Annotated in this window: 54 protein-coding genes, 1 tRNA gene and 1 pseudogene (2 of these 56 only partly in view); 25 read left to right on the forward strand and 31 right to left on the reverse strand. The window is 66.5% G+C overall.

The genetic code is table 11. From position 1 onward, the window contains the following. The 4 genes in view from ACP7AI_RS14495 to ACP7AI_RS14510 are tightly spaced (each overlapping or abutting the next) and all read right to left on the reverse strand, a layout consistent with a single transcriptional unit that may run on beyond the window. Positions 1-1,035 carry the 5' portion of a hypothetical protein gene (locus ACP7AI_RS14495; RefSeq protein WP_426168772.1) on the reverse strand. It extends 216 nt beyond the left edge of the window, so 1,035 of the gene's 1,251 nt are visible here — the first part of the coding sequence; the start codon lies at positions 1,033-1,035; the stop codon falls past the left edge of the window. Continuing rightward, the gene (locus ACP7AI_RS14500) at positions 1,032-1,949 is read right to left on the reverse strand and encodes a sterol desaturase family protein (RefSeq protein WP_426168775.1); all 918 of its coding nucleotides are present in this window, start codon (positions 1,947-1,949) and stop codon (positions 1,032-1,034) included. The genes ACP7AI_RS14495 and ACP7AI_RS14500 overlap by 4 nt, the downstream gene beginning before the upstream one ends. Beyond that, on the reverse strand, positions 1,946-2,311 hold the full coding sequence (locus tag ACP7AI_RS14505) for a hypothetical protein (RefSeq protein WP_426168777.1): 366 nt from the start codon (positions 2,309-2,311) through the stop codon (positions 1,946-1,948). Before ACP7AI_RS14505 ends, ACP7AI_RS14500 begins: the two co-directional genes overlap by 4 nt. After that, on the reverse strand, positions 2,311-2,799 hold the full coding sequence (locus ACP7AI_RS14510; RefSeq protein ID WP_426168779.1) for a TIGR01244 family sulfur transferase: 489 nt from the start codon (positions 2,797-2,799) through the stop codon (positions 2,311-2,313). Before ACP7AI_RS14510 ends, ACP7AI_RS14505 begins: the two co-directional genes overlap by 1 nt. A gap of 175 nt (positions 2,800-2,974) precedes the next feature. Here ACP7AI_RS14510 and ACP7AI_RS14515 point away from each other — a divergent pair, with 175 nt between their 5' ends. Further along, positions 2,975-4,357, forward strand: a complete 1,383-nt coding sequence (locus ACP7AI_RS14515) for a peptide MFS transporter (protein WP_426168781.1) — start codon at positions 2,975-2,977, stop codon at positions 4,355-4,357. Here the strand turns inward: ACP7AI_RS14515 and ACP7AI_RS14520 are convergent. Beyond that, entirely contained in the window at positions 4,344-5,237 is an 894-nt protein-coding gene (locus tag ACP7AI_RS14520) for a pirin family protein (protein ID WP_426168784.1), read from the reverse strand. The two genes, ACP7AI_RS14515 and ACP7AI_RS14520, sit on opposite strands and share 14 nt — an antisense overlap. A gap of 137 nt (positions 5,238-5,374) precedes the next feature. Here ACP7AI_RS14520 and ACP7AI_RS14525 point away from each other — a divergent pair, with 137 nt between their 5' ends. Next, the gene (locus ACP7AI_RS14525; RefSeq protein WP_426168787.1) at positions 5,375-6,223 is read left to right on the forward strand and encodes an SDR family NAD(P)-dependent oxidoreductase; all 849 of its coding nucleotides are present in this window, start codon (positions 5,375-5,377) and stop codon (positions 6,221-6,223) included. 5 nt (positions 6,224-6,228) lie between these two features. Here the strand turns inward: ACP7AI_RS14525 and ACP7AI_RS14530 are convergent, their stop codons facing one another. After that, entirely contained in the window at positions 6,229-6,636 is a 408-nt protein-coding gene (locus ACP7AI_RS14530) for a type II toxin-antitoxin system death-on-curing family toxin (protein ID WP_426168790.1), read from the reverse strand. 179 nt (positions 6,637-6,815) lie between these two features. Between ACP7AI_RS14530 and ACP7AI_RS14535 the strand changes: the two genes are divergently transcribed. From ACP7AI_RS14535 to ACP7AI_RS14550, 4 genes are all read left to right on the forward strand, one after another. Further along, on the forward strand, positions 6,816-7,217 hold the full coding sequence (locus tag ACP7AI_RS14535; protein WP_426168793.1) for a thiol-disulfide oxidoreductase DCC family protein: 402 nt from the start codon (positions 6,816-6,818) through the stop codon (positions 7,215-7,217). Positions 7,218-7,276: 59 nt separating this feature from the next. Then, on the forward strand, positions 7,277-7,768 hold the full coding sequence (locus ACP7AI_RS14540; protein ID WP_426168795.1) for a DUF4166 domain-containing protein: 492 nt from the start codon (positions 7,277-7,279) through the stop codon (positions 7,766-7,768). A 119-nt stretch (positions 7,769-7,887) separates the two neighbouring features. After that, positions 7,888-8,832 (forward strand): rhodanese-related sulfurtransferase, encoded by a 945-nt coding sequence (locus ACP7AI_RS14545; protein WP_426168798.1) that lies wholly within the window; start codon positions 7,888-7,890, stop codon positions 8,830-8,832. Further along, on the forward strand, positions 8,822-9,448 hold the full coding sequence (locus ACP7AI_RS14550; RefSeq protein WP_426168801.1) for a glutathione S-transferase: 627 nt from the start codon (positions 8,822-8,824) through the stop codon (positions 9,446-9,448). Before ACP7AI_RS14545 ends, ACP7AI_RS14550 begins: the two co-directional genes overlap by 11 nt. On the opposite strand, the gene scpA is transcribed toward ACP7AI_RS14550, so the two are convergent. Then, positions 9,449-11,599, reverse strand: coding sequence for a methylmalonyl-CoA mutase (gene scpA, locus ACP7AI_RS14555; RefSeq protein WP_426168803.1), 2,151 nt, complete (start codon positions 11,597-11,599; stop codon positions 9,449-9,451). Between the two features lie 111 nt (positions 11,600-11,710). On the opposite strand from scpA, the gene ACP7AI_RS14560 reads away from it, so the two are divergent. Then, entirely contained in the window at positions 11,711-11,905 is a 195-nt protein-coding gene (locus tag ACP7AI_RS14560; protein ID WP_426168806.1) for a hypothetical protein, read from the forward strand. Between the two features lies 1 nt (position 11,906). Here the strand turns inward: ACP7AI_RS14560 and ACP7AI_RS14565 are convergent, their stop codons facing one another. Then, entirely contained in the window at positions 11,907-14,681 is a 2,775-nt protein-coding gene (locus tag ACP7AI_RS14565) for a [protein-PII] uridylyltransferase (protein ID WP_426168809.1), read from the reverse strand. A 72-nt stretch (positions 14,682-14,753) separates the two neighbouring features. Here ACP7AI_RS14565 and ACP7AI_RS14570 point away from each other — a divergent pair, with 72 nt between their 5' ends. After that, positions 14,754-15,914 carry an aspartyl/asparaginyl beta-hydroxylase domain-containing protein gene (locus ACP7AI_RS14570; protein WP_426168811.1) on the forward strand — a complete coding sequence of 387 codons (1,161 nt, stop codon included), beginning with the start codon at positions 14,754-14,756 and terminating at the stop codon, positions 15,912-15,914. Here the strand turns inward: ACP7AI_RS14570 and dgcA are convergent. Continuing rightward, positions 15,911-16,903, reverse strand: a complete 993-nt coding sequence (gene dgcA / locus ACP7AI_RS14575; RefSeq protein ID WP_426168814.1) for an N-acetyl-D-Glu racemase DgcA — start codon at positions 16,901-16,903, stop codon at positions 15,911-15,913. The genes ACP7AI_RS14570 and dgcA overlap by 4 nt on opposite strands. A 94-nt stretch (positions 16,904-16,997) precedes the next feature. Between dgcA and ACP7AI_RS14580 the strand changes: the two genes are divergently transcribed. Next, positions 16,998-17,303 (forward strand): hypothetical protein, encoded by a 306-nt coding sequence (locus ACP7AI_RS14580; RefSeq protein ID WP_426168817.1) that lies wholly within the window; start codon positions 16,998-17,000, stop codon positions 17,301-17,303. A gap of 137 nt (positions 17,304-17,440) precedes the next feature. On the opposite strand, the gene ACP7AI_RS14585 is transcribed toward ACP7AI_RS14580, so the two are convergent. Then, positions 17,441-17,514, reverse strand: a tRNA-Cys gene (locus ACP7AI_RS14585). 177 nt (positions 17,515-17,691) lie between these two features. Between ACP7AI_RS14585 and ACP7AI_RS14590 the strand changes: the two genes are divergently transcribed. Next, complete coding sequence (locus ACP7AI_RS14590; RefSeq protein ID WP_426168820.1) at positions 17,692-18,336, forward strand: protein-L-isoaspartate O-methyltransferase family protein; 645 nt, start codon at positions 17,692-17,694, stop codon at positions 18,334-18,336. Between the two features lie 6 nt (positions 18,337-18,342). Here the strand turns inward: ACP7AI_RS14590 and ACP7AI_RS14595 are convergent, their stop codons facing one another. Further along, the gene (locus tag ACP7AI_RS14595) at positions 18,343-19,809 is read right to left on the reverse strand and encodes a TolC family outer membrane protein (protein WP_426168823.1); all 1,467 of its coding nucleotides are present in this window, start codon (positions 19,807-19,809) and stop codon (positions 18,343-18,345) included. A 302-nt stretch (positions 19,810-20,111) separates the two neighbouring features. Between ACP7AI_RS14595 and ACP7AI_RS14600 the strand changes: the two genes are divergently transcribed. Further along, the gene (locus ACP7AI_RS14600) at positions 20,112-20,399 is read left to right on the forward strand and encodes a DUF2497 domain-containing protein (protein WP_426168824.1); all 288 of its coding nucleotides are present in this window, start codon (positions 20,112-20,114) and stop codon (positions 20,397-20,399) included. Positions 20,400-20,409: 10 nt separating this feature from the next. Next, positions 20,410-20,757, forward strand: a complete 348-nt coding sequence (locus ACP7AI_RS14605; RefSeq protein ID WP_426168827.1) for a DMT family protein — start codon at positions 20,410-20,412, stop codon at positions 20,755-20,757. A 20-nt stretch (positions 20,758-20,777) separates the two neighbouring features. Here ACP7AI_RS14605 and ACP7AI_RS14610 read toward each other — a convergent pair whose 3' ends face one another. Beyond that, entirely contained in the window at positions 20,778-21,212 is a 435-nt protein-coding gene (locus ACP7AI_RS14610) for a hypothetical protein (RefSeq protein ID WP_426168829.1), read from the reverse strand. Positions 21,213-21,303: 91 nt separating this feature from the next. On the opposite strand from ACP7AI_RS14610, the gene ACP7AI_RS14615 reads away from it, so the two are divergent. After that, entirely contained in the window at positions 21,304-23,940 is a 2,637-nt protein-coding gene (locus tag ACP7AI_RS14615; protein ID WP_426168832.1) for a valine--tRNA ligase, read from the forward strand. Beyond that, entirely contained in the window at positions 23,940-24,431 is a 492-nt protein-coding gene (locus ACP7AI_RS14620; RefSeq protein ID WP_426168834.1) for a GAF domain-containing protein, read from the forward strand. Before ACP7AI_RS14615 ends, ACP7AI_RS14620 begins: the two co-directional genes overlap by 1 nt. Before the next feature lie 9 nt (positions 24,432-24,440). Here ACP7AI_RS14620 and ACP7AI_RS14625 read toward each other — a convergent pair whose 3' ends face one another. From ACP7AI_RS14625 to phhA, 5 genes are all read right to left on the reverse strand, one after another. Beyond that, the gene (locus tag ACP7AI_RS14625) at positions 24,441-24,710 is read right to left on the reverse strand and encodes a hypothetical protein (protein ID WP_426168837.1); all 270 of its coding nucleotides are present in this window, start codon (positions 24,708-24,710) and stop codon (positions 24,441-24,443) included. A gap of 126 nt (positions 24,711-24,836) precedes the next feature. After that, positions 24,837-25,838 (reverse strand): biotin-dependent carboxyltransferase family protein, encoded by a 1,002-nt coding sequence (locus ACP7AI_RS14630; RefSeq protein ID WP_426168840.1) that lies wholly within the window; start codon positions 25,836-25,838, stop codon positions 24,837-24,839. After that, the gene (locus tag ACP7AI_RS14635) at positions 25,835-26,506 is read right to left on the reverse strand and encodes a 5-oxoprolinase subunit B family protein (RefSeq protein ID WP_426168842.1); all 672 of its coding nucleotides are present in this window, start codon (positions 26,504-26,506) and stop codon (positions 25,835-25,837) included. The genes ACP7AI_RS14630 and ACP7AI_RS14635 overlap by 4 nt, the downstream gene beginning before the upstream one ends. Next, entirely contained in the window at positions 26,503-27,267 is a 765-nt protein-coding gene (locus ACP7AI_RS14640) for a LamB/YcsF family protein (RefSeq protein ID WP_426168845.1), read from the reverse strand. The genes ACP7AI_RS14635 and ACP7AI_RS14640 overlap by 4 nt, the downstream gene beginning before the upstream one ends. A gap of 52 nt (positions 27,268-27,319) precedes the next feature. Further along, positions 27,320-28,186: a phenylalanine 4-monooxygenase gene (phhA, locus tag ACP7AI_RS14645; protein WP_426168847.1), complete on the reverse strand. Its 867-nt coding sequence runs from the start codon at positions 28,184-28,186 to the stop codon at positions 27,320-27,322. Positions 28,187-28,279: 93 nt separating this feature from the next. Here phhA and ACP7AI_RS14650 point away from each other — a divergent pair, with 93 nt between their 5' ends. Next, entirely contained in the window at positions 28,280-28,750 is a 471-nt protein-coding gene (locus ACP7AI_RS14650; protein WP_426168850.1) for an Lrp/AsnC family transcriptional regulator, read from the forward strand. Here ACP7AI_RS14650 and ACP7AI_RS14655 read toward each other — a convergent pair. Then, positions 28,747-29,862, reverse strand: a complete 1,116-nt coding sequence (locus ACP7AI_RS14655; protein ID WP_426168852.1) for an aminotransferase class V-fold PLP-dependent enzyme — start codon at positions 29,860-29,862, stop codon at positions 28,747-28,749. The genes ACP7AI_RS14650 and ACP7AI_RS14655 overlap by 4 nt on opposite strands. Before the next feature lie 81 nt (positions 29,863-29,943). Here ACP7AI_RS14655 and ACP7AI_RS14660 point away from each other — a divergent pair, with 81 nt between their 5' ends. Both ACP7AI_RS14660 and ACP7AI_RS14665 read left to right on the forward strand, forming a co-directional pair. Further along, positions 29,944-31,119 (forward strand): PrnB family protein, encoded by a 1,176-nt coding sequence (locus ACP7AI_RS14660; RefSeq protein ID WP_426168855.1) that lies wholly within the window; start codon positions 29,944-29,946, stop codon positions 31,117-31,119. A gap of 74 nt (positions 31,120-31,193) precedes the next feature. After that, complete coding sequence (locus ACP7AI_RS14665) at positions 31,194-32,081, forward strand: DUF1838 family protein (RefSeq protein ID WP_426168857.1); 888 nt, start codon at positions 31,194-31,196, stop codon at positions 32,079-32,081. A 5-nt stretch (positions 32,082-32,086) separates the two neighbouring features. On the opposite strand, the gene ACP7AI_RS14670 is transcribed toward ACP7AI_RS14665, so the two are convergent. After that, entirely contained in the window at positions 32,087-32,644 is a 558-nt protein-coding gene (locus ACP7AI_RS14670) for a VOC family protein (protein WP_426168859.1), read from the reverse strand. 171 nt (positions 32,645-32,815) lie between these two features. Here ACP7AI_RS14670 and ACP7AI_RS14675 point away from each other — a divergent pair, with 171 nt between their 5' ends. Then, entirely contained in the window at positions 32,816-35,155 is a 2,340-nt protein-coding gene (locus tag ACP7AI_RS14675) for a TonB-dependent receptor (RefSeq protein ID WP_426168861.1), read from the forward strand. Here ACP7AI_RS14675 and ACP7AI_RS14680 read toward each other — a convergent pair. Continuing rightward, the gene (locus ACP7AI_RS14680; protein WP_426168864.1) at positions 35,152-35,829 is read right to left on the reverse strand and encodes a helix-turn-helix domain-containing protein; all 678 of its coding nucleotides are present in this window, start codon (positions 35,827-35,829) and stop codon (positions 35,152-35,154) included. The two genes, ACP7AI_RS14675 and ACP7AI_RS14680, sit on opposite strands and share 4 nt — an antisense overlap. A gap of 35 nt (positions 35,830-35,864) precedes the next feature. Here ACP7AI_RS14680 and ACP7AI_RS14685 point away from each other — a divergent pair, with 35 nt between their 5' ends. Next, positions 35,865-36,290: a VOC family protein gene (locus ACP7AI_RS14685; RefSeq protein ID WP_426168867.1), complete on the forward strand. Its 426-nt coding sequence runs from the start codon at positions 35,865-35,867 to the stop codon at positions 36,288-36,290. Positions 36,291-36,470: 180 nt separating this feature from the next. Here ACP7AI_RS14685 and ACP7AI_RS14690 read toward each other — a convergent pair whose 3' ends face one another. Beyond that, positions 36,471-37,139, reverse strand: a complete 669-nt coding sequence (locus ACP7AI_RS14690) for a hypothetical protein (protein ID WP_426168869.1) — start codon at positions 37,137-37,139, stop codon at positions 36,471-36,473. A gap of 330 nt (positions 37,140-37,469) precedes the next feature. Next, entirely contained in the window at positions 37,470-38,465 is a 996-nt protein-coding gene (locus tag ACP7AI_RS14695) for a S66 peptidase family protein (protein ID WP_426168872.1), read from the reverse strand. A 477-nt stretch (positions 38,466-38,942) separates the two neighbouring features. Here ACP7AI_RS14695 and ACP7AI_RS14700 point away from each other — a divergent pair, with 477 nt between their 5' ends. Then, positions 38,943-39,371: a BLUF domain-containing protein gene (locus ACP7AI_RS14700; RefSeq protein WP_426168874.1), complete on the forward strand. Its 429-nt coding sequence runs from the start codon at positions 38,943-38,945 to the stop codon at positions 39,369-39,371. On the opposite strand, the gene ACP7AI_RS14705 is transcribed toward ACP7AI_RS14700, so the two are convergent. The 3 genes and pseudogenes from ACP7AI_RS14705 to ACP7AI_RS14715 all read right to left on the reverse strand — a co-directional run. Beyond that, entirely contained in the window at positions 39,361-40,968 is a 1,608-nt protein-coding gene (locus ACP7AI_RS14705; protein ID WP_426168877.1) for an ATP-binding protein, read from the reverse strand. The two genes, ACP7AI_RS14700 and ACP7AI_RS14705, sit on opposite strands and share 11 nt — an antisense overlap. Next, positions 40,965-42,458 (reverse strand): ATPase domain-containing protein, encoded by a 1,494-nt coding sequence (locus tag ACP7AI_RS14710; protein WP_426168879.1) that lies wholly within the window; start codon positions 42,456-42,458, stop codon positions 40,965-40,967. The genes ACP7AI_RS14705 and ACP7AI_RS14710 overlap by 4 nt, the downstream gene beginning before the upstream one ends. A gap of 119 nt (positions 42,459-42,577) precedes the next feature. Further along, positions 42,578-43,102, reverse strand: a pseudogene (locus ACP7AI_RS14715) (response regulator transcription factor); the annotation flags it as partial. 667 nt (positions 43,103-43,769) lie between these two features. Here ACP7AI_RS14715 and ACP7AI_RS14720 point away from each other — a divergent pair. The 4 genes from ACP7AI_RS14720 (at position 43,770) to ssuD (ending at position 48,560) form a co-directional block, all read left to right on the forward strand. Continuing rightward, on the forward strand, positions 43,770-45,026 hold the full coding sequence (locus ACP7AI_RS14720; RefSeq protein WP_426168881.1) for an ice-binding family protein: 1,257 nt from the start codon (positions 43,770-43,772) through the stop codon (positions 45,024-45,026). Between the two features lie 229 nt (positions 45,027-45,255). Further along, positions 45,256-45,552 carry a hypothetical protein gene (locus ACP7AI_RS14725; RefSeq protein ID WP_426168884.1) on the forward strand — a complete coding sequence of 99 codons (297 nt, stop codon included), beginning with the start codon at positions 45,256-45,258 and terminating at the stop codon, positions 45,550-45,552. A 558-nt stretch (positions 45,553-46,110) separates the two neighbouring features. Beyond that, a complete protein-coding gene (locus tag ACP7AI_RS14730; RefSeq protein WP_426168887.1) occupies positions 46,111-47,403 on the forward strand; it encodes an O-acetylhomoserine aminocarboxypropyltransferase/cysteine synthase family protein in 1,293 nt (430 codons plus the stop codon). Beyond that, positions 47,400-48,560: an FMNH2-dependent alkanesulfonate monooxygenase gene (gene ssuD / locus ACP7AI_RS14735; RefSeq protein WP_426168889.1), complete on the forward strand. Its 1,161-nt coding sequence runs from the start codon at positions 47,400-47,402 to the stop codon at positions 48,558-48,560. Before ACP7AI_RS14730 ends, ssuD begins: the two co-directional genes overlap by 4 nt. Here the strand turns inward: ssuD and ACP7AI_RS14740 are convergent. Beyond that, positions 48,487-49,521, reverse strand: coding sequence for an ABC transporter substrate-binding protein (locus ACP7AI_RS14740; protein WP_426168892.1), 1,035 nt, complete (start codon positions 49,519-49,521; stop codon positions 48,487-48,489). The genes ssuD and ACP7AI_RS14740 overlap by 74 nt on opposite strands. A gap of 92 nt (positions 49,522-49,613) precedes the next feature. On the opposite strand from ACP7AI_RS14740, the gene ACP7AI_RS14745 reads away from it, so the two are divergent. Continuing rightward, a complete protein-coding gene (locus ACP7AI_RS14745) occupies positions 49,614-50,978 on the forward strand; it encodes an FAD/NAD(P)-binding protein (RefSeq protein ID WP_426168894.1) in 1,365 nt (454 codons plus the stop codon). On the opposite strand, the gene ACP7AI_RS14750 is transcribed toward ACP7AI_RS14745, so the two are convergent. The 5 genes in view from ACP7AI_RS14750 to ACP7AI_RS14770 are tightly spaced (at most 10 nt apart) and all read right to left on the reverse strand, a layout consistent with a single transcriptional unit that may run on beyond the window. Further along, on the reverse strand, positions 50,971-52,524 hold the full coding sequence (locus ACP7AI_RS14750; RefSeq protein ID WP_426168897.1) for a rhodanese-like domain-containing protein: 1,554 nt from the start codon (positions 52,522-52,524) through the stop codon (positions 50,971-50,973). The two genes, ACP7AI_RS14745 and ACP7AI_RS14750, sit on opposite strands and share 8 nt — an antisense overlap. Further along, on the reverse strand, positions 52,521-53,099 hold the full coding sequence (locus tag ACP7AI_RS14755; RefSeq protein ID WP_426168899.1) for a cysteine dioxygenase: 579 nt from the start codon (positions 53,097-53,099) through the stop codon (positions 52,521-52,523). Before ACP7AI_RS14755 ends, ACP7AI_RS14750 begins: the two co-directional genes overlap by 4 nt. Next, positions 53,096-54,046: an ABC transporter substrate-binding protein gene (locus ACP7AI_RS14760; protein WP_426168902.1), complete on the reverse strand. Its 951-nt coding sequence runs from the start codon at positions 54,044-54,046 to the stop codon at positions 53,096-53,098. Before ACP7AI_RS14760 ends, ACP7AI_RS14755 begins: the two co-directional genes overlap by 4 nt. Beyond that, positions 54,046-54,891, reverse strand: coding sequence for a class II aldolase/adducin family protein (locus ACP7AI_RS14765; RefSeq protein ID WP_426168905.1), 846 nt, complete (start codon positions 54,889-54,891; stop codon positions 54,046-54,048). The genes ACP7AI_RS14760 and ACP7AI_RS14765 overlap by 1 nt, the downstream gene beginning before the upstream one ends. A gap of 10 nt (positions 54,892-54,901) precedes the next feature. Next, on the reverse strand, positions 54,902-55,198 hold the end of the coding sequence (locus ACP7AI_RS14770; protein ID WP_426168908.1) for a D-isomer specific 2-hydroxyacid dehydrogenase family protein. 645 nt of this gene lie beyond the right edge of the window; 297 of the gene's 942 nt are visible here — the last part of the coding sequence; its start codon lies beyond the right edge, outside the window — the gene reads right to left on this strand; its stop codon occupies positions 54,902-54,904.

Genomic DNA, 55,198 nt, shown 5'->3' on the forward strand with positions numbered 1-55,198 from the left:
CGGCGGCCGCCCCAGCTGGCGCTCGCGGTCGATCATCTCCGGCAGCTGGTTGAGCGGTTGCGCCGCCAGGCCCGCCCGTGTCGCCGTCAGGTGCAGCCGCTGCCAGGCCATGCCGGCCAGCAGCGCGCTGCGCCGATCCCAGGGGTCGGCAACCAGGATCAGCCCGAACAGCGACGCCGTCGGCAGCGCCGTCTCGCGGGTGCTGGCCAGCCAATAGCGCCCTTCGCTGGCCGGCGTCTGTTCGGGCAGCATGGCGCCGGCCGCGGCGATGACCGGCGACACGCCCGATGTGAAGATGCCGAGCCCGTCCTTCAGCCGGTCCTGGTCGCGGCGGGCGTGGCGAAACCAGCTGTGGCTCGCCGCCATTATGTCGTCGTCGGCGGCGATAGCGGCGGTGGCATCGATGGTCAGATCGGCAAAGCGGCGTCCGCGCGCCGAGCCCGCGTCGAACAGCGCGATGCGGACCAGCGGCGAGCCGGCGGTGGCGGCCAGCGCCGCGACCTTTTCGGGCGCCACCGCGCCGCCGCGATAGGCGCCGCGATCGACATGGCGGTGGCCGATGGCGGCGACCAGCGGGTGCGGCGCCATCGGCTGCCCCTCCGGCCCCAGCACCACCCTGGCGATATGCAGCGGGTTGCCGGCATCGGGCAGCAGCCGGACATAGGCGGAACGGCCGATACCCGTCGACGCCAGCGCCATGTTGTGGACGGCGGCGCCCAGCCCGGCGAGCCGTTCGCGGCCGAACGGATCCATGGCGCCGAGCGCCCGTTCCGGCACCTCGAAGATATCGACGCCCAGCCGCCCGACGGCGAACTGCCAGGGCTGGGTGTTGTGCGGGCTGGAGGCGAGCACACCGGCCGCGACCAGCGCCAGCGGGCCGCCGTGCCGCCCGCTGTTCCAATCCCGCCAGGCGTCGAGGCCGGGGCGCGGCAGGATCGGGATGACCCCTTGGTCGATGGCGCGGGCAACCCCCAGCCCGGCAGCGCCGATCGCCGCGCCGCCGCCCCAGCGCAGCGCCGTTCGCCGGTCGATCATTCGGCCGGGGTCGCGACCGGCGGCATGCGCTGCGGCTCCGCCTCGCGCCCGGACTGCCAATGCGCGCGGATCGTGTCGGCGGTGGTGCCCGAATGCCACCCCGGCGGCCCCGCGATCGCCATCCATTTGCCGCGCAGGCCGCGCGCCTTCACCACATCGGTGCCGATCGCCACCCATTCATGCACCGCGACCCATAAAGGGTTGAAGGTGGCGAGGTTGCGGACGATGCCATAGCGCACCGGCTCGTCGTCGCGCTCAGCCTCGAAGGTGCCGAACAACCGGTCCCAGATGATGAACACCCCGGCATAGTTGCGGTCGAGATAGCGCGCATTGGTGCCGTGATGGACGCGATGGTGCGACGGCGAGTTGAGCAACCATTCAAGCGATTTGGGCAGTTTTTGCACCGATTCGGTATGGATGAAGAACTGGTAGACGAGATTCCACCCGGCGCAGAACAGGATCATCCGGGGCGGAAAGCCCACCAGAAACAGCGGCAACCTGAAGATAAAGCCCAATGAAATGAAGCCCGTCCATGTCTGCCGCAGCGCCGTCGACAGGTTATAATGCTGCGAACTGTGGTGGATGACATGGCTCGCCCAGAACCAGCGCACGCGATGGGCGCTGCGATGGAACCAATAGTAGAGAAAATCGTCGGCGACGAAGCACAGCGCCACCGCCCACCAGGTCGCCGGTATGTCGAACAGGCGGAACTGCCACAGCCAATCGCCCAGCGCGACGATGCCGCCGGCGGCCAGCGCCCCGGCAATCGTGCTGCCGAACCCCATCGCCAGCGAGGTGCCGGTATCGCGCCAGTCGTAATCCCCCCGCGCGCCGCGCCGGATCGCGACCATTTCGATGACCATCGCGGCGATGAACACCGGAATGGCGAGCTGGACCGGGTCGGGAAAGGTCACAGGCGGCGCGCCCAGGCCGCCGCAGCGGGGCCAAGATCGAGCAAGGCGGGCGCGAACATCGCCTCGGGAAGCTGCAGGCGCAGCGTGCCGCCATCCACCGACGTGGCGGCGCCGTTGACGATTCGCACCACCCAGCGGTCACCGAACGGCCGCACCAATGCCACCCGGCCGTCGCTGCCCGCCACCAGCGCGCCCCGCCGATCCTGCGTCACCGCCGCCTCGGCGGGGCGAAAATCGTGCAGCGCATCGGCAGCGATGCGCTCCGCCTGGCCTTCATCGGCCAGTTCCGGCACCCGCGCAAAGCCCAGCGCCCGCGCGAACAGCACGATGACGATGATGCCAGCCAGCGAAACCCAGACCATCAGGCCTTGCCGAAAGGGCGCTGCTCCGTCGGGCTCTCGCCCGACAAGCGCTGTAGCGTCGGGCTCTCGCCCGACAAGCGCTGAAGCGTCGGCAACATGCCGGAAACATCATAGCCACCCGCCTCTGCCGCGGCGATGATCGCCGCCGGATCCTCGCCGCGCAGCGCCGCCGCCAGCGCCCAGAGGTTGGTCGAGCGCGTCCCCGACCGGCAAAATGCCAGCATCGGGCCACCGGCCGCGGCCAGTTCCGCCGCCATCGCCTCGACCTGGGCCATGCCAAGGCCGGTGTGATCGACCGGAATATCGGCATAGCGCAGCCCGGCCGCCTCCGCCGCCGCGCGCATTTCGGCCGCCGTCGGCTGGCCGGGCGCCTCTCCATCGGGTCGATTGTTGACGATGGCGGTGAAGCCCTGTGCCCTGGCGGCGGCACAATCCGCCGGCGCGATCTGCGGGGCGACCGAGATATCGGGAGTGAGGCGGATGAACATGGACGGACTTTAGGCGCGACGGGCGCGGAAGGGAACTGGTGCGGGCCTTTTGCGCGGGTGAAAGCGGGTGGCAATATGGGTGGTTTATGGGCCCCGGCCTCAGGGATGACAAAACAGCGCAGATTGCGCCTTACCCCCGCCCCGCTACAGTCGCGCTTCGCCACAGGGGGCAGGCTTGACGACCATCACCGACGCTATCGCGCCACCGCCGAAACACGCCCCAGATCTCCTGGGCCAGCCCCGCGGCCTCGCCTGGCTCGCCGGCACCCAGTTCTGGGAGGCGTTTTCCCTCTACGGCATGCAGGCGCTGCTGACGCTCTACATGGTCGGGCAACTGCTGCTGCCCGGCCATGTCGAGAATGTCGTCGGCCTCGCCGCCACCCGTGCCGCCATCGAAGGCATCACCGGGCCGCTGTCGACCCAAGCCTTTGCCGTGCAATTGTTCGGCCTCTGGGCCGGGCTGGTGCGCTTCACCCCGGTCTTCGGCGGCCTGATCGGCGACCGGCTGCTCGGTCGCCGGCGCACGATCATGCTCGGTTGCCTGCTGATGACCGCCGGCCACTTCTGCATGGCCTTCGACGGCAGCTTCCTCCTCGCCCTGTTCCTGCTGATGCTCGGCACCGGCTGCGCCAATTCCAACCTGTTTTCGCAGGTCGGCGCCGTCTATCCGCCCGGCGATCGCCGCCGCGACGATGGCCTGCAGCTCTATTATTTCGCCCTCAACTGCGGTGCTTTCGTGGCCCCGATCGTCTGCGGCTGGATGGGCGCGGCGCTCGGCTGGCACCAGGCGTTCAGCCTGGCGGGGTTCGGCATGCTGGCGGGCCTGTTGGTCTACTGGCGCGGCAGCCGGCATCTGCCCCCCGATCCACCCCGCATTGCCGCCACCGCGCGCGCCCCGTTGCGTCCCCAGGAATGGCACGCGGTACGCCTGCTGCTGGTGCTGATGCTGGTCCAGGCCGCCTTCTGGATCGCCCAGTCGCAGGTCTGGAACGTCTATAACCTCTGGGTTCGCGACCATGTCGAGATGGCGGTGCTCGGCTGGCAGGTGCCGATCCCCTGGCTGCAGGCCCTCGATGCCATCGCGCCGGGCCTGCTGCTGCCCCCGACGCTATGGCTGTGGCGCTGGCAGGCCCGCCGCGGCTGGGAACCCGACGCCATCACCAAGATGGCGATCGGCTGCCTGATCTTCGGCAGCGGCATGGCCTGGCTCGCCCTGGCCGACCTGGTGTTCGGCGGCGCCCGCGTCCCGCTGCTCTGGGCGGTGGGTTTTCATATGTTGTCGAACTGGGGCTGGGTGTTCTTCACCCCCATCGCCGTCGGCCTCTATGCCCGAGCCGCGCCGAAATCGCTCAACGCCATGATGATCGGCGTCAATTCCATGGCGGTTTTCGTCGGCAGTACCGTAAGCGGCCGCATCGGCGGGCTGTACGAGGTCTGGGGTGCCGGGCGTTTCTGGCTGCTCCACGCCGGCATCATCGCCGGCGGGGCGCTGCTGCTGCTGGCGCTGCGCCCCGCGGTGCGGCGGCTGCTGGTGGTGGCGGACGCTACGGATAGCTGACCGGCGGCACCGGCGACGCCGTTTCGGGCAGCGGGATGAACTCGGTTTCCTGCGGCACCGGCGCGAATCTGCCGGCCCGCCAGTCGGCCTTGGCCTGCTCGATACGCTCCTGCGAATGGCTGACGAAGTTCCATTCGATATGCCGCGGCTCCGGGAACGGCGCACCGCCGAGCAGCATGGCATGGAGATCGCTGGTCGCTGTCAGCGTCGCCGGCCCGTCGCCGAGCACCGCCAGGTTGCCGGGAATCAGCTCGGCATCACCGACCCGGCCACCGCCGGTTACCGGATAGACCCCGCGTTCACCCCATTCGGCCGGCAATTCCAGGCTGGCGCCGGCGTCGAGATGCAATTCGGCATAGACGATGGGGTGCGGGAACTGCACCGGGGACGTCGCGCCGAACATGGTGCCGGCGATGACCGTCAGCCGCGCGCCGGGCAATTCCACCACCGGCAGCGTGTCGGCGGGGTGGTGGACGAACGCCGGCGCCGTCTCGGCATCGGCCACCGGCAGCGCCACCCACGACTGGATGCCGTGCATATGGTGGCCGGCGGCGCGCAGATCGTGCGGCGAACGCTCGCTATGGGTAATGCCCTGCCCCGCTGTCATCCAGTTGACCGCCCCCGGCGCGATGTCGATGACCGTCCCCAGGCTATCGCGGTGCGTCAGGCCGCCGTCGAACAGATAGGTGACGGTGGCCAGCCCGATATGCGGATGCGGCCGCACGTCGATGCCTTGGCCGGCCGCGAACGTCGCCGGGCCCATTTCATCGAAGAACACGAACGGCCCCAGGCTGCGCCGCTGCGGCGCCGGCAGCACCCGCGACACCGAAAAGCCGCCGAGATCGCGGCTGCGGCCGGCAATGGACTGGATGATCGACATGGCAGAACTCCCTCTGGCCGCGACTATACCGCCGGCGGCGGCGCCGCATAACCCGCGAGAGCGTCACGACAGGCGGGGCGCCGGTTGCGGACCCGTCGGCCAGCGCGCATTGTCGGCCCAAAAATGGGGAGAGACACATGCAGGATCTGGTCGGCAAGACGGCGTTCGTGACCGGCGCCGCCTCGGGGATAGGCCTCGGCATCGCGACCGCACTGGCCCAGGCCGGGGTCAAGGTGATGCTGTGCGACATCGAGGCAGCGGCGCTGGCCGAGGCGGTCGCCGCGCTGAAGGCCACCAATGCCGATGTCGAGGGCGTGCGCGCCGATGTCTCGCTGAAGGCCGAGCTGCAGGCTGCGGCCGACGCCACCATTGCGCGCTATGGCAAGGTCCATATCCTCGTCAACAATGCCGGGGTCGGCGGCGGCGGCGGTTATGGCCAATGGACCGACGCCAGCTGGGACTGGACGATCGGCGTCAACCTGATGTCGGTGATCTGGGGCATCGAGATCTTTGGGCCATTGATCGAGGCGCATGGCGAGGGCGGCCAGATCGTGTCGACGGCATCGATGGCCGGGCTGATTGCCGCGGTGGCGCCGGCGTACAACGTCACCAAATATGGCGTCGTCGCCTTGTCCGAAGGGTTGCGGCCGGCGCTGGCGGCACGCGGCATCGGCGTGTCGGTGCTGTGCCCGGGCTTCATCCGCACCCGCATCATGGAATCGTCGCGCAACGTCCCCGACCGGCTGGCGAACGCACTGGAAAACATGACGATGGAGGCCGGCGACAGCGAATTCGCCCAGGTCGCGGCGGCCGCCATCACCCATGGCATCGACCCGCTGTATGTCGGCGAACTGGTCCGCGAAGGCATCGAGAACGACTGGCCCTATATCTTCACCGATCTCGCCTTCGAAGGCGCCGTCGACGCGCGTTTCGCCGCCATCAAGGCCGGAATGGACCTGATCCGCGGCCGCGAACCGCGGCACTGACGGGCTCAGGCCGGGCGGATATTGGCGCGGAACCAGTCGGCGAGGGCGTCTTCGGACATGTCCCCGGCGGCAAGAGCCAGCGTCGTCACCACGACATCGGCCTCGGTAGCCGCGAAACGCCTGCCGTTGATCTCAAGGAAAGTCGCCGCCGCAACGAACGCAGTGCGCTTGTTGCCGTCGACGAACGGGTGGTCGCGCGCGATCCCAAAGGCCAGGCTCGCAGCGAGCGCCGAAGCATCGGGTTCGCCACAGGCCGCAAGGTTGCGCGGCCTCTGCAGGGCTGAAGCAGGCAGGCCGGCGTCTCGCGCACCTGTGCCTCCGCCATGCGTCGCCAATTGCTCGCCGTGCAGGGCGCGCACCAAAGGTTCGCCGATCCATATCCAGGTCATGGTCGTGCTACTTGGCGAGCTCACGCAATGCGTTGCGATAGCGCGCCATGATATCCCGAGCGACGTTCATCTGCTCGTCAGAGGTCGGGTCATGCCGGCGCTCCGTTAATACGGATGTTATAACCCGCAGGCGCTGCTGCGACATGTTTCCCGGGCACATTGCGTCGCATGGACTCGCCGGTCGCGGGCGTTACCTTGGCGGAATGACCGACTTCGGCCCGATCATCGTGTTCGACGCCGAATGCGTGCTGTGCTCGGCGAACGCGCAGTTCATCCTTCGCCACGACAAGCGCCGCCACTTCCGGCTCGCCGCGATGCAGGGTGCCGTCGGCAGTGCCATCTATCGCCGCCACGGCATCGACACCGCCGATCCCGATACCATGGTCGTGGCGATCGGGGATCGGGTGCTGCGCGACAGCGATGCGGTGATCGCCATCTGGGCGGGGCTCGGCTGGCCGTGGCGAGCGCTGGCGGCGGCGCGCATTGTACCGAGGCCCCTGCGCGACGCGGTCTATCGCGCCGTTGCCCGCAACCGTTACCGCCTGTTCGGCCGGCGCGACACCTGCTGGCTGCCGGCGCCCGAATATCGCGATCGGCTGGTCTGATGGCGACGGCTTTTGCTAGGATCGCGCCCGACAGGCCGCCGCCGCTTTTTGCCCGGGTCATGGGCCCGCGGTTCGACCGGCTGCCGCCGGCGGTCCGCCGGCTGCACAGCGGCGCCGGCTCGGCAGTCGGCGCCGCGGAGGTCGTGCGCGGCCGGCATCCGCTCGCCCGGATGGTCGCGGCGCTGTTCGGCTTCCCGCCGGCCGGCAGCCACCGCCTGCTTGTCACCTTCGCCACCGATGCGAACGGTGAACGATGGACGCGGGCCTTTGGCCGCCACCGCTTCAGCAGCCGTCTCGACAAGCGCGGCACCGCGCTGGTCGAACGCTTCGGGCCGCTGCGCTTTGCCTTCGATCTCGTCAGCGAGGACGCCGGGTTGCGCATGGCGATGACCGGCTGGTCGTGCGCCGGCGTGCCGATGCCGATGCGCCTGGCGCCGCGTACCCTGGCGCGCGAATGGCAGCAGGACGGGCGTTTCCACTTCGCCGTGGCGCTGGCGCTGCCGCTGATCGGCGATGTCGTCGCCTATTCGGGCTGGCTGCGCCCCGACTAGCCGGCAGCGACCCGAAGTGCTGGCAGCGCCCCGAAGTGCTGGCAGCGACCCGAAGTGCTGGCAGCGCCGGGCCACAGCGCCTATGCAGCCCGCGACACCTGCTGCCAGAAAGCGCCTTCGTGGAACCGACCGAAATCCGGGTCGCCGCCCTTTATTGCTTCACCGCCTTTGCCGACGTCGGCGCTGTTGCGACCGCGCTGGCGCGCGACTGCGACCGGTTGGCCCTGCGCGGCACGCTGCTGCTGGCACCGGAGGGCATCAACGGCACCATCGCCGGCACGCCCGCAGCGATTGATGCAATGCTCGCCGAGATACGCGCCCTGCCCGGCTGTGCGGGCCTGGAGGTCAAGCTGTCGGGCGCCGCGGCCATGCCGTTCCACCGCATGAAGGTCCGCCAAAAGGCCGAGATCGTCACCATGGGGGCCCCTGGCCTCGATTCCGGCGCGGTCGGCGCCTATGTCACGCCCGCCGACTGGAATGCGCTGATCGACGACCTCGACACCATCGTCATCGACACACGCAATGGTTACGAGGTCGCCATCGGCAGCTTTGCCGGCGCGATCAACCCGGGCACGATGGCATTCCGCGACTTTCCGGACTGGTTCCGCGCCAACCGCGACGCGCTGTTCGCCGGGCGCGACGCACCCCGGGTGGCGATGTTCTGCACCGGCGGCATCCGCTGCGAAAAGGCAACGGCGTTCCTGAAATCCGAAGGCATCGCCGATGTGCTCCACCTGCAGGGCGGCATCCTGAAATATCTTGAGACCGTGCCGGAAACCGCCAGCCGCTGGCAAGGCGAATGCTTCGTCTTCGACGAGCGCGTCAGCCTGCGCCATGGCCTTGCGCCCGGCAGCCACAGCCTGTGCCGCGGCTGCCGGATGCCGGTCAGCGCCGCCGACCGCGCCTCGCCGCTGTATGTCGAAGGCGTCGCCTGCCCGGCGTGCAGCGCCTCCCGCGACGAAACGCAGCGCGCCGGCTATGCCGAGCGCCACCGGCAGGCGACGCTCGCGGCAGCGCACGGCAGGGTGCATATCGGGCAGCCGGTGCAACGCGATGACGGCTGATCAGCCATTGCTCTACAGCTTTCGCCGCTGCCCCTATGCGATGCGGGCGCGCATGGCGCTGCTGGTGGCGGGGCTGCCGGTGCTGGTCCACGAGATCCTGCTGCGCGACAAGCCGGCGGCTCTGCTCGCGGCATCACCAAAGGCCACCGTGCCGGTGCTGGTGCTGCCCGATGGTCGGGTCATCGACGAGAGCCTCGACATCATGGCCTGGGCACTGGGTCAGGCCGACCCGGAGGGTTGGCTGGACCGCCGCGATGCGGCGGTGATGGCGACCAATGACGGCGCCTTCAAGCAGCACCTCGACGGCTACAAATACGCCGATCGCCAGGGCAGCGAGCGCGCCGCGCATCGCGACGCTGCCCTGTCCTTGCTGGCGGTAGCGGAGGACCGGCTGACGCTTGCCGACTGGCTCTGCGGCGACCGGCGCGGTCTTGCCGACATCGCGATCATGCCGTTCGTCCGCCAGTTCGCCGCGGTCGATCGCGGCTGGTTTGCCGCGCAGCCGCTGCCGAGGGTGCAGGCCTGGCTCGCTGCACTGGAAACGTCGCCGCTGTTCATGGCGTCGATGCAAACGTATCCGCTCGGGGAGCCGACCCTGCTGGCGCCAGCGGCATAGCTATTCCGCCGCCAGCCGTTCCCCCGCCGGCGGCAGGTTGTGCCCGAGCAGCCGCAGCAACTCCGCCGCGCTTTCTACGATGTTCGTGCCCGGACCGAAGATCGCCGCGGTCCCGATCTCACGCAGGAATTCGTAATCCTGCGCCGGGATCACCCCGCCGGCGATGACGCGGATATCGGGGCGGCCACCGTCCTTCAACGCATCGATCAGCGCCGGCACCAGCGTTTTGTGACCGGCCGCCAGCGACGAGGCGGCAACGATGTCGACGTCGAGCTTCAACGCCAGGTCGCGGGCTTCCTCGGGCGTCTGGAACAGCGGGCCGACGGTCGCTTCGAAGCCCAGGTCGGCGAGCGCCGTACCGACGACCTTGGCGCCGCGGTCATGGCCGTCCTGGCCCATCTTGACGATCAGCACGCGTGGGCGACGGCCCTTGCGGCGCTCGAACGCTTCGACCCCTTCGGCAACGCGGGCATAGGCCGGATCGGCCTTGTAGGCGTCGGCATAGACGCCGCTGACCATCTTCACGACCGCCGCGTGGCGGCCGAAGACATCCTCGAGCGCGCTGCTGATTTCACCGAGCGTGCAGCGCGCGCGTGCCGCAACCACGGCCAGCGCGAGCAGGTTCTCGCCCGCCTCCGCCCCGGTGCGAAGGCCCGCCAGCGCTGCCTCGACGGCCGCCGGGTCGCGGCCGGCGCGCACCCGGGCCAGCCGTTCGATCTGGCTGGCGCGCACCGCGACATTGTCGACGTCGAGGATGTCGAGCTTCTCCTCGCTCGTCGGCTTGTACTTGTTGACGCCGACGATGACGTCGTCGCCCATGTCGACCCGCGCCTGCTTGGCCGCCGCGGCCTTTTCGATCTCCAGCTTGGGCATGCCGGTCTCGACCGCCTTGGTCATGCCACCAAGCGCCTCGACCTCATCGATCAGCGCCTGGGCGCCCTTGACCAGGCTGTCGGTCAGCGCCTCGACATAATAGCTGCCGCCCAGGGGATCGACGACCCGGGTGATACCGGTTTCCTCCTGCAGCACCAGTTGCGTGTTGCGGGCGATGCGCGCCGAAAAATCGGTCGGCAGCGCGATGGCCTCATCAAGGGCATTGGTGTGCAGCGACTGGGTGCCGCCCAGCGCTGCGGCCATGGCCTCCACGGTGGTACGGATGACGTTGTTATAGGGGTCCTGCTCCTGCAAGCTGACGCCGCTGGTCTGGCAATGGGTGCGCAGCATCTGGCTGCGCGGCGAGGCGCCGAAATCGGCCATGATCGTCGCCCACAGTGTGCGCGCGGCGCGCAGCTTGGCGATTTCCATGAAAAAGTTCATGCCGATGCCAAAGAAAAAGCTCAGCCGCCCGGCAAAATCGTCGACCGCCAGCCCCTTGGCCAACGCGGCGCGGACATATTCCTTGCCGTCAGCCAGCGTGAACGCCAGCTCCTGCACCGCCGTCGCCCCGGCTTCGAGCATGTGATAGCCCGAGATGCTGATGCTGTTGAACTTCGGCATGTTCTTCGAGGTATATTCGATGATGTCGGCAACGATCCGCATGCTCGGCGCCGGCGGGTAGATGTACGTGTTGCGGACCATGAACTCCTTCAGGATGTCGTTCTGGATGGTGCCGTCGAGCTTTTCCTGGGTCACGCCCGCCTCTTCGGCGGCAACGATGTAGAAGGCGAGGCAGGGCAGCACGGCGCCGTTCATCGTCATGCTGACGCTCATCTGGTCGAGCGGGATGCCGTCGAACAGCAGCTTCATGTCCTCGACGCTGTCGATCGCCACGCCGGCCTTGCCGACATCGCCGGCGACGCGCGGATGATCGCTGTCATAGCCGCGATGGGTGGCCAGATCGAAGGCAACGGAAAGTCCCTTCTGCCCGCCGGCGAGGTTGCGGCGGTAAAAGGCATTGGAGGCCTCGGCAGTCGAAAAGCCCGCATATTGGCGGATCGTCCAGGGCCGGCCGGTGTACATCGTCGCGCGCACGCCCCGGGTGAAGGGCGCGAAGCCGGGCAGGCCGGGGTCGGTCGCCACATCGGCGGCAGTGTACAACGGCTTGACGTCGATGCCCTCGGGTGTCGGCCAGGTCAGGCCATGCAAGCCGTCCGGCCCCTTGACCTCCTTCGCCGCCATTTTCTGCCAGTCGTCGACCGTGGGTGTCGTCATCTTCAATCTCCTGGCCTGTCGGAATGCGACCATGGGCGCTGGTCGTCAATCTGGCGATTTTCGGAACGCCGACGGCAGTCGCGGAGTTTTGACACGGCAAGGAGACGATTTGTGGTCGAACAACCCGAAAAACTGACGACCAACGAGGCCCGCGGCGGTGTCGGGCTCAACGTCGTGCGCTATGTGCTGATCATCTCGGTCATCCTCGCCGTGGCGGCAATGGTCATCACCTATCTCAACGCCCCGTCGCCGACGCAGCAGGGCGCAACGACATCGCCCGACCCGCAGCCACCCGCAGCGTCCTGAGCTATTCGGCAGCCTGCTGGTCGAGCACTTCGGTGCGCCCGGTATTTCCGCCGGCCAGCGTCACCAGCCGGCGTTCCAGCGTCTTCAGCCGGGTCGGGCTGTCGATCTTGGCGCCGGTCAGGTCGGTCAGATAGAAGGTGTCGGTCGCCCGCTCGCCATAGGTGGCGATATGCGCGCTGTGAATGGTCACCCGGCTCTGGAACAGCGCGTTGGTCAGCGAATAGAGCAGCGCCGGCCGATCGGCGGCGTTGACCTCGAGCACCGTATAGCGGTTCGACGCCTTGTTATCGACAAGGACATTGGGCTCGACCTTGAACACCTCGGCACGACGCCGTGCCAGCGGCCGCGCCGCCAGCCGGTCGGCGAGGCGGATCTTGCCGGTTAGCACATCCTCGATGCTGCGCCGCAGCCGCGCCAGTTGCGCCGGCTCGGCAAAAGGTTGGCCGAGCGGATCGGCGATAACGAAATTATCGATCGCCTGGCCATCGCGGGTGGTGTGGATGCGCGCATCGAGAATATTGGCGCCGCCCAGCGAGATTGCGCCGGCGATGCGGTAGAACAGCCCCGGGTGATCGGCGGCATAGATGCTGACCAGCGTGGTGCCCGACGCCGCATCGGGGATCGTGGTGATCGACAAGGGGCAATTTTCAGCGTCCGCGGCGTCGATCATGGCCGCATTGATGGCCAGCACCTCGGGCGTTTCGGCGATCCAGTAACTGTCGGGGAAGCGTTTGGCATAGCGATCGAAGCGCGCCGCGTCCCAGCCCTGCGCCGTCGCCAGCCCGGCCTGCTTGGCGGCGATCCGCTCGCTGCGGCCCTTTTGCTTGTGGCCGAGGCGCAGCACCTCCTCAGCCGATTCATAAAGGTCGCGGAGCAGTTGCCCCTTCCAGTTGTTCCACACGCCCGGCCCGACGGCACGGATATCGACGACGGTCAGCAGCAATAGCAGCCGCAGGCGCTCCGGCGACGCGACGGTCTCGGCGAAATCGAGGATGGTCTTGAAATCGGCGAGGTCACGCTTGAATGCCGTCGCCGACATCAGCAGGTGGTAGCGCACCAGCCACGCCACCGTCTCGGTCTCCGCAGCACTCAGGCCCAGCCGCGGGCACAGCCGGTTGGCGACCTCCGCCCCCAGGGTGCTGTGGTCGCCGCCGCGGCCCTTGGCGATGTCGTGGAGCAACACGGCGACATAGAGCACGCGGCGCGAGACCAGCCGCTGGATGACCTTTGCCGACAACGGGTGCTCCGCGGCCAGATCGCCCGATTCGATGCGCGCCAACAGGCCGATGGCCCGGATGGTGTGCTCATCGACGGTATAGTGATGGTACATGTCGTACTGCATCTGGGCGACGACGCGGCCGAAATCCGGCACGAAGCGCCCGAACACGCCGGCCTCGTTCATCGCCCGCAGGATGCGTTCGGGGTCATGGCGGCTGGCGAGAACGCCCATGAACAGCTCGTTGGCGCGCTTGTCGCGGCGCACCCGCTCATCGATCAGCCCGGCGTCGCGCGCCGCCTGGCGCATGGCCTGGGCATGGATCGGCAGCTGCTGGCCATCGGCGAGCGCGAACAGCTCGAGCAGCCGCACCGGGTCGGCGCGGAAGAAATCATCGCCCGGCACGCCGATCTGGCCGCGGCGCAGCGTGAAGCCGTTGAGCTTCGTCGGCCGCCGGGTCAGCGACGGCAACCAGCTCGCCCGCGCAAAGCTTTCGTCGAGATGGGCGAGGAACAGCCCGGTCAGATCACCGACCGTCTTCGCCATCAGGAAATAGTGCCGCATGAAGCGTTCGACGGCCGACATGCCGCCGCGCTCGGCATAGCGCAACCGCGTCGCCAGCTCGCGCTGGACATCGAATGTCAGCCGCTCCTCGGCGCGGCCGGCGATATCGTGGAGGTTGATGCGCACCGCCCAGAGGAAGCTTTCGGCGCGGCGGAAATGCTTCAGCTCGATGGCAGTCAGCAGGCCCTTGTCGACCAACTCGGCGACCGTCTCCACCTGATAGGCATATTTGCCGATCCAGAACAGTGTGTGGAGGTCGCGCAGGCCGCCTTTGCCTTCCTTGAGATTGGGTTCGACGACATAGCGGCTGTCGCCCATCTTCCTGTGGCGCTCGTCGCGTTCGGCGAGCTTTTCAGCGGTAAAGGCGCGCGCCGTGCCGGCGACCACCTCGCGGCGGAAGCGCAGCGTGGCCTCCTCGTACAGCGGCTGGTCGCCCCAGACGAAGCGCGACTCAAGCAGCGCGGTGCGGATGGTGATGTCGCCCTTGGCCATGCGCACCATGTCGTCCAGCGAGCGTGTGGCATGGCCGACCTTCAGCCCCAGATCCCACAGCAGATAGAGCATCGTCTCAATGACCTGTTCGCCCCAGGCGGTCTGTTTCCAGGGCGTGAGAAACAGCAGGTCGATGTCCGAATACGGCGCCATCTGGCCGCGGCCATAGCCACCGACGGCAACCAGCGCGAGGCGTTCGGAGGATGTGCGATTGGTCGCCGGGTAAAGATCGGTGACGACGCCGTCGAACATCAGGCGCAGCAGCTGGTCGACAAGGAAGGCCTGGGCGCCGGCGAGTTCCAGTCCCTTGGCCGGGGTTTCGCGCAGGCGCCGCTGCAATTCCCCGCGGCCATCGTCGAGCGCGCCGCGCAGCGTTGCGGCGAGCAGCGCGCGCTTCTCTGCAAAACTGGTCGCACCAACCATGCTCGTCGCCAATTTGTCCGCAATCGCGCGCCGATCGATGATGGCACGACGATTGGGCACGATGTCGGGACGGGTGGCCATCGACCACAGATAGGCGCGACGGGTGACGGGTGCAAAGTGACAGTTCGCTGCGCCTTCGCTAAGCGGGACTGCATGATTGATCCCGACAAAGCCCGGTTCGAAGCCATCGCCCATGGGGGCATCGACGCGTTCCGGCGCGGCGACACCGCCACCGCCCGCCAGGCGTTCGAAACCGTTACCGCCAGCGGCCGCGGCAGCGCGCAATTGTGGCTGGTGCTGGCACAGTGCTGCGACCTGCAGGACGACCGGCCGGCGGCGCGCCAGGCGCTTGGCCGGGTGCTGCAGCTCGATCCGGACAATCCCTATGCCCTCTGCATGCAGGGCGAAATCTACACCCGCGATGGCGACGACCGTGCCGCCGTGTCCTGGTACGAGCGCGCCCTCGCCTCCGCCAACGGCCGCACCAACCTGCCTGCGGACCTGGTCGAGCGGCTGCAGCGCGCCGATGCCGAGCGCACTGCCGCCGCCGATCGCTTTCTCGGCGCCATGCAGGCGTCGCTGGCCGCCGCCGGCGGTGACGCGAACGCTGCCGGGCCGCGCTTTGCCGAGGCGCTTGCCATCATCAGCGGCAGGTCGGCGCCGCAGCTGCAGCAGCCGACGAGCTTTTACTTCCCCGGGCTGCCGCAGCAGGCGTTCTACGATCCCGCCGATTTTGCCTGGACTGCCGGGCTGATGGCGGCAACCGCGGCGATCAAGGCGGAAGCGATGGCGATGATGGCCGACACCGGCGCGCTGCAGCCCTATGCCGAACAGCCCCGCGACCGGCCGCCTCGCGACAACGAACTGTTCGGCGATCCGCGGTGGAGTGCCTGCCACCTGATGCAGGGCGGCATCCCGACCGCCAGCGCCGCCCGCTGCCCGGCGACGATGGCGGCGCTGGACGGGCTGCCGATCCCGGTGATCAAGGATCATTCGCCGATGGTGCTGTTCTCGATCCTGGCGCCCGGCATGCATATTCCGCCGCACCATGGCATGCTCAACACCCGGCTGATCTGCCACCTGCCGTTGCTGGTGCCGCCCGATTGCCGGCTGCGCGTCGGCAACCACACGCGCGACGTGCGCGAAGGCGAGATGCTGATCTTCGACGACAGCATCGAGCATGAAGCCTGGAACGACAGCGGCGCGCCGCGGGCGATCCTGCTGTTCGAAATCTGGCGCCCCGAACTGTCGCCGGCAGAGCGCGCCGCGCTGACGGTGATGTTCGAAGCGGTGACGCAGTACGGCGAGGGCTAGCCCCAGAGCGCGGCGTCGGGCGGCCAGACGTCCGAATGCTCGAACCTCAACCCGCCTGGCCGGTCCTCGATCAGCAGCGGGCCGTCGAGATCGGCATATTCGCCCTGCATGGCGATATGGAACGCCGGTGCGATGCCGAGCGAGGTCGACAGCATGCAGCCGGTCATCACGGCCAGCCCCCGTGTGCGGGCGGCATGGACAAGGGCATGCGCCTCGGTCAGGCCGCCGGCCTTGTCGAGTTTGATGTTGATATGGCTGTAGCGGCCGACAATGGCATCGAGCGTCGCCCGATCGTGGCAGCTTTCGTCGGCGGCCAGCGGCACCGCCGAGCGGACGCCATCGAGCTCGGCATCCTGGCCCGCCGGCACCGGCTGCTCGATCAGCTCGACGTCCAGTTGCGCCAGCGCCGCCGCGGTGCGTGCGATATCGGTGCCACCCCAGGCTTCGTTGGCGTCGACGGTCAGCCGCGCGTCGGGCGCGGCCTGGCGGACGGCGGCGGCGCGCTCGACATCGGCCTGCCAGCCGCCGTCACCGCCGAGCTTGATCTTCAACAGCTCTCGCCCCCGTACCAGCGCGGCGGCGGCCGCCATGACGCCAGGATCACCCAGGCTGATCGTATAGGCGGTCAGCAGCGGCCGCGGCTGCGGCAGGCCGAGCAGTTGCCAGACCCGGCGGCCCGCCTGCTTCGCCTCCAGATCCCACAGCGCCGCATCGAGCGCGTTGCGCGCGGCGCCGGCGGGCAACAGCGTCAGCAGGTCGGCCCGGGTCGCACCGGCGGCGATTGCATCGGCGGTTGCAAGCATCGTGGCCACCACCGAGTCCGCCGATTCGCCGCGATAATAGATGGCCGTGCCCTCGCCACGACCGTTCACCGTGCCATCGGCGATGTCCGCCACCGCGACGTCGACATGGGTGCGGGCGCCGCGCGCGATGACAAAGCTGCCGTGGACGGGAAAGCGTTCGACGCGGGCAGACAGGGTGCGGGTCATTGTGGCGTGATGCCCCAGGCCGGCACCCGGATGCAAACGGGTTACAACGGTCGCCGGACTTCCCCTTGCCGCAACCGTCGCTAAACTCGCGGTTATGAACGAAGACGAATCCGTCGAGCTCGATGCCGTCGCCGCCGTTGCCCGCATCACCGCGCTTGAGATGCTGGTGCGCCAGATGATGATCGTCCAGCTGCGCATCCTCGACCGCATGGGCGAAATCAAGCTGACCCCCGACTATGTGAAGACCGTTGCCGCGGCCTATGCCGAAAAAGTCGACGAATCACCGATCATCGAGTCGAACTCACCGGAGGTGAATTACGAGTTCAAGGTCAACGTGCTGCACAATCTGGAACGGTTTTTCGACGAGCTGGAGGCGCATGTGCGGGACAATCCCGCGTGAAATTCGCTCAAGGTCGCAGGGGCGCGGGCAACGCCCGCGCTGACGCAGACGAGATCGAACGGCTCGGCCGGTCGCCTCGCTGACCGCCCTGCTTGCGCCTGCCGGCGCGCGGATCGCGCGCTCGCGGCGCTGCGCGTTGGAGGCCCGACCGGGAATCGAACCCGGGTTCACGGATTTGCAGTCCGTTACGTCACCACTCCGCCATCGGGCCCACGCCAACGGCGTCGGGACGCCTCCCCTAGCGAAGGTGCTTGGCGAGGGCAACCTTGATAGCTAGACGGAAGCCGCCGTCATACGAATTCGACTGCGATACGGTTGTCCAGCCCCGACAGCCTCAGATCATGCGAGACCCGACGTGACCAGCCTTGCCGACAGCCACATTGCGGAAATGACGAGCGCCCAGCGCCGCCAGACGATGATCAACAGCCAACTGCGCACCGTCGGCGTCATCGATCCCGCTGTGCTGGCCGCCATGGCAGAGATTCCACGCGAGGATTTCTTGCCGCCCGCGCTGCGGGGTCTCGCCTATGCCGACGCCGCGCTGGAGATCGCTGTCCGACGCTGGTTGCTCGAACCGATGGTGCTGGCGCTGCTGTTGCAGAACGCGCGCGTTGTCCCCGGCGACAAGATTCTCGTGATCGGTGCCGCCGGCGGCTACACGGCGGCAGTGTTGCGGCACATGGGCGCCAGCGTCGTCGCCGTCGAGAGCGATCCCGGCCTGCTGGAACTGGCGCGGACTTCCGGCACCGACGTGATGGAGGCGCCGCTCGTCGCCGGCCACGCCGCCGCGGCACCCTATGACCTCATCCTGTTCGAAGGCGCCATCGAAACGGTGCCCGCCGCCATTGCCGCCCAGTTGCAGCCGCATGGCCGGGTCGCCGCAGTGGTGCGCGACGGCGGCATCGGTCGGGCCTCGGTCGGCCCGCTGGTCACCGGCCCGGGCGGTAGCAGCCGCATCGGCGGCCTGCCGTTCCTCGAAGTCGCGGCAAAGCCGCTGCCTGGCTTTGAATGGCCGCGCGCCTTTGCCTTTTGACCGGCGTCAGGGCTGCGGCGGGCCCTGGATGCTCGCATCCTGCGCCGGGGTGTTGACCGTCCGGGTCGATCGCTGCGGCGGCACCGGCCGCCCCGACCAGTCGAAATAGCTGCCACGCGCCAGCCGGGCATTCCGCTTGACATCGTACAGCGTGACGCCGTCGAGGCTGAGATCGCGGGCTTCCGCATTGCCCATCGCCGCGATCAGCGTGAAGGCGGCGACATAGGCGTTGCGACGCGCCGTTGCCAGCAACACCCGGGCATTGTTCAGCTCCTGCTCGGCATTCAGCACTTCGATGATCGTGCGCGTGCCCACGCCGTTTTCGGCGCGCACGCCCTCTAGCGACAGGCTGTTTGCCGAAATCGCCGCGTCGGCGGCGGCGATGACCGATACGCTGGCCTTCCAGCTGGCAAAGGCAGCGCGCACGGTCTGCACGACCTGGCGTTCGGTGCCGATCTGGTTTTCCAGCGCTTCGGACTGGCGCGCCTGCGCCTGGCGGATCTGCGCCGCAGGCAGGCCACCCTGGTAGATCGGCAGGTTCAGCTGCAGGCCGAGAACCCCCGACGTCTGCGATGTCGGCTGGGCGGGAAAGCCCGGCGGCACGACGGCGCTGCCGAAATTGTCCGACCGGCTGAGCGTGCCGAAGGCGCTGACCGTCGGTAGCCGCCCGGCACGGACGGTTTTGACGTCATAGCCGGTCGCCTCCAGGTTGCGCAGCGCCGCGGCAATGTCGGGGTTTTCCCGAATCGCAATCGCCACCGCGTCTTCGACCTGTTCCGGCAGCCCGGGCAGCGGTGGCGGCGGGGTCAGCGCATCGGGCGCCTCCCCGACCTGCTGGATATAGCGTTCCTTCGACGCGATCAGGTTCGATTCGGCATTCGCCAGGTCACCACGCGCCTGCGCCAGACGCGCCTCCGCCTGCGCCACATCGGTACGGGTGACGTCGCCGACCTCGAACCGGTCACGCGACTGTCGCAGCGTGACGTCGAGGTTACGGATGTTGGCGCGGTTGAACTCGACAATGGCCATGTCACGCAGCACGTCGCTATAGGCGGCGACCACCTGGCTGAAGACACTGGCCTCGGTCGCGCGCAGCTGCTCCTCGCCCGCGGCGATCCGGCCGTTGGCGGCACGGACGGCATTCTTGATGCGGCCGCCATTGTACAGCGGCACATTGATCTGCGCCTGGGACTGCAGCTGGCGCGGGATCACCACGAACTGGCCAGGCGGGATCAGCAGGTTTTCGTTGAATGTCGACGTGACGTTGGCGCTCGGCAGGCCGGCCGCGCGCTGGATCGGCACATTCTCATCATTCGCCAGCTGGTTCGACCGCGCGGCATTCAACGTCGGATTGGTGCGATAGGCCTTGGCCAGCGCTCCGGGCAGCGTTTCCGCAGCGCCAGGCACCGCCAGGGCCAGGGCTGCGGTCATCGCGCCGGCGCGGCTCCAGGCCAGGACCTTCAAACTCGTCAACGCCGAAATCCTCTTAGCCATCGTCGCCCAACTGTATCACTTGACCATAACACTGGCTGTATAGTGCCGGTCACGCGATTGGCAAGCCGCGGTTGTCGCGCCTTTTCGAAAAACCCGAACGAGCGACCGAGCCTGCCTGCAGCGAATTGAACATGCAGCAAACCGTCCTCTCATCTGCGCTGCTGTGCCAGCGCCGGTGCGCCACCGCAATAACTTTTGAGCATGGATCAGTTCTTTGCTGCGCACAGCCAGGACCGCGACCTCGCTTGCAGTCGCGCCGTCTCCTGCACTAGACCTGCAGCATGAGCGAGCTTCCCCCGAATATCGATGCCATCCTGTCCTCGATCCGGTCGCGGATGACCGAGGAAGGCCAGGCGCCGGCGCCGGAAGCGCCGCCAGCCCCCGTGGCGGCAGCGGTACCGGTCACCGACAATATCGGCGAGCTGGCGATCGGTGAGCCCATGACATTGGAAGGGCTGATGCGCGCGATGCTCGAGCCGATGCTGAAGCAATGGCTCGACGCCAACATGCCCGAAATCGTGGAACGCATCGCCCAGGCCGAGATCCGGCGCCTGACCGGCAAGGACTGACGGCCGGCCGATGTTCGGCCTGTCGCCCGGCCTGACAGCAGCGGCGCTGCTGCTGGTCTCCAACCTGTTCATGACCGTCGCCTGGTACGGCCATCTGAAGTTCAAGACGGTGCCGCTGCTGACGGTGATCCTGGTCAGCTGGGGCATCGCGTTCGTCGAATATTGCTTTGCCGTGCCGGCCAATCGCATCGGCTCGGCAACGCTGACCGCGCCGCAGCTGAAGGGCCTGCAGGAGATCATCTCGCTGCTGGTCTTCGCGCTGTTCTCGACGACCGTTCTGGGCCAGGCGGTGACACCGCGGCAGGCGCTGGGCTTTGCGCTGATCGTCATTGCCGCTGTACTGATCGTCGGCGACTAGCTCGACGTGCATTGCCGGCGTCAGGCCGTGGCCCGCGGGGCGGCGGTCCAGGACCCCGCATGGTTCGGCGCCGCCGCGACAATGGCATCGACGTCGGAGAGCAGCCCCGCCCAGCCCGCGGCCATTTCGGGCGTCCAGTCGGGCCCGGCGATCGCCGCCACGGTCTCGGCGACGGTGGCAAAGAAGGTGATGAACACCGATCGCGGGATGCCATAGGCATCATGGGTGATGATCTCGCAGTCGATCATCTGGTCGGCATAGGCGCGGGGCCCCGCCAGATCGAGAATCGTCTCGATCACGCGCGACAGCATTTCGCCGCGGATGGCGCCGCTGCCGTCGCGCCAGAATTCGGCCTGCATCGCCGGCTGGCGCTCGAATAGACGCTGATACACGAGCGGCGTGATATCGCCGGCCCGCGCCGCTGCAAGCATCAGGCTGGCTTCGATGGCACTCATGCGCGTCTCCCCGCGCCATCATGCCCGGTTCGGTGGCCCCTGCAAACCGCCGGGCTTTCGCGAAGTTGCTGCACCCGCTAACAGCGCAGCCATGACACTTATCGACAAGACCTTTGCCCCGGCCGATTTCGAGCAGCGCTGGTATGCCCATTGGGAAGCGACCGGCGCTTTCCGTCCCGATCGCCCCGATGCCAAGCCGTTCACCATCATCATCCCGCCGCCGAACGTCACGGGATCACTGCATATCGGCCATGCGCTCGACAACACGCTGCAGGACGTGCTGATCCGCTGGCACCGGCTGCAGGGGCGCGATGCGCGCTGGGTGGTCGGCACCGATCACGCCGGCATCGCGACGCAGATGGTCGTCGAACGCCAGCTGACGGAATCCACGCAGGGTACGACTCGGCAGCAGATGGGGCGCGCGGCGTTTCTCGAAACCGTGTGGGACTGGAAGCGGACGAGCGGCGATACCATCACGCGCCAGCTGCGCCGCCTGGGCGCCAGCTGCGACTGGGCGCATGAGCGCTTCACGATGGACGAGGGCTTCAACAAGGCCGTGACCCGGGTCTTCGTGACGCTGTTCAACGAGGGGTTGCTGTATCGCGACAAGCGGCTGGTCAATTGGGATCCCAAGCTGAAAACCGCGATTTCGGACCTGGAGGTCGAGTATCGCGAGATCGATGGCCAGCTCTGGCATTTCCGCTATCCGCTCGAGGACGGCAGCGGCTTCATCGCCATTGCCACAACCCGCCCCGAAACCATCCTCGGCGACGGCGCCGTCGCGGTGAACCCCGACGACCCCAAGATGGCGCATTATGTCGGCAAGCGTTGCCGGCTGCCGCTGGTCGACCGGCTGATCCCGATCATCACCGACCCCTATGTCGAGGCCGATTTCGGATCGGGTGCGGTCAAGATCACCGCGGCGCATGATTTCAACGATTTCGAAGTCTACAAGCGCCATCCCGAGGCCAACATCCCGGTCATCAATCTGATGAACGACGATGCGACGATGAGCGACGCCTGCCCGCCCGATTACCGCGGCCTGACCCGCGAGGCGGCGCGGGCCAAGGTCGTCGCCGATTTCGACGCACTCGGCCTCCTCGACAAGATCGAGCCGCACCGTCACCAGGTGCCCTATGGCGACCGCTCGGGCGTGGTCATCGAGCCCTACCTGACCGATCAATGGTATGTGAACGCCGCCAAACTGGCGACGCCGGCGCTGGCGGCGGTGCGCTCAGGCGCAACGCAGTTCGTGCCCAAGACCTGGGAGAAGACGTACTTCAACTGGATGGAGAACATCCAGCCATGGTGCGTGTCGCGGCAGCTGTGGTGGGGGCACCAGATCCCGGCGTGGTATGGTCCCGACGGCAGATGCTATGTCGCCGAAAGCCAAGCCGAGGCTCAGGCCCTTGCCGGTGGCGTCGAGCTGACCCGCGACGAGGACGTCCTCGACACCTGGTTCTCCTCCGCGCTCTGGCCCTTCGCCACCCTCGGCTGGCCAGACGATACCGCCGATCTCGCGCGCCATTATCCCGGCGACGTACTGGTCACCGGCTTCGACATCATCTTCTTCTGGGTCGCCCGGATGATGATGCAGGGCATCCACTTCATGGACGATGTGCCGCCGTTCAAGACCGTCTATTGCCATGGCCTCGTCCGCGACGCCAAGGGCGCCAAGATGTCGAAATCCAAGGGAAATACGGTCGATCCCTTGCTGCTGATCGACAAATACGGCGCCGATGCACTGCGTTTCACGCTGACCGCGATGGAAAGCCAGGGCCGGGACATCAAGCTCGATGAAAAACGCGTCGAGGGTTATCGCAACTTCGCGACCAAGCTGTGGAACGCGGCGCGATTCTGCCAGTCGAACGGCATCGGCGCGTCGCAGTCGATCGCACCACCACCGGCCGAGGCCGCCGTCAACCGCTGGATCATCGGCGAGGTCGCGGCCACCGCCCGCGCGCTGGAGACCGCCGTCGCCACCTATCGCTTCGATGCCTATGCCGACGCCATCTACCAGTTCACCTGGAACCGCTTCTGCGACTGGTATCTGGAGTTGACCAAGCCATTGCTGGTGGAAGGCGCCGATCCTGCCGTGGCCGCCGAGACCCGCGCCGTCACCGGCTGGGCGCTCGACCAGATCCTCGTCATGCTGCACCCGGTCATGCCGTTTCTGACGGAGGAGCTGTGGCACAAGCTCGGGGCGCGGCCGTACGACCTTGTCGTGGCGCAATGGGTCGCGTCCGACCTGCCCGCCGATGCAGCAGCCGCCGCCGATATCGACTGGCTTATCGGGCTCGTCAGCGAAGTCCGCTCGGCACGCACCGAGCTCAACGTGCCGCCGGGTGCAAAGCTCGGCTACAGCGTCGAAGGCGCCAGTGCCGATGTAACGGCGCGCCTGGCGGCCAACGCCGCCGCCATTGAACGGCTGGCGCGCATCGTGCCCGCCACCGCCCCGGCGACTGGTGGACGGCTGCAACTGGTCCATGCCGAGGCAACCTATGCGCTGCCGCTGGAAGGCGTCGTCGATCTCGCCGCCGAGCAGGCCCGGCTCGACAAGGCCCGAGCCGCCGCCATGAAGGAGCGCGACGCCCTTGCCGGCCGGCTCAATTCCCCCGGCTTTACCGAAAAGGCCAAGCCCGAAGCGGTCGAAAAGGCCCGCGAGGACCATGCCGCGCGATCGGCGGAGGCCGAACGCCTGGGCGCCGCGCTGGCGCGGCTCGGCTGATGTCGTTCGTTGCGCAACCGCTCATCGGCGACAAGGCCGCGGCCTATGCCGATCTCGCCCAGCAACTGCGCGGGCTGCTGGGGGATGAACGCGACCTCATCGCCAATGCCGCCAACACGGCGGCACTGATCTACAACCTGCTGCCCGGCCTCAATTGGGCCGGGTTCTACTTCCTGCGCGACGGCGAACTGGTGCTCGGGCCGTTCCAGGGGCTGCCGGCCTGCATCCGCATCGCCATCGGCCGCGGCGTCTGCGGCACCGCGGCGGCAACGCGGACGACCCAGCTGGTTGCCGATGTCCATGAATTTCCCGGCCACATCGCCTGCGATGCGGCTTCGCGATCGGAACTGGTCGTGCCGCTGTTGCGGGACGGTGCCTTGATCGGCGTGCTCGATCTCGACAGTCCGTTGCCGGGTCGGTTCGATGCCGCGGACCAGGCGGGCATCGAAGCGCTGGCGGCGATTTTCGTATCGGCGAGCGGCGCGCTTTAGCGCGACCGATTAGCCGCGGGGCAGTGCCGTCGCAGCGATCGCGACAGCGACCTCCACACCGGCGCGCGACTGCTGCTCGATCCGGCCGGTTGCCTGCTGGCCGAGCATATTGGCAAGCAATGTCACCACCGTGACCACGATGTAGATCATCGCCGCGACCAGCAGCGCAGCCATGGCGGCGAGCGCAACCATCGACACGTTGGTGCCAAAGCGGCGCCGGGCGGCACGCTGGCGAAACTGGTCATCGCGGGCGAATGGGCTGGCCGGGTTGCGGTTCATGCGGGGCAGCCGTGCGGGATGGGAACACCCATATGCGAATGAATATATCGCGAGACGCCCATGCTGCGAACCTTTCAGGTTGCCGAGACCTCGAATGCTATAACGCAAATCTTGGGACAGCAAGTGTTACAGACCGGTTACGGCATCGATAACGCCATCGATCAGGTTTGCGGACGACAGTCGTTCGGCAAGCGACCCCTGCCCCGCCGCGACAGCCACGAGCCAGGCGGTGCGCGCCACGGCGGACTGCCGGGCAATCGCGATCGCTTCGGCCACCGTCACGGCGGCAAAGCGCAACGGCTCGCCGGGCCGCAACTGGGCGGCACGGTCGACATCCGCATCGATGACCGTCGCAATGCGCGGATAGCCGGCGGTCGTCTGGTGATCGGCAAGCAGGATGGTCGGCGTGCCGGCGCCATTGACCTGGATGGCGCCGCGCAGCAGCGGCGCCGACAGCATGGTCACCGACAGCGGCGGCAGCAGCGGCCCGTCGAGCACCATGCCCATTCGATCAAAAGCGGCGGCAGCGGCATAAGGCTGCGAGAGCAGCGCCGCGACCGATGCCGGTGCGAAATAGTTATCCTGTGGGCCGATGATGACGCGGATCGGGCCGGTATCCAGCACCGGCGGCACGATCGAACTGCGCTCTCCGGGCACGCGCGCCGCGATGACCAGCGTGTCGCCCGCGGCCACCCGGCCGCCCCCCAGGCCGGCCAACGCCAGCGTCGCCGCGCTGCCGAGCCAGTGCCGCGCCTCCAACGTGCCGCCAAAGGCCAGCGTCGCCCAATTGCCGGCGCTGGAGTCACGGATCGCAAGACGCATGCCGGGGCGGAGCACGCCGGTCGTCCAGCGACCCAGCATCGCGCCATCGAGCCGGGCCGCGAAGTCACCGCCGGTGAGCGCGAAACCGACCTCACCCTCGACGCAGCGCAGCACGATGCCGCCGTGGGACAGCTCGAGCGCCGCGCCGCCGGGTGGATTGCCGAGCGCGGCATGAGCGGCGGCAAAGCCGAGACGATCGACCGGGCCTGAGGGCGTGACGCCGAAGCGGCGATGCCCGGGACGGCCGGCATCCTGGATCGTCGTCAGCGGCCCTGCCGTTTCGACCTGAAGGACAGCGCGGCTCATCGACCGGCGTCGAATTCGGCGCGCGACTGCGCCGTGAAGCGGATGCGATCGCCCGGCTGGAACAGGAAAGGACTGCTGTCGTGCGGCCGCAGGACCGCGGTCGTTGTAGCACCGATCACCCACCACCCGGTCGGCATCGGCAGCGTGGTGATCAGGCACTGGCCGCCGGCGATCATGATGCTGCCGACCGGGCGGCTGCGCACCGGCACCGTCTTTCGCGGCAGGTGCAGCGCCGGGGGCACCCCGTCCATATAGGCATAGCCGGGGGCGAAACCGTACATGTAGACGCGATATTCGGCGGCGAGGTGCCGGTCCATCACGTCGTCCGGCCCGAGCCCCAGTTGCGCCGCGACATCGGCAAGGTCAGGCGCCAGGTCGGCATCCCGGCAGATCGGGATGACATGGTCGCGGCCGGGCGGCGGATTTGCCGTCGCGGTGGACATGCGCGCCCGCACCTCGGCCTCCAGCGTTGCCGCATCGGTAAGCAGTGGATCATAAACCAGCAGCAGCGAGACATAGGCCGGCACGGTTTCCTGCACACCCATTGGCAGGTCGGCGGCCAGTGACGCATCGATGGCGAGAATGCGGTCGAACACCGCCGGGTCGATTTCCGTGCCGAATTCGAACAGCAGCCCGGTATCGCCGACGGGTTTCGCGACGGGTGTCACAGCCCCATGAACGGCGCGATCGCCAGCCCGCAAGCGAGGAACCGCTCGCGAATGTGCCGGGCCATCGCCACGGCATGGTCGCTGTCGCCATGGATGCAGACCGAATCCGCCGCCAGCCGCACCGGCGCACCGCCGACGGTCGGCATGTCGCCGCTGTCGAGAAAGGCCAGTAGCCGGTCGCTGGCGGCGCCTGGATCGGTGATCATCGCACCCGGCTCGGCGCGCGGCACCAATTGCCCCGCGGGCGTGTAGCCCCGGTCGGCAAAGATCTCGCTGTACGCCGGCACACCTTCGCCTCGTGCAACCGTCTCCAGCGCCGTGCCCGAGATGGCGAGGATGGCAAGGCCGGGATCGATCGCCCGCACCGCCCGCACGATGGCGGCGGCGACCGGCACCTCGGCGGCGGCGACATTGCCCAGCGCGCCGTGCGGCTTCACATAGGTCACCGGCTGGCCGACCAGCCGCCCGATGGCGATCAGCGCGCCGACCTGCGCGGCCACAAAATGCTCGATCTCGTCGGGCGTGGACGGCAGCCGGCGACGGCCAAAGCCTTCCTTGTCGGGATAGCTCGGGTGCGCGCCGGTGACGACGCCGCGGGCTTTCGCCAACCCCAACGTCCGCGCCATCGTGTCGGGATCGCTGGCGTGGCCGCCACAGGCGACATTGGCACTGCTGACGATGTCCAGCATCGCCGCGTCGTCGCCCATCGTCCAGGGGCCATAGCCTTCCCCCAGATCGGCATTGAGATCGATGGTCCGCATCAGTCCTCCACCGATATGTTATAGCGGCCAACCCCGGCGGCGCCACCCGGCCCTATCGGTGCTGCACACGCGCCTGCGTGCCGCGGGTGATGACGGTATCACCCGGGACGATGCAGCCGATGGCATGATCCGGCATGGCATCCAGTTCGGCATAGAGCGGTCCGAAATCCGTCTCCAGCGTCTGGCGCAGCAGGTCCTCGAAGCTGTCGATGACGAAATAGGCCTGCTGATAGTCGTCGATGCGGTACGGCGTGCGCATGATGCGCCCGAGATCGAAACCGATGCGATTGGGGCTGGGATCATCGAGCGCATAGAGCGATTCGCCATGCGACGAGACGATGCCGGCGCCATAAAGCTTCAGCGTCCCGGCCTCGCGCACCAAGCCGAATTCCACCGTGTACCAGTAAAGCCGCGACAGCCGGGCGATCGCGCCGGCACCGGCCGCGCGCAGCCCGCCGCGGCCATAGGCCTGAATGTAGTCGGCGAACACCGGGTCGGCGAGCAGCGGCACATGGCCGAAGACATCGTGGAAGACATCAGGTTCCTGGAGATAGTCGAGCTGGTCGGCGGTGCGGATGAAGCGGCCGGACACAAAGCGACGCTCGGCGAGATGGCCGAAGAACACCTCGTCGGGGACCAGGCCCGGAACCGCCACCACCTGCCAGCCGGTCAGCGCCATCAGCCGCTCCGACAATTCGGTGAAGTCGGGAATGCCCGGCCGTGTCATCTTCAGCACATCGATGCCGCGCAGGAAGGCATCCGACGCACGACCCTGCAGCATCGCCGATTGCCGCGCGAACAGCGTGTCCCAGACCGCATGTTCGGCCGGCGTGTAATCCTGCCAGCGCTGCGGGATCGTCCAGTCAGCGGCGGCGCCGGTGGGCGGGGCATCAATCGTTGCGATACTGTCATTGTCCATGGCGACAGTGTTTCACAAAAATGTGAAATTTGCCGTTCAATATGGCAGGCTGACGGTGATGATCAGAACGATATCGCCAACAGGACCGTCAAGTTGAACCAGGCCATTCAGATCGATGCCATCGACCGCCGCATCATCGCGGCCCTGCAGTCCGACGCGACACTGAGCAACGCCGCGCTGGCCGCGCAGGTCGGCGCCTCCGCGGCGTCGTGCTGGCGGCGGATCCGCGCGCTAGAGACGGCCGGGTTGCTGCTCGGCAGCGTGCGGCTGGTCGATGCCGCCCGGCTCGGCTGTGCGATCAATATCATCTGCCAGGTGCGAATGAAGAGTCATGCACCAGAGACGGTGGCGGCCTTTGTCGATTTCGTGCGTGCCCAGCGCGAGATCATGGATTGCTATTCCATGTCGGGCGATTGGGACTATCTGCTGCGCATCGCCGTCGCCGATGTCGCGGATTACGAACGCTTCCTGATGCGGACGTTGCTGCGCCACCCTTCCGTCGGCACCGCGTCGTCGCATTTTGCCCTGTCGCAGGTGAAATACCAGACCGCCCTGCCCGTCTAGAACGCGAGCGCCGCCACCAGGCGATCGATGTCCGTGGCGCTCGAATAGAGATGCGGCGAGACGCGAACACACCCGTCGCGGGCATCGGCGAGGATGCCGGCCTCGACGAGACGCTGCATTGCCGCCGTCGTCTCGGGCACGCGGACGAGCACGCAATTGCCGCGGCGCTCGCGATCGAGCGCCGACGCGATCGTGCCGGCCGGGACAGCGGCATGGAGGCGGTCGATCAGGTCCTGGTTGTGCTGCTGGATCGCGGGCACGCCGATGCCGAGCAGCACCTCGAGCGCATGGGCGGCGAGGATGAAGGGCGCCACCGACGGCGTGCCGCCCCAGAAGCGCAGCGCGTCGGGCGCGTAGCGGAAATCGCGGACATCCATGGCGAACGGGTCGGCGTGGGAGAACCAGCCGACATCGCGCGGTTGCGACACCGCCAGCGCCACGGGTGCCGCCCACATCCAGCCGGCGCCGGGCCCGCCGCACAGGAACTTGACGCAGGTGCCGACGACGAAATCTGCCGACCAGTCACCGACGTCGATCGGTACGACGCCGGCCGATTGCACGGCGTCGACGATCGTGAAGATGCCGCGCGATCGCGCCAGCCGGGTGATCTCTGCAACCGGCAGGCGGGCGCTGCGATTGGAAAAGGCGTGGGTGACCAGCGCCGCCTGGACGCGGCCGTCGAACGCGGCGTCCCAGGTCGCAACGTCCTCCGCTGCCGGCCCGCGCGGCAGGAAACGCACACCATGGCCCAGTTGGCCGGCGCGCTGCACGGCATAGGCCGGCGATGGAAAATCCTCCTCGCACAGCAGCAGCGTCGTGCGCCCGGCACGGGGCGGCAGTGCATCGAGGATGCGTGCCACGGCGCCGGCGACATTCGCCGTCGGGCACACACCGGCGGCCGTACCGCCGATCAGCCGCGCGATGGCGCCGCGGAAACGCTCGATCTCGCCCAGCCAGCCTGGCCAGGCATTGCCGCCCTGTTCGCGCCACGGCTTGAAAAATCGTTCGGACAGCACCGCCTCCGCATCGCGCGGCAGGCAGCCGACCGAGTGCGACAGCAGGTAGACGCCATCCGGAACATCGAAGCCCGTGACCGCAACGCTGGCATTCATGCCGATCAAAACCTATTCCCGGCGCAAAGCCGATGGGCAGGATGCACGACTGTCGACCGCGCGCCAAGCGAAGGACCGATGATGAGCGAGACGGCCGCTGCCTTTGACCACTGGATTCGCACCGCATTCGTCGCGATGAACACCGCGCTGGAAGAGCTGTACTTCGCGCAAGACGACCGTGCCAATGTCGACGGCATCGGCGATGACATCAAGGCGACACTACGCAGCGAAGGCGACGCCCATGCCGAAGCGCTGGCGCGGGAGGGCAATACCGGCGGCGGCTTCGAAAGCGCCTTTGCGGTCCTCGGCAATGTCGGGCTCTACATGGCGGCCCTGCGCCGCCACGAAGTCACCAATCCGGCGCGCGAGACCCGATCGCCGCTGCTGGCCGCCTCCTCTCTGGCGCTGCAGGCCGGCGCCTCGATCGGCATGGCACCGCGTTTTGCAACGGCGCATCTGGCGACCCGGAACCGCGCCATCGCGGGGGTGCGCAAAAGCTTCACGACGCTGGCCGACGAGTTCCTGTTCATCGACGAGAACGCCCGCGCCATCCTGGGCATGCAACGCGCCGCCGATGCCCTGCACCGCATCCTGCCGCTCGACATCAGCAATCCCGTTGCCGATGTGCTGCTGGAGGCCGCCGCCGCGGCCATGCGCGATGTCATCGTCATCAACGAACGGCTGTTCGCCAGTCTCGACACCGATCGCTTCTTTTTCAGCGTGCGGCCCTATTACAAACCCTATCGCGTCGGCCGGCAGGAGTTTCGCGGCGCCAACGCCGGCGATTTTTCGGGCATCAACGAGCTCGACCTGCTGCTGGGCCTCGCGAGCCCGCGCGACCAGAGCTATGCCCAGCTGATCGCCGACAAGATGGCCTTCATGCCGCCCGAGGACCAGGAACGCGTCCGCGACTGCATGCAGCACCCGAGCCTGCTCGACAGCCTGTTGGCCGCGATCTCGTCGGGCGACGGGAGCTTCGCGTTGCGGCGCAACGCGGCCTTGCTGCTGGCGGTCAGCGAATTGTTCGGGGAAACGGCGCGGCAGCATCACGACATGCTCGTCGACCGCTTCATCCAGGGACCGGCGAAGACGCTGGACGCGGCGCATCTCGGCCAGATCACCGCCAGCGGTCCGCCGCTCGCGGTGCTGATGACGGCGCTGCAGGACCTGCGCGATGCGCGGATGGCAGCGCCGGGTCACGCCGCCGGGCGTCACGGCGACCATGCGCGGGTGCGCGACTGGCTGGCGGCCGACTGACGGCGCATGGCCCGGCTTGCACTTTGTCCGGACAACTTTGTATAGTCGGCGGCACGCTTTCGAGGGGATATGCGATGGGTGGCGGGGCACGCGCGGGGCTGTTGGCGCTGGCGATCATCGGCACGGCGTTGCCGGCCGCGGCCCGAACGCTCGACCTGAAGAACCCGGCCGATGCCCTGACCGCACTGCGCAAGGTGCAATGTTCGACGAAGGATAACGAGGCCGTCGTCTATCACTGGGCGGGCAAGGTGTTCTCGCGGGTCGAAGGCGAACCCGATCGCCACCTTTTCAATGTCGAGGGCATGAACGTCCGCACCTGCGTGACGGTCACCGACCCGGCCCGCGGTACCGGCTTCCGCCAGGTCAGCCGCGAGCTGATGTTCTATCTCGATCCCGCGACCGGCGCCGTGCTGAAAACGTGGAGCAACCCCTGGACCGGCAAGAGCGTCGAGGTCATCCACGTCGCCAATGATCCGGTGAACATGCGCGCTCCGCAGTTTCCGGTCGGCCGCGACGGCAAGCCCTTCGATCTCGGCGCCCGCATCGAGGGCGGCAAGGTCTTCATGCCGACCGAGGTGCCGTTGTTCTACACCAATCCGCTCGGCGGCGAATACCAGCAGTGGGCAGGCAACCAGTATCACGCGATGGAGATCTTCGATTTCGTCGCCGAGGCTGCCGATCTGCTCGATGCAAGCAAGTCCCGCGCCAAGCCGTCGATCGCCTGGGTGCGAATTTCGCCGTTCCTGCCGTGGATGGAAATGGCATCACGGCCCGGCGTTCTGGTCTTCAACGCTACCGGCGGCACCGTCGAGGGCATCGCCGGCCTGCCGGCGGTCATCCGCGAGCAGATCGCCAGCACTTATCCGACCTATGCCGCGCCGCCACCCGGTGACGACGCCCGGCCCAACGAGACCAGCTGGACCTATTTCAAGAAGCGGCTCGATGCGGCGAAGGCCAAATAGCGAAATCAGCGTAGGATCTGGTTCAGTTCGATAAACGTCCCATCGGGGTCGAAGAAGTTGCAGCCCCGCACCCGGATAGGCGGCGCGCCGTTGCGTCCGGGATATGTGCTGTCATGGGCATCGGCGGTGAAGGTGACGCCCGGCACCGCCTTTGCCGCCGCACAGCGTTTCGCCGCATCGTCGGTGTTGGTGACCAGGACATGGCCACCGCGGGCCAGTCGCGTCGGATAGGGGCCGGGGTCAGGCAGCGGCGGATCGGTGTACTGCATCAGCCCGATCCAGCCGATCCAGGCGTCGTTGCCGTTCAGCAGCACCAGCCGGGTCTTATTGCCCGGCACCCCCGCCGGCAGCGCCACGCCCGACACGGCGATTTCAGCGTCATAATTGACCTTCAGGCCGAGCACATCGCGGTAGAGCTTAAGCGAAGCATCGACATCGCGAACGAGGATGGTCAGCCGGCGGATGTCGGTCGGAACCTTGTCGGTCGGCGCCGCCACACCCGGGGCCACCGGCGCGGCGATCGGGGCGGCGGCAAGCATCGCGGCAATCAACGCGAACAGCATCGCTTTTTCCTTCCGGCCACGCGGCGCAGCCTTGCGCCATCCCTGACAACCCTGTTGCAGAAGAGTGACAAGGCCGATCCATGTCAAGGCGGCGGCGCCAATTTGTCTGGACAAATTATCGGGTCGATGAAAGGCTTGTCAGCGATTGTGTACCAATCGGGGGAAACGACCATGCGGATTGCGCGCCTCTTGCTCGGCACGGCGATCGTCGTTGCGACACCAACCCTGGCGCAAACCGCGCCGTCGCCGGCCGCGACGGCAGCCGGTGCCGACGGCAATGAAATCATCGTCACCGCCCGCAAGCGCAACGAACGCCTGCAGGACGTGCCGATCGCGATCACCGCGTTCGATGCCGCCGACATCAAGTCCGCCCGGATCGAACGCCTCGCCGATCTCGCCAAGCTGACCCCCGGCCTCAACTATGCGCCGCTGTTCGGCGCCCAGAACCAACTGCCGATCATCCGCGGCGCCGCCCAGACGCTCGGCCAGCTCAATGTCGGCGTCTTCCTCGACGGCATCTATCTGTCGGGCAAGGCCGGCGTCGATCTCGAGCTCAACGACTTGCAGCGAATCGAGGTCGTCAAGGGCCCGCAATCGGCACTGTATGGCCGCAACACCTTTTCGGGTGCCATCAACTATGTAACGCAGCGGCCGTCGGACGTGCCGACCGGTAACATCGAGGGCACCGTCGGCGAGAACGGCCTGTACAAGATCGCCGGCAGCGTCAGCGCGCCGCTTTCCGACAAGATTCGCGTCCGCGTCGGCGGCTTTTATCGTGAATTCGACGGCTGGTACACCAGCGCCATCGACGGTGGAAAGGTCGATTTCGCCAAGAACTACGGCGGCATCGGCACCATCGAGCTGACCCCGACCGAAAAGCTGACGGCGACGTTCCGCGTCAGCTATTCAAAGGAAGACAATGGCCAGCCGCCGTCGAGTGTCATCCGCAACAACAGCGCACCGGGCGTGCCGGCGGGCGGATCGGCGACGCAGCGGCGCAACCTGCTGTACATCGGGCAGGTCCCCGACATCGCCACCAACGGCGTGACCGTCAACACGCTGCCGGTGCCCGGCCTGCCCGGCGGCAGCTATGGCGACCGCGAGGAATCGATCCGCGCCAGCGCCACCTTCGAATATGATCTTGGCGGCGCTACGTTCTCGTCGATCTCCGCCTATGCGAAGCGCAACGCCGAATATACCTTCGACGGCGACAACACCTTCTGCGACCGCGCCGGCGGCTGCGCCAATTTCGGTTCTCCGTTCACCCCACCGATCCCGCAGGGCAAGAGCGATTTCGCGCTGTCCTCGAACACCGGCTATTTCCGCGACTGGAGCCAGGAATTCCGCGTCGCCTCCTCGGGCAAACGCAAGTTCGATTGGCTGGTCGGGCTGTTCTACTACGACAACATCACGGTCGGCACCGATCGCGGCATCACCCTGCCCGGCACGCTGGCGATCACCGACTATACCGCCGCCGCAGGCCGCTACAAATATCCGCGCACCACACTCGGCACCAGCTCGATCGCCGTGTTTGCATCGGGCACCTATCGCTTCAGCGACGCGCTCAGCGTCACTGGCGAGCTACGCTACGAGCATGAAAAGCAGACCTTCGCCCAGGTTTTCGAGAACCCCGCCGGCACGACCGGGCCGGCGACAGCCCGCGGTCCCGGCAGCCAGACGTTTCGCTTCGCCACGCCGCGCGTGATCGTCGACTACAAGATCGACGACAGCAAGCTGCTCTATGCCAGCTATGCCCGCGGCGCCAAGACCGGCGGTTTCAACACCGGGCTCAACATCCTCGGCAACAACATCTACCAGCCCGAATACAGCGACAACTTCGAGATCGGCTTCAAGAGCGACTTGTTCGACCGCAGGCTGCGCTTCAACGTCGCCGGCTTCTACACCGACTGGCAGGACCAGCAGGCGGCCTGCCAGGCACCGGTCACCGCCGGCGGGTCCTCGACCAACCGCACCTACACCTGCAATGTTGCCGCCTCGAAAATCCACGGCGCCGAAGTCGAACTGTCGGCCCAGTTGACCGACTGGTTCACCCTGGCGGGCAACTATGCCTACACCCATGCCCGTTACACGCGCTTCATCGACGATTCGCTGGCGCAGACGCTGGCATTGGCCGGGCTGCCGGCGATCGACTTCGACGGCAAGCGGTTGCCCTATGTACCCGACCACAAGGTGACGGTCAGCCCGCGGATCAACCTGCCGTTCGGCGAAATGGCTTCGCTCGAACTGCGCGGCGACGTGCAGTACCAGTCCGAATCCTTCGTCCGCGCCGACAATCTGCAAAGCTTCGGCAGCTTCACCATCGTCGACCTTCGCGCGACGATGCGATGGAACGGCCTCAGCCTGCAGGTCTTCGCCAACAATGTCTTCGATGTCGCCACTCCTGTCGCTGGCGTCCGCTTCTTCGATTCGGTCAATTATTCGGTGTCCTCACCTTATGTCACCGGCGCCAACCGCCGGCTGATCGGTGCCGCACTGGGATACCGCTTCTAGGCCGTCGCCGCAGTCGATTGCGGGGGGCGGCGACCAAGCCGCCCATTCAAGGTCGCCAGACCGCCGACAATCTGCTCGATCGCGAGCAGGATGTCGGATGGCGACATGCCCTCCGCGACCTCCATGGCGGCACGCTCGAACATCGCCGACAACAGCGTCGCAACAGCATCGATCGGCATGACGGGCAGGTCGCCGACCGCCATGGCCTCCTCCAGGCCGACCCGCAGGCTGGCGTCGCCATGCTGCGCCTCGATCCGGCGTACCGTGTCACGACCAAGCACGGCGGGGCCTTCCACCAGCAGCAATTGCACCCGTCCGGCCTCACGCATCGTCTCGACATAAGCGGCGGCGCCGACGAGCAGCCGCGCCAGCGCCGACATGCCGGCCGCATCGGCCGCCCCGATCGCGTCGGCGACGGCAGCGGCTTCAGCCGTCACCACCGCCTCGAAAATCGCTCGCTTGTCGGGAAAGTGGTGATAGAGCGCGCCGCGCGTGACGCCGGCTTCGGCAACAATCGCTGGCGTACTGGTCAGCGCATAGCCCTGTCTGACAAAAAGTCGCCGCGCCGCCGCGATCAAGCGCGAGCGCATCTCTGCGCTGCGATCGGCATTGCGTCGCCTGGCAATTCCCACTTGCATACAGTCTGCCTGTTTGTTAAGCCGATACGGAAGCATGCAGACTGTATGTTTTTCGACGAAGGGAGGGAAGCATGAAGATTACCAGCTGTTATCCCGTGTTGATGGTCGACAATGTCGCTGCAATCGCGGCCTTTTATGTACGGCATTTCGCGTTCCAACCCCTGTTCGAGGCAGACTGGTATGTGCATCTGCAAGCCCGCGATGCGCCGGACGTCAACCTTGCCATCCTGCAAGCCGGCCATGCAACGATACCGTCGACAGCACGGACCCACGTTGCCGGCGTACTGCTCAACTTCGAAGTCGAGGATGTCGACGCGCTCTACGACCAAGCCATGGCAGATGGATTGCCGATCCTGCTCTCGCTGCGCGACGAAGATTTCGGCCAGCGCCACTTCATCACCCAGGATCCGGGTGGCGTGCTGATCGACATCATCACCCCGATCCCGCCCAGCGCGACGTTCGCTGCTCAATATGGCGCCACCGGCCAGCCGACCTAAACTGACTTGCGAGGAGCCGACAAGCCTGATGGCGGGGCCTCCACTCTCGACTTCGACCGTTAGGCCTCTGCTGCGTACACTCTGAGCCACGATAGGCGCCAACAGCGCGACCGCGGCCCCGCTGATCTGGCTGCATGTGTTCATTACGCGCGACACCGCTCCAGCCCAGTCCAGCCGATGTCAGCATTGAGCGTCCGCAGCGCGCTCGCCGCTGGCAACCAGCAGCGCGATCTGCGCCTGGCGGGGCGTCACCTGCAGTATGTCAGACGATATGGCCGGGCCGTTGGCGTCGTCGGGAAAGATGCCGAACGCGGCGGAGACAATCGTGCGGACAACCACCGGCATGTTGGGCTGGCGCATTCGCCGCGCCGCCTGCGACAGCGCGGCGCGAACCGTGGCATAGGCAAGGCCGAGTTGGCGCGCTGCTTCACGCCTGCTGCCAGTGCGGACTACCGCGGCGACGACGCGGCATTCAAGGTCGGAAAGCCCAAAGCCTCGAACGGTGGCTTCCAGTGGACCGCCGTCTTGCGTGCCGCCGGCAACAAGGACGATCCGGTCGGCCCTGGTTCGGGCGGCATCTCGCACATGTTGCGGCAGGTTCCACGCCATGGCTTCGCTCACCGGTGCCCAGAGCAGGTAGAGCAGCCTGCCGCCGGCACCTGGAACGGCCATCAGCCGTCCAGCAGCATTGCGGCTGACAGCGGAAGCTTCCAGCTCGGCGAAATTGCTGATGCCCGGTACCTCTAGCGCCAATCGTGCGCCGTCGGTGCCGAACAACAGGAAACCGATGGTGCCCAAATTGAACAGGCCGATACCGGGCGGGGCCGGCCCGCCCTGCTGCGCCAGCACCTGTTATTCGAAGCCGCCCGGGTCCGCCTGGATGGTCTGTGTCGCCCGCTCAGGCGCATCGATCAGACGCTGGAGCAGCGCCGAAAACCTCGGTCCGCTTTCCAAACTTGCCCCCCTTACAAGCGAACAGGCTATCTCCGGCGACCAACCGCCACAAACAAAAGAGCCAATTCTTTTGTTCATCACTGCGTGGCTGCCTGGCGCAATCCGGTGATCTTGCGAATTTTGCGGGTGTCGCTCAACGTGGGCTCTCGTCGGCCAGCCGCCGGCTATCCAGGCAAGATGCCGACATCTTGCACGACATATTCGGCAGTGCCGCTTTGCCTTCCGTCACACCACCGCCGGCTCCAGCAGCCGAATGGAGCCGGCGTCCGCGTCGATTTCAGCCATCCCGCCGACCGGCAGGCTAAACTGGTCCGCAATATGGCCGAACCAGGCGCCCTGATAGGCCGGCACACCGAGCCGTCCGAGGTGATGGATCAGAAGGTCGGTCACGGTAAAGCCGCCATAGCGCCCGCTGCTTGATCCCGTGCAGTTGGTGCACTGGCCGAACACCACGCCCGCCACCTTGCCCAGCACGCCGGCCTGGCCCAGTTGGGTCAGCATCCGGTCGATCCTGTACTCGGCTTCGTCCACGTCTTCCAGGAACAGGATCGCGCCCGAGAAATCCGGCATGTACTCGGTGCCCGCCAGCGCTGTCAGGACGGTGAGGTTGCCACCCAGCAGGCGCCCGCGTGCGCGCCCGCCGCGTATCGTCTGGGTTCGCCAGAGCCGTTGCACCAGTCGGTTTTCATCGCCCGGCGGATTGACCAGCAACGGCGTCGCGCCATCAAAGGCAATCGCTCGGAAATGATCGACCGATGCCTTGCCCCACGCGCTGCCGGCATTTGGGCCGTGCAATGTCACAAAGCCGGCCTTGGCAGCAATCGCCATGTGCAGCGCGGTGATATCACTGAACCCCAGCACCAGCTTGGGATTGGCCCGGATCATCGGCCAATCGAGAAGCGGCAGCATCCGGGCACTGCCCCAGCCGCCGCGCACCGCGAACACCGCCTTGACCTGCGGGTCGCGGAACATGGCGTTTACATCGGCGGCGCGGCTTTCGTCGGTGCCACCCAGATAGCCGTGGCGGCTCGCCAGGTTGGGGGCGCGCCTGGGCTTCAGCCCCAGGGCGGTGACCATTTCCTCGACCATGGTCAGCTGCATCGTCTCATCGCTGGCCGATGCCGGTTCGATCAGGCCGATGGTATCCCCGGGACGCAAGCGGCGCGGTTTGACAAGGCCGCCCGCCACTGGTGCTGCATGCAACGGCGTCGCTGCCGCCATAGCAAGCGTTGCCAATACCCGACGCCGAGAAACCTGCACTGTATGGCCTTTCAGATCTCAGCCGGGTTGAAGCTGGGCAAATTCGGCAAATGTCGTCATGCGATCCCCATTTGCCGCCCATTATAGGCGCCGGTATAGCAACGGGTGCAACCAGTCATCGCTGCTTGTCGGGGCGAAGCGCGGTGCTAACCGATCGATGGTTTTCTACCGATCCGAGAGCCGCGATAAGGCACTTTCTCATCGATCAAGACTGTCTCCCGCGTACACGGTCAGCAGGGCAGCTTGCCCCCAAAGCCGCCGGCCTCCACCGCGCCGCGATTGGCACGCTGCTTGCCGAATTGCGCAACCGGCGCGCTGTGCTCGTCAGCTGCCGATCGGGGTCGCGCGAAGCATGACCGTAGTTACCACAGAAGCCCTTGGTGGCTTGCTGTGATAAACTTACCCTTTCCAGAGTGTGAGTCGGGAAACGCGGGCTTCATGTCACTTCTCGTCAATGCCACCTATATCAGCGAATGTGTCATCCCGCTCGAGCGCCGCGAGCCAGAGATCGCCGTCTTGCTGGCAAGGGCCCGGACCGCCAACAGCATCAACCAGGTCAATGGCGCGCTATTGTTCACAGGCACGCATTTCGTGCAGACTCTCGAAGGTGCACCGAACCGCATCGACGGCCTGTTGGCGACCATTGTGGCGGACCCCCGGCACAGGCGCGTGCAGATCGTCGATCGGCGGACCGTCGCCATGCCCCGCTTCAACGGCTGGTCGATGGCCTATTCGGGGTCATCGCTCTTCGTCGCAACGATCGTGTCGCAGGCTACGGCGGCGATTGCGCGTGGCGGGCCCCGCGACATCGGCAGGCTGATGAGGCTGCTCGAAGAAATCGGACGCGACAACCAGATCAGGCCATAAGGCGCGGCAGCGAGAATCCGAAGGTCGCGCCGCCGTCGGGGTTGCCGCTGTGCCAGATCGTACCGCCATGCGCCTCGATGATGGTCCGGCTGATCGAAAGACCTATGCCCATGCCGTCGACCTTGGTCGAATTGAACGATTCGAACAGTCGCGGTTCGGCCGCCACGGCCACACCGGGCCCGGTGTCGCTGACCGATATCTGAATCGCATTGTCCGACCTGCTGCTTGCTGTAACCGTTACCCGCCGCACCGCGCTGGCCGATACCGCCTCGGCCGCGTTGCGCAGCAGGTTGAGCAGCACCTGCTGGATCTGGATGCGATCGACCATCACGCTGTTCGGTGCGACCGTCAGGTCGATGCACAGGTCGATGCCGGACGATGTGGCATCGATCATCGCCAGGCTGCAGGCCTCGTTGATCATCGCCGACAGGTCCTCGGGCTGGCGCTGGACATCGCCCTTGGTCACCAGATCGCGGACGCGGCGCACGATCTCGCCGGCGCGGAGCGCGTTGTCGTCCACCTTGTCCAGGGCCTCGCGCAGCATCTCGTGTGCCGGATCCCCATTCAGCATCATGCGGCTGCCGCGGACATAGTTGGTGATCGCCGTCAGCGGCTGGTTGAGTTCATGGGCCAACGTCGACGCCATGGCGCCCATGGCGCTGAGCCGCGACACATGGATCAGCTCGGCCTGGGTCTGGCGCAACTTGGTCGCCGCGACATGCCGGTCGTCGATGTCCTCGAGCGTGCCGTACCAGCGCAACACCGATCCGTCGTCGGCAAGCCGCGGCGCCGCCCGTGATCGACACCAGATGTACCGTCCGCGAGCACCCAGCACCCGAAAGTCGCACAGGAACGGCGTGATATTGACCAGGGCGATGTCCCAGGCCAGCCGCATCGGGCCCAGGTCGTCGGGATGAATCCGCGCTTGCCAATCGCGCAACGTGTCGTCCGGATTGACCCAGCCAGGGCCGACATCCAGCATGCGGCCGGCAGCATCGGCCGTCCACGGGTTCTGCGCGGTCAGCTGGACCGTGTAGCGATAGAGCGCTTCGCTATCGTGGAGCCTGCTTTGCGCTTCGGCGCGTTCCGCCAGCGCCGTCGACAATGCTTCGGTTCGTTCCAGCACCCGGCTCTCGAGACTGGCGGCGAGTTCGCGGACCTGTCGCTCGGCCGCCTCCCGCGCCATCAGATAGGCTTCGGCCCGCCGTTGGCGCGCTCGCGCCCGCAGCGCTGAACGCACGCTGCTGATCAGCACGTCAGGATGCAGCGGCCGCTCCAGGATCGTGATATTGCCGAACAGCATCGCCAGCCGGGCCGGCGTCCAGCCGCCGAATTCGCGCCGTGTCAGGATCAGTACCGGGATGTCGGACCATGGTGGCTGGTCAGCGAGCGCGGCCGCCAATTCGACGAGGTCGAAACCGGCCATTGCTTCGTCGGTGATCACCGCGACGCCGAGCTCGCCGGCCCGGATCGCCGCGACGACAACCGCCGCCGTCGCGAGCGTAGCAACGGGCTGTGTGCCTTCGATGTGACTGGCGATAACCTGCCCGTCGCGGCCATGCGGTGCCAGGATGAGCAGTCGATCGGTGCCGGTCACCCGTCGGTGCCGGTTCGGACCTCCAGCAGGGGCTCGCCTCCGGAATAGATCGGGCGGTTGGACAGGATGTTGCGGAATCCCTGCTGTATCGGTCCAACCTGGATGCCCTGGCTGTCGAAGAACAGTTCGCGCATGACCCGTTCGTGCGAGCCGATGCGCTTCTTGATTACCGAAATCGCGCGCCGCATCTCGTCCCGGGCTTCGAAGAAGCGCAGCAACAGCACGGTGTCGGCAAGATAGGTCATGTCGAACGGCGGTTCGAGCGCGCCGATCACCCCGGCCTGCGCCAGGACGATCACGGTCATCACGCCCTGCTGGTTCAGGTAGGTCAGCAACTCGTGCATGTGGAGCAGCAAATAATGCTCGTCGCGCAGCGCGTGCTGGTACCCCGACAGCGAATCGAGGATCACCGAGGTGCTGCCGTCCTGCACCGACCGGCGGATCATATCCGAGATCTGGCCTGCAGATGTCTCGGCAGGATCGATATGGACGAACGTCAGCGTGCCGTCGGCAAGATGTTTTCCGATCTTCATGCCGACGCCTTCGGCGCGCCGGACAAAGTTGGTCAGCGTCTCCTCGAAGCTGACGAACAGTGCCTTTTCACCGCGATCGAGCCGCCCCTGGATGCACTGCAGCGCCAGCGTCGACTTGCCAGTTCCCGACGGCCCCTGGATCAGCGTCGTCGTGCCCGCGTCGAGCCCGCCGCCGGTCATCCGGTCGAGCGCGGCGATGCCGGTGCTCACGGGGGCGCTCGACGGGGATCCGGCATTGTCCTCGGCTGAGATCAGGCGCGGAAAGATGTTCAGGCCGCCCTTCTCGATCATGAAATCATGGAATCCGCCGTGGAAGGTCCGCCCGCGCATCTTGAACACCCTCAGGCGCCGCCGCTCGGCGCCATATTCCATCGCGATCTGTTCGAGGCGGACGACGCCATGCGCAATGCTGTGCAGGGTAAGGTCGTCCTCGCGCACGGTCAGGTCGTCGAGCAGCAGCACGGTGCAGCCCTGCCGGAAAAAGAAATGCTTGAGCGCCAGCACCTGGCGCCGGTACCGCAGCGGCCCCTGGGCGAGCAGCCTGACCTCCGAAAGGCTGTCGAGCACCACCAGTGACGGCTGGCTGTTGGCCACCGCCGCCATCACGGCGCGGACAGTTTCGCCGAGTTCGAGTTCCGAGGCATGGACGACCGACTGGTAGTGGTCGGGGTCGAGGCTTAGTTCCGGCGGCAGGCATTCGACGATCTCGATCCCCGCAAGCGAAACACCATGAGTCTCGGCGACCTGCAGCAGCTCGAATGGGCTTTCGGATACAGTGATGAACAGGCATTTTTCGCCGCGCGCTTGGCCGGCGATCAGGAACCGCATGGCCAGCGTCGTCTTGCCCGATCCGGGCTGGCCTTCGATCAGGTGGCAGCGGTTGCGCGCGTAACCGCCATTGAGGATGTAATCGAGGCTCGCATGCCCCGACGACACCGGGGCGGCGTCAACCATCATGCCGGCCCGACAAACATATCCGCGGGCGCTGACGGCATTGCCATCCCGCCTTCGATGGCCAGGCGCAGCGCTCCGACGAAGGTCCTGATCCCCAGCGCCTCCATCATGCCCGATCGGTGCATCTCGACCGTCCGGATGCTGATGCCGAGGTCATAAGCGATCAGCTTGTTGGGCCGTCCGGCCAGCAGCCCGCGCAGGACGTCGGCCTCGCGCGGCGTCAGACGTCCGAGCCGGGCCGCGACGTCGCGCTGCCGCTCCATGTCGCGGACGGTCCCGTCGAGCGTCTCGAAGACGCGCGCCAGCACGCCGAGGATCATGTTCTCCTCGAAGGGCTTCTCGACGAAATCATGGGCACCGAGCTTCATGGCACGCACGGCGGTATCGACATCGCCATGCCCGGTCATCACCACCACCGGCAGAACGGTCCGCCGTGTCGCCAATCGCTCGAGAACGTCGAAGCCGTCGATTTCAGGCATGCGGATATCGAGCAGCAGGCAGCCCGGGGCCAGGCCGTCGGCTTCGGCCAGAAATGCCGCTGCGGTCGCGAACTGACGCCCGGCAAAGCCCGTCGCCGTCAGGAAATAAGCCAATGATTCCCGGACGGACGGATCGTCGTCGAGAATATATACGCAGTCGCTGGTCACGGGCAGTTCCTAAGGAGGGACGGCACGCGACCTCCGCGCAGCACCAACGGCTCATTTTTAACAATTCACAAGTGGCAACTGCAACGGCGCTCGCGTACGAGAGCGCGCGACTTCCCCGGCGGCAATGTCGATGCTCGCACTTTACGGAAGGCACGTTCGTCAAGCACGGTATTGGCCGCAGCTTACAATCGCCATCGCAGTGCCCGACTGTGCTGAGGCTCGCGGCGAACCCCAGGTCGGGTCCGGCGACAGCAAGCGGGCCGACACTTCCCCGAAGTCACGGCTCAACGATGCACCGCCGCCCGCGCCGCTGCCTGCCTTTGCGCCGGCGCGGGCCGTGGCCATGGCAAATCCTCGATAAAGTCGTCGACGAGATGACCATCGTCGCTTTTGCCCAGGCCCCGCCGAACAAGCGAGGCGCGGGGCACACGAAAGGGCCGCGAAAGCGCATCGATGCTGACGCCGAACGTCCGCGCTCGGACAATGAGAACCTGTACCAAACTGCATCGTGCGTTTCACGCCAGCGGCCATTGCAAGGAAGGCAGTGCCTGTGGGCGCATCGCCCGGGAATCCACGCTCTATAATTGCCGTAGATTCCACGACATGCCCGCAGGATCGCAGTCCAGTAGGCCAACGACAATGGTGTCGCACCATCCGCTTTTCTGGAATGTCGATCATGATCAGGTCACTTCTCGCGCCAGCCTTGTGGTCCCTTGCCATGCACCTGCCGTTCCCTGCGGCGGCAACTCAGATACTAGGTGCTGATCTCCAGAAGCTTACGGTGTTCTCGGCGACCGACACCACAACCGGCGCCAGCACGATCATCTTTGGCAGCGGCATGGCCGGCGGCATCGCGACCTTCGGCAGCGGAAGCAGCGTATGGGGCGATTTTTCGGCCGTCGGCGCGACCTCGCTTGGCGGCTCCAGCAGCGTCCTCAACGGCCACCTCACATCCGCCGGCGCGATAAGCATCGATGCCGGGACGATCGTGGCGGGCGCCATCGTCACTGGTGCAGCCGCAACAATCGGCGCCGGGTCGACTGTCGGTGGCCATGTTCACGCCGCCGCCGCTGCCACGGTCGGCGCCGAGGCGCGCGTTGCCGGCGATGTCCTGGCGGGTGCGGCCGCCACGATCGGCGCGGACGCCTCGGTCGCCGGCGCGGTTGGCGCTGTTGCTGCAATCACCCTCGGAGCCGGCAGCAGCGTCGGGTCGCAACACACTCTCGATACCGCGCCTGTTGACGGCGTCGTCCTGGCAGCACGGTTGAGCGACGCGGCGAGTGCAAACCAGGTTCAGGTTGCCGCCGCGCAATCGGCCTTCGCCCTGATGACAACCACCACCTTTCTTGCGTCCGCGATGGCCGGCGACACGCTGTTGCCGGCAGGTGTCTACAGCGCTGACAGCCTGTCGATCGCCGCGTCGGCGACGCTGACCCTCGATGGTTTCTACGATCCCAATCGCTACTGGGTATTCAACATCGGCAACGACTTCACGACCGGAGCGCTAAGCAGGATCGTGCTGTTGGGCGGCGCATCAGGCAACAGCATCATCTGGAATATCGGGGGCTTTGCCAGCTTGGGCGCTGATTCACAGTTGCGTGGCACGGTGCTGGCGCGATCCTACGTCAGTGTCGGCGCCAACGCCGGCGTTACCGGCGTCGGCGGAACATGCGGCGGTGTGTTTTCAGCGCTATCCTATGTCACGCTGGGCGCCGGTACGACGATGGGTGACAGCGCCTGTCGCGGTATTGACGACAATTTCGAGCGCGGAGACGATGGCGTCGCAGTACATTTCATCGAAAGCGTTGCTCCCCTGCCCGAGCCGTCCACCTGGATGATGTCCATCGCCGGGTTCAGCCTGCTTGGCGTGTCGTTGCGGCGAGGACGGCGGTCGTTGTCGAGACCGACGTGCCCACGACCTTGAGGTGTGGCAACTGACGCGCAACGTATCCGATTCCAGAATAAAACGAAGCTGCTACCTGAGAGGATGACACTCTCCATGCTGCAACGCCGCCAGCGGACCACAGAACGCACCAAATTTCGCTGAGAAGTTCAAGCGCGGACCGAGCCGCCTTGCGGTTGTAGATGACAATCGCGACATCGATACGATCAAGCAGCTTCACCTGGTTCAAGCCTCACTTGATAACTTGGCAATGAACACGTCGACCGGTGTGATCAGCGCTACGCTTATCCAGCGGCCTCACGAAGCTCGTAGCAAAAATGTCCGTCCTCGAGCACACCTGGCGATAGCAGGCTGTGCCGGATCTACCGCAGAAATCTTGCCGCATCCGGCGTCGACGGAATGGTTTCAACAAAAGATCGGCGAGTTGCTCGAAGCGCTGGATAACGCCGCGATCCGACCCGAGGCGGTCTCGATCATCGCGCAGGTCGTTGAAAGCGCCGCATTCTACCCCGACGGAGATCACGGTCTCGAGGCGTCGATGCCTTAACTGCGACGCTTATGTCATTTGCCTCAAACGAACACACCCGCCCAGGCCTGAGCCTGGACGGGTGTCCTGTAACGTTGGTTGCGGGATAGGATTTGGCCACTGTAGAACTCGTTTCCGCTTGATCGACAATATCATCGTTCCTTCAAAAGAGGAGCGATATTTATGGCTCGTACGGGGCCGCTTGCAGACTGGCAGGTCTTAATCGGTGATATCGACATAGTCGCCGTTCCCGACCGCCGCATGGCGTTGTCGCCTGTGATCGAATTGTCGCCGGTCGAAGCGCAGCGTGCGCGCCGGGCTGGTCGGCACACCGGCACAGGTGAGCGCGCATCGCCGATTATGCCGCGGCCGGCGTTGATCTGCTGCTCTTGCAGATGAGCCCGCAGGCCGAGGAGATGGCCCGCTTTGCCGAAACCGTAATCGCGCCACGGCGAGCGGCGGAGGCAGCCTAGCGCTCAGCGACGGCAAATCTTCGCTTGGCGTCTGCCAAGCTTTGGCGCGCTGACATCAACCGTCACGACACTTTATACCGGAAGTCGACACTTCCGGAGAACCGCCATGACGCGCTCGCTTCATCCCGAGACCCTTGCATTGCACGCTGGTTGGCGTGCCGACCCGGCAACCGGATCGGTGGCCCCGCCGATCTACCAGACGACATCATTCCAGTTCGAAAGCACCGACCATGCCGCGAGCCTGTTCGCGCTGCAGACGCTCGGCAATATCTACACAAGGATCGGCAATCCGACGCTCGATATCCTTGAACAGCGGCTGGCAGCGCTCGAAGGCGGGGCGGCGGCGTTGGTCGTGGCATCGGGGCAGGCGGCGTCGGCGCTTGCCGTGCAAAATCTGGCACGCGCCGGCGACAATATCGTCAGCTCGACCGACCTTTATGGAGGCACCTGGAACCTCTTTGCCAATACGCTGAGGGACCAGGGTATCGAGGTGCGCTTTGTCGACCCGGCCGACCCGCAAGCCTTTGCACGGGCAACCGACGACCGGACGCGGGCCTATTATGCCGAGACACTGCCCAATCCCAAGCTGACCGTATTTCCCATCGCCGAGGTGGCGGCGATCGGACGGCCGCTGGGCATTCCGCTGATTGTCGACAATACGGCGGCGCCCTTGCTGGTGCGCCCGTTCGATCATGGCGCCGCTGTCGTCGTCAGTTCGCTGACGAAGTATATCGGCGGCCATGGCACGTCGATCGGCGGGGTGATCATCGACGGCGGCAATTTCGACTGGCAGGCGCAGGCCGCCCGCCAGCCGCAGCTCAACACGCCCGATGCCAGCTATCACGGTGCGGTCTGGGCCGAGGCGGCCAAGCCACTTGGCCCGATTGCCTATGTGCTGCGGGCGCGCGTCATCCTGCTTCGCGACCTGGGCCCTGCCCTGTCGCCCTTCAACGCTTTTCAGTTCCTGCAGGGGCTCGAAACGCTGCCGCTGCGCATCGAACGCCATTGCACCAATGCATTGGCGGTTGCGACGTGGCTGCAATCGCGCCCCGAAGTGACCCGGGTCATTCATCCTTCGGTCCAGACCGGGGAGGCAAAGCGGCGGGCTGACAAATACCTCACGCACGGCTTCGGTGGCCTCGTCGGGTTCGAGCTGGGATGTGGCCGGGCGGCAGGCAAGGCGTTCATCGATGCGCTGAAGCTGTTTTATCACGTTGCCAACATCGGCGATGCGCGTAGCCTTGCTATCCATCCCGCAAGCACGACCCACTCGCAGCTTTCCAGCGAGGACCGGGCCGCGACCGGCGTGTCGGACGGCTATGTGCGGCTTTCGGTAGGGATCGAGCATATCGACGACATCATCGCCGATCTCGCGCAAGCGCTGGACGCGGCGGCGTGACCATTCCGGTCCGGCCGTTCTGGTTCATCCCGTCGCACGGCGATGGCCGCTGGCTGGGGTCGGCGGAAGGGGCGCGGCCAACCGAGTTTTCCTATCTCTCGCAGATCGCCATTGCCGCCGACCGGCTCGGCTTCGAAGGGGTGTTGTTGCCGACCGGACGGACCTGCGAGGACAGTTGGGTGCTGGCGAGCGCACTGGTCCCCATGACACAGCGGCTGAAGTTCCTGGTGGCGGTGCGGCCAGGGGTAACATCGCCGCTGTTCGCTGCCAGACAGGCGGCAACGCTGGACCGTATCAGCGGCGGACGCTTGCTCGTCAATATCGTGACGGGTGGCGACGATGCCGAGATGCGTGCCGACGGCGTGTCTCTCGGGCACGATCTTCGCTATGCGCAAACCGACGAATATCTGACGATCTGGCGCCGGTTGATGGCGGGCGAGCGGGTCGATTACGCCGGTTCGCATCTGTTTGCCGAAGGTGCCGAGCTGCTGTTCCCGCCCGTGCAGGATGGCGGGCCGCCGCTTTACCTGGGCGGCTCGTCGGCACCGGCCATCGACGTCGCAGGGGACCATATTGACTGGTATCTGACCTGGGGCGAGCCAGCCTCGGCGCTTGGCGACAAGCTCGACCGGGTGCGGGAACGCGCTGCCGAGGCGGGGCGGACGGTGCGCTTCGGCATCCGGCTGCACATCATTGTCCGCGAGACCGAGGAAGCGGCCTGGGCGGAGGCCGACCGCCTTATAAGCCGTTTGGATGACAGCCTGATCGCCAAGGTGCAGGCAGCGCAAGCGGCGAGCGGCTCTGAAGGGCAACGGCGTATGCAGGCCCTGCACGGCGGCCGGCGCGACCGCCTGATTGTGGCGGCCAACCTCTGGGCCGGCATCGGGCTCGTCCGAGGTGGCGCCGGCACAGCCCTTGTCGGCAGTGCCGAGAACATCGCCGCGCGCATTGCCGAATATGCTGCAATCGGCATCGAGACCTTCATTTTCTCCGGCTATCCCCATCTCGAAGAAGCCTATCGTGTGGCGGAACTGCTGTTTCCGCTGATCGACATCGCCCGTGACACCCCGGCAGCTACCGCCGTCAAACCAGGGCGTGCCGGCGAGGCGGGAGGGCATTCGGTGGGACGGCACGGAGTGGCAACGGGGCCATCCTAGGCACTTCGGGCGGGCTCCACGAGAAGTCGACGGCACGGCGCGGGTCCAGCTTCACCTGCACGGAGCCAGCAGCGAGCAGCGTGTTGGCAACGCGCTGCTGGTTGGCGATCACGGCAGCATTCGGCGGGTCGACCCGGAAGGGATTGGGACCGAGGCGTTCAAGGACTTTCGCGATGACCGGCTCCGAGAGCTTTGCGGCACCGGCGAGGATCGTCCGGACCTCGGCCTGGTTGGCGTTGGCCCAGACCGCCTCGGCGCGGAGTTCATCGAGGAAGCGGTGCAAGGCGGCCGGTGCAGCGATGGCAGTATCGCGCGCGAGAAACAGGGTAACCGTCAGAAGACCCTCGCGGTCGAAGCGCGTCTCGTCTGCCTGCAGCCGGTCTTGCGCGATGGTGAAATAGGGATCCCAGGTGAACAGGGCGTCGATACTGCCCTGTCCCAGTGCAGCGACGCCGTCGCCCGGCGCAAGGGTGACGGGCGTGACATCACCAATGGTCAGTCCGGCATCTTCAAGCGCGGAAAGCGCCGCGACTTCGGCAGAACTGCCTTTGGTGAAGCCGATCTTGCGGCCGTTCAGAGCAGCGACATTGCGCAGCCGCCGTGTCGGCAGTGTCAGAAAAGCGTTGCCGGCAGTTTGCCCGAGATAAACCTGAGCCGCGACCAGCTTGACCGGCACGCCCGCTGCCTGGGCATAGACCGCCGGCGTGTCGCCGACCGCGCCGAAATCGACCGCGCCGGCGTTCATGGCCTCGATCAACGGCGGTCCTGACGGAAACTCGACCCAATCGAGGCCGTAGCCAGCGGTGCGCACGCGCCGGTCGATCTCGCCTCGGGTACGCGCGATGAATAGCACGCCATTGCGCTGAAAGCCGATCCTCAAGCGGGTGACATCCTGGGGCGCGCTGCAAGCCGCAAGGCTCAGCATGGCACTCCCATGGAGAAAGGTGCGGCGATCGATCATGCGGCGCTCCTCAAGGGGCAATCGACGGGAATTTCGCGCCGTTCGGCCCGGAGCGTTGGGCGTTTGCGCCCGCCAAGTGCTATAGACAAAGCATGCCAAAACCGTTTCACATCGCGATTGTCGGAGCCGGCTTTACGGGCACGCTGCTGGCGGTGAACCTGCTCCGTCGGCCGGAGCTCATCGTAACCCTGATCGACCGGCGACCGATGTTCGGCCGTGGCACCGCCTATTCGGCGACCAACCCGTCGCACCTTCTCAATGTACGTGCCGGCAACATGAGCGCCTTTGCCGATGCGCCGCGCCATTTCGTCGAGTGGTGTGCGGCGCGCGGGATCGGCGACGAAACCACCTTTGTGCCGCGGCGCAGTTTCGGCGACTATATCGGCGAGCTGCTCGGCGATTGCATTGCCGATTGTGAAGGCCGCCTCGCGCTTGCCTGCGCCGATGCGACCGGAGTCGAAGTCGCGGGCAACGCGATCAAGCTCGCCCTGTCTAACGGCGCGGCCCTGCGGCCCGACGCGCTGGTGCTCGCCATCGGCAATTTGCCGCCCCAGGTGCCGGCCGGCCTTGATCCCGCAACGATCGGCGCCGATGCCTATGTTGCCGACCCTTGGGCCGGCAGTCTCGTCACCAGCCTTCAGGACGACGACACGGTCCTGTTGCTCGGCACCGGGCTGACCATGGTGGATGTGGCGCTCAGCCTCGAATCGGCCGGCTTTGCAGGCAAGATCATTGCTATGTCGCGGCGTGGATTGCTGCCGCATCGTCATGCACCCGGCCCTGGTCTTGCCGTGGGCGAACGTCGGCAAGGCATGCCGCCGACAACGGTCACGGCGCTGGTGCGCGACGTGCGCGCCCGGGCCGATGCGATCGGCTGGCGCGCTGCCGTCGACGAGCTGAGGCCCTTCACTCAAGAATTGTGGACCTCTGCCAGCGCGGCCGAGCGCGGCCGCTTTCTGCGTCATCTGCGGCCGTGGTGGGACGTCGCGCGGCATCGGCTGGCCCCGGATGTCGCAACACGCATCGCCGCCATGCAGAACGGCGGCAAACTCCAGATCCTGGCCGGCAAGCCCACCGACTTTCGAAGCGACGGGACCGGTGTCGCCGTCACGTTTCGCCCGCGCGGGCTCGTTGCCACGGAAAGGCTGTCGGTACGACGCATCATCAACTGCACCGGACCGATGGGCGACCTGTCGAATGCCCGCGACCCGCTGCTCCATGCTCTGATTGCCTCGGGTCTTGCCAGGCCGGGACACGCCGGGCTCGGTCTCGACGTCGATCATCATTCGCGGCTGATCGGAGCGGATGGCAGACGCGAAGCACGCCTGTACGCGGCAGGCCCGCTGACGCGGGGCGCATTCTGGGAGATCGTGGCCGTTCCCGATATTCGCAACCAGGTCGGCGCAATGGCAGCCGACCTCGCCGAACTGGGTGTTGCGGACGCGCTGGTCAAATGACGAAGAAGCCATGGGTTGCATCGCGCTCGAGCTGGGCAACCAGCCCATATTCCCAGTCGAGATAGGCCTGCATCGCAGCGCGTGGATTGTCGGTGCCTTCATAGGGGCGGCGATAGACATCATCAAAGGGGTGCAGACGCGTGCCAGTGCCCGCAACCAGCGTGCCGCCGGCCGCGACAAAGGCGTTGTTGCCGCCATCGAGAGCGCGCACGCGGCGACCCGGTCGCACGAGCTCAGCGGCAGCGAAGCGCGCGAGGGCACCGCCCGTCGATGTCAGGACGACGTCGTCCGATTGCAGGCTGTCGCTGTCGGCGGCGGCCAGGCGTGCACGGATGGCAAAGACGGCGTTATCGATGTGGCCGCGCACATAGACCGGCGACGTCGCAAGATCGATCAAAATCGCGCCGGCAGCCTGCGCAGCCGCCAGCCCAGCCGGAGAAAGCATCTCCACTTCGGGCAGTTCAGGCAAATTCAAGGGGTCGGCGCCGCGTGCCGTGTTGGCAAGGCCGGTCGCGACATAGACTTCCCAGCCCATCTGGGCGAGCCAGGCCGCGGTCATGTCGGCGCGTGGGCCGAGATCGTCGTGGAGGACGATACGCGCGCCGCGTACCGGGGCCGCCATGTCGGTTTCCTGCACCAGTTGCCCACCCGGATAGTTGCGAAAGCCGCGCGGGTGCCCGGCGGCAAAGTCCTGCGGTTGGCGCACGTCGAAACGGTAGAGGGTACGGGTGCGATCGGCGATGAAGCGCTCGAGTTCGTCCAGGCCGATATGCTTGACGCCGGCACGATAGGCAACGGCGCGGGCACGTTGGCGGGCGGTTTCGAGCCCGGCGGGGTCGCCATCGGTGACCTGACGGATCTTGCCGTGATCGAGTGCGAAGTCCTCCAGTGTCCAGCCTATGGTGCCGTTGCGCAGCGCAAAGACGGGGTTGGGCAATCCGGCATTGATGAGTGACTGCGCGCCGATGAGGCTCCGTGTCCGCCCGGCACAATTGACGATGATCGTCGTTTCCGGATTCGGCGCCACGACCGGTGCGCGCAGCGCAAGCTCGGCACCGGGCACGCTGATACCGCCGGGTATGCTCATCGTGCAATATTCTTCGAACCGGCGCGCATCCAGGACGACCAAATCGTCGCCGCGCTCGATTCGCGCCCTGACCTCGGGCGCCGGCAGCGACGGCGTGTGGCGCCTCGCCTCGACCAGTTCTCCAAATGCCTTGGAATAGGAATTGACGTCGCGGAACAACTCGAACCCCGCGTCACGCCAGCCCTGCAAGCCACCGTGGAGCAGGGACGTATTGCCGTAGCCAAGCGCCTTCAGAACCCGTCGCGCGCGTGCCGCATAGCCTTCGCCGTCATCGTAAACAACGATCGGCACATTGCGCCGTGGCAGCCGGTCGAGCGCTTCGACCTCGAGTCGGGACAGCGGAAGATTGGCGGCGAACAGCGGGTGGGCATGGGCAAAAGCCGCTTCCTCACGCACATCGAGCAGCGCGATCTCATGGCGCGCGAGCAAGGCGAAGCGAACGTCGGCAGCGCTCGTCACAGGTTAAAGACCGGGGTTTCCGGTCCGTTGGCATAGCCCGACACGAAGCGCTTGGAGCCGCCTTTAGGCGGGTAGATGTGGCGCTCGACAGCGCCGATATCGGCACCATAGACATGTATGCTGACGGTAATGTCATTGGGCATAGCGTTGCGTACCTGGTGAATATCGCCGATCCGCGGCGACACGGTTTCGACGCTGCCCGGCAGCAACTCATGCGGCACATCGAGCGCGCGCGGCGGCGCATCGGCGCAGATGGCGAAGCGTTGGGACTGCTCGACCCCGCGCAGAACACCGACGGCACCCCATACCGTGTGATCGTGCACTGGCGTGCCCTGTCCTGGTCCCCAGACGAAGCTGACCACCGAAAACCGCGCCGCCGGATCGCGGTAGAGCAGATATTGCGTATAATTATCGGGATGCGGCACCGCATAAGCCGACGGCAACCAATCGTCGGTTTCAACAAGCCGGGCGAGCGCCTTGGCGACGTGCGGCAGGACGATCGCCTCGTCGGGCTCGGCTACGAGCAAGTCGAGCCGTTGGACAAAGGCGGCGAGCGAGGCCGGGACGATGGTCATGCTGTCCCGTAGTCGAAATCGCGCACCCACAACGGGGCGACATCGACCCGCGCAGGGAGGATCCCGGCCTTGAAGAAGGTATCGGCGACCATCTGCTGGCTGACAATCGCTGCATCGCTGGGCGGGATCAGATTGGGGGCCGTGGTCCGTTGGGCACGCTGTCCACGATACACGGCTTCGGGAAGCCCGGTGTCGGAAGCCACCAGCCGGATCGCTTCGTCGGGGTGCGCTTCGGACCACGCGTAGGTGTCGCGCACCCGGCGCAGCCAGGCAGCGACGGCAGCGCGCTTTGGCGGGTCATCGAGCGCGCTCTGTGCGGCCGCAAAGGCATAATTGCCGGTCAGCCGACCGACGCCGTTCGTGAGAATGCGGGCGCCGGTGGCCTCGCGCGCCAGGAAACCGACGACGCCGAAGATCACCCAGGCATCGAGATCGCCGCGCTCAAAGGCTGCGCGCCCATCCTGCGGGGCAAGCGCAACCGGCGTAATATCGGCGAAGGTCAGACCAATCTCATCGAGAATGCGGAGCAGGATGTAGTGCGACGTCGTCGCCCGGACATAGCCGATGCGCTTGCCCTTCAGATCCCCGATCACTTTGATCGGCGACGTTTTTGGAACCAGCACGACCTGGTTGGCGACATCGCCTTCCAGTACCGCCACCAAGCGGACAGGCGACTGTTTTTGCGCGACAAACACCGGCGGGATATCGGACATCGAGCCGAGGTCGAGCGCCCCGGCGCTGATCGCCTCGACGATCAGATTGCCGCTGGCGAAGGGCGACTTAACGACCCTGAACGGCAATTCGGGGAGCCCTGCGGCGGCCATCCACGTCTCCGCCTGGCCGCGATAATAAGCGACACGCAAGGTGGTTGCGGGCTTTGCCGTTTCCTGACCGCAAGCGGCCAGCGCCAGCGAACTGGCGAGCAGGTTGCGACGATTGAGCAGCATCAGTCGAACAAGTCCGGCTCTTCGCGGGCAACGACGTCCCAATATGGCTGGAAGGCGAAGAAGTTGCCTAGGTCGGAGCCCATTTGCGTCTCGGTATGCCTGGCGACATCAGGCGGGACCGGCTGCACAGTGCCCGCGGCTCCGGCGAGCAATTGCGCGTGGGCAGCATTCTCCATCGCATAATAGCGCCAGACGGCGGCCTCCAGCGTGGGGCCGGTGGTCAGCAGTCCGTGATTCTGCAGGATGATTGCCTTGTTGGTGGGGCCCAGTGCCTCGGCGATCTTTTCGCCCTCCGATGTGTCGAGAACGACGCCTGAGAATTCGCGAAAGAGGCTGTGGCTTTCAAAGAATGCACAGGAATCCTGCGTAAGCGGATCGAGCAATCGGCCGAGCGCCGACCAGGCCTTGCCGTACAACGAATGCGAATGTGCCGCTGCCAGCACATCGGGCCGAGCGGCGTGGAGCGTGGCGTGGATGGCGAAGGCGGCGCGGTTGAGGCGCCGAATTTCGCCGCCGTCGACGATCTCCCCGGCATGGCTGACCAGCATCAGGTCGGACACGCGGATCTGCGAGAAAGCGACGCCCGCCGGGTTGACCCAGAAATGGTCGGGCCATTCAGGATCTCGGACGGTGATATGTCCGGCGCCGCCCATGTCGTAACCCCAGCGGGCAAACAGACGGTAGGATGCCGCCAGCCGCTGCTTGCGATACAGCCGCTCAAGCTCGAGGGTCGGCTGCGGCGGCGACGGCGACCAGCCTTCGCTGCGAACCGTCGGGATGGCAGCGGGCGGCAGCGGCGGAAACGGTGTCGGCGGCCGTTTGGACGTGGCGAGAGCAACGGACATTTGAAACCTTTCAATAGCCGCGCGAGGCGTCGACGATGTTGGCGAGCGCCAGACCGGCGCGATAGCGATCGACATTTTCGGCAAAGCGCCGGGCCAGCGCCGCACGGGTATCCGGGGTGGCGACAGAGCTATGTGGCGACAGGCGAACGCGGGGATGGCTGTAATAGGGGTGCCCCGCCGGAAGTGGTTCCGGCTCGGTCACGTCGAGGGTTGCGGTGACACTTCCTGCATCGAGCGCCGCCAGCAGCGCCTTATCGTCGATCAACCCGCCGCGCGCGATGTTGATGATGTGCTGGCCGGGCTTGGC

This window comes from Sandarakinorhabdus sp. DWP1-3-1 (genome assembly GCF_049896705.1).
Classification (GTDB): Bacteria; Pseudomonadota; Alphaproteobacteria; order Sphingomonadales; family Sphingomonadaceae; genus Sandarakinorhabdus.

Excerpts from the sequence above, each read along its gene's own strand:
- ACP7AI_RS14615 (WP_426168832.1), top strand. The coding sequence starts at position 21,304 with ATGACACTTATCGACAAGACCTTTGCCCCGGCCGATTTCGAGCAGCGC.
- scpA (WP_426168803.1), bottom strand. The coding sequence starts at position 11,599 with ATGACGACACCCACGGTCGACGACTGGCAGAAAATGGCGGCGAAGGAG.
- ACP7AI_RS14725 (WP_426168884.1), top strand. The coding sequence starts at position 45,256 with ATGAACACGTCGACCGGTGTGATCAGCGCTACGCTTATCCAGCGGCCT.
- ACP7AI_RS14680 (WP_426168864.1), bottom strand. The coding sequence starts at position 35,829 with ATGCTTCCGTATCGGCTTAACAAACAGGCAGACTGTATGCAAGTGGGA.
- ACP7AI_RS14600 (WP_426168824.1), top strand. The coding sequence starts at position 20,112 with ATGAGCGAGCTTCCCCCGAATATCGATGCCATCCTGTCCTCGATCCGG.
- ACP7AI_RS14520 (WP_426168784.1), bottom strand. The coding sequence starts at position 5,237 with ATGTCGATCATCCAGTCCATTGCCGGCCGCAGCCGCGATCTCGGCGGC.
- ACP7AI_RS14610 (WP_426168829.1), bottom strand. The coding sequence starts at position 21,212 with ATGAGTGCCATCGAAGCCAGCCTGATGCTTGCAGCGGCGCGGGCCGGC.
- ACP7AI_RS14540 (WP_426168795.1), top strand. The coding sequence starts at position 7,277 with ATGGGCCCGCGGTTCGACCGGCTGCCGCCGGCGGTCCGCCGGCTGCAC.
- ACP7AI_RS14660 (WP_426168855.1), top strand. The coding sequence starts at position 29,944 with ATGAGCGAGACGGCCGCTGCCTTTGACCACTGGATTCGCACCGCATTC.
- ACP7AI_RS14570 (WP_426168811.1), top strand. The coding sequence starts at position 14,754 with ATGATTGATCCCGACAAAGCCCGGTTCGAAGCCATCGCCCATGGGGGC.
- ACP7AI_RS14685 (WP_426168867.1), top strand. The coding sequence starts at position 35,865 with ATGAAGATTACCAGCTGTTATCCCGTGTTGATGGTCGACAATGTCGCT.
- ACP7AI_RS14670 (WP_426168859.1), bottom strand. The coding sequence starts at position 32,644 with ATGCTGTTCGCGTTGATTGCCGCGATGCTTGCCGCCGCCCCGATCGCC.
- ACP7AI_RS14535 (WP_426168793.1), top strand. The coding sequence starts at position 6,816 with ATGACCGACTTCGGCCCGATCATCGTGTTCGACGCCGAATGCGTGCTG.
- dgcA (WP_426168814.1), bottom strand. The coding sequence starts at position 16,903 with ATGACCCGCACCCTGTCTGCCCGCGTCGAACGCTTTCCCGTCCACGGC.
- ACP7AI_RS14630 (WP_426168840.1), bottom strand. The coding sequence starts at position 25,838 with ATGAGCCGCGCTGTCCTTCAGGTCGAAACGGCAGGGCCGCTGACGACG.
- ACP7AI_RS14745 (WP_426168894.1), top strand. The coding sequence starts at position 49,614 with ATGCCAAAACCGTTTCACATCGCGATTGTCGGAGCCGGCTTTACGGGC.
- ACP7AI_RS14620 (WP_426168834.1), top strand. The coding sequence starts at position 23,940 with ATGTCGTTCGTTGCGCAACCGCTCATCGGCGACAAGGCCGCGGCCTAT.
- ACP7AI_RS14695 (WP_426168872.1), bottom strand. The coding sequence starts at position 38,465 with ATGGCGGCAGCGACGCCGTTGCATGCAGCACCAGTGGCGGGCGGCCTT.
- ACP7AI_RS14550 (WP_426168801.1), top strand. The coding sequence starts at position 8,822 with ATGACGGCTGATCAGCCATTGCTCTACAGCTTTCGCCGCTGCCCCTAT.
- ACP7AI_RS14505 (WP_426168777.1), bottom strand. The coding sequence starts at position 2,311 with ATGGTCTGGGTTTCGCTGGCTGGCATCATCGTCATCGTGCTGTTCGCG.
- ACP7AI_RS14730 (WP_426168887.1), top strand. The coding sequence starts at position 46,111 with ATGACGCGCTCGCTTCATCCCGAGACCCTTGCATTGCACGCTGGTTGG.
- ACP7AI_RS14765 (WP_426168905.1), bottom strand. The coding sequence starts at position 54,891 with ATGTCCGTTGCTCTCGCCACGTCCAAACGGCCGCCGACACCGTTTCCG.
- ACP7AI_RS14710 (WP_426168879.1), bottom strand. The coding sequence starts at position 42,458 with ATGATGGTTGACGCCGCCCCGGTGTCGTCGGGGCATGCGAGCCTCGAT.
- phhA (WP_426168847.1), bottom strand. The coding sequence starts at position 28,186 with ATGGACAATGACAGTATCGCAACGATTGATGCCCCGCCCACCGGCGCC.
- ACP7AI_RS14740 (WP_426168892.1), bottom strand. The coding sequence starts at position 49,521 with ATGATCGATCGCCGCACCTTTCTCCATGGGAGTGCCATGCTGAGCCTT.
- ACP7AI_RS14510 (WP_426168779.1), bottom strand. The coding sequence starts at position 2,799 with ATGTTCATCCGCCTCACTCCCGATATCTCGGTCGCCCCGCAGATCGCG.
- ACP7AI_RS14565 (WP_426168809.1), bottom strand. The coding sequence starts at position 14,681 with ATGGCCACCCGTCCCGACATCGTGCCCAATCGTCGTGCCATCATCGAT.
- ACP7AI_RS14640 (WP_426168845.1), bottom strand. The coding sequence starts at position 27,267 with ATGCGGACCATCGATCTCAATGCCGATCTGGGGGAAGGCTATGGCCCC.
- ACP7AI_RS14525 (WP_426168787.1), top strand. The coding sequence starts at position 5,375 with ATGCAGGATCTGGTCGGCAAGACGGCGTTCGTGACCGGCGCCGCCTCG.
- ACP7AI_RS14625 (WP_426168837.1), bottom strand. The coding sequence starts at position 24,710 with ATGAACCGCAACCCGGCCAGCCCATTCGCCCGCGATGACCAGTTTCGC.
- ACP7AI_RS14580 (WP_426168817.1), top strand. The coding sequence starts at position 16,998 with ATGAACGAAGACGAATCCGTCGAGCTCGATGCCGTCGCCGCCGTTGCC.
- ACP7AI_RS14700 (WP_426168874.1), top strand. The coding sequence starts at position 38,943 with ATGTCACTTCTCGTCAATGCCACCTATATCAGCGAATGTGTCATCCCG.
- ACP7AI_RS14590 (WP_426168820.1), top strand. The coding sequence starts at position 17,692 with ATGACGAGCGCCCAGCGCCGCCAGACGATGATCAACAGCCAACTGCGC.
- ACP7AI_RS14675 (WP_426168861.1), top strand. The coding sequence starts at position 32,816 with ATGCGGATTGCGCGCCTCTTGCTCGGCACGGCGATCGTCGTTGCGACA.
- ACP7AI_RS14720 (WP_426168881.1), top strand. The coding sequence starts at position 43,770 with ATGTCGATCATGATCAGGTCACTTCTCGCGCCAGCCTTGTGGTCCCTT.
- ACP7AI_RS14655 (WP_426168852.1), bottom strand. The coding sequence starts at position 29,862 with ATGAATGCCAGCGTTGCGGTCACGGGCTTCGATGTTCCGGATGGCGTC.
- ACP7AI_RS14755 (WP_426168899.1), bottom strand. The coding sequence starts at position 53,099 with ATGACCATCGTCCCGGCCTCGCTCGCCGCCTTTGTCCAACGGCTCGAC.
- ACP7AI_RS14605 (WP_426168827.1), top strand. The coding sequence starts at position 20,410 with ATGTTCGGCCTGTCGCCCGGCCTGACAGCAGCGGCGCTGCTGCTGGTC.
- ACP7AI_RS14760 (WP_426168902.1), bottom strand. The coding sequence starts at position 54,046 with ATGCTGCTCAATCGTCGCAACCTGCTCGCCAGTTCGCTGGCGCTGGCC.
- ACP7AI_RS14665 (WP_426168857.1), top strand. The coding sequence starts at position 31,194 with ATGGGTGGCGGGGCACGCGCGGGGCTGTTGGCGCTGGCGATCATCGGC.